This window comes from Thalassobacillus sp. B23F22_16, assembly GCF_043496955.1.
Taxonomy (GTDB): Bacteria; Bacillota; Bacilli; order Bacillales; family Halobacillaceae; genus Thalassobacillus; species Thalassobacillus devorans_A.
This window is the reverse complement of record NZ_JBIEKD010000001.1, coordinates 1-56,758: the sequence shown is the minus strand read 5'-3', so window position 1 is coordinate 56,758 and position 56,758 is coordinate 1. Positions and strand designations below refer to the sequence as shown.

At 45.0% G+C, this 56,758-nt stretch carries 61 protein-coding genes, 1 pseudogene and 3 riboswitches (1 of these 65 cut by a window edge); of the genes and pseudogenes, 47 read left to right on the top strand and 15 right to left on the bottom strand.

The window, feature by feature from the left end; translation table 11 throughout:
- Positions 1-823, bottom strand: partial view of a cytochrome d ubiquinol oxidase subunit II gene (locus tag ACGTNI_RS00310; protein WP_394459035.1) — the 5' portion only. The gene continues 200 nt to the left of window position 1, outside the view; 823 of the gene's 1,023 nt are visible here — the first part of the coding sequence; it begins with the start codon at positions 821-823; the stop codon falls past the left edge of the window.
- A 3-nt stretch (positions 824-826) separates the two neighbouring features.
- Positions 827-2,152, bottom strand: coding sequence for a cytochrome ubiquinol oxidase subunit I (locus ACGTNI_RS00305; RefSeq protein WP_394459033.1), 1,326 nt, complete (start codon positions 2,150-2,152; stop codon positions 827-829).
- A gap of 164 nt (positions 2,153-2,316) precedes the next feature.
- Between ACGTNI_RS00305 and ACGTNI_RS00300 the strand changes: the two genes are divergently transcribed.
- The 8 genes from ACGTNI_RS00300 to ACGTNI_RS00265 all read left to right on the top strand — a co-directional run bounded on the left by ACGTNI_RS00300 (position 2,317) and on the right by ACGTNI_RS00265 (position 6,956).
- Positions 2,317-2,484 carry a YfhE family protein gene (locus tag ACGTNI_RS00300; RefSeq protein WP_085507587.1) on the top strand — a complete coding sequence of 56 codons (168 nt, stop codon included), beginning with the start codon at positions 2,317-2,319 and terminating at the stop codon, positions 2,482-2,484.
- Between the two features lie 126 nt (positions 2,485-2,610).
- Positions 2,611-2,790: a hypothetical protein gene (locus ACGTNI_RS00295; RefSeq protein ID WP_394459031.1), complete on the top strand. Its 180-nt coding sequence runs from the start codon at positions 2,611-2,613 to the stop codon at positions 2,788-2,790.
- 127 nt (positions 2,791-2,917) lie between these two features.
- Positions 2,918-3,064 carry a hypothetical protein gene (locus ACGTNI_RS00290; protein WP_394459029.1) on the top strand — a complete coding sequence of 49 codons (147 nt, stop codon included), beginning with the start codon at positions 2,918-2,920 and terminating at the stop codon, positions 3,062-3,064.
- A gap of 6 nt (positions 3,065-3,070) precedes the next feature.
- Positions 3,071-3,538, top strand: coding sequence for a cytochrome c oxidase subunit II (locus ACGTNI_RS00285; RefSeq protein ID WP_394459026.1), 468 nt, complete (start codon positions 3,071-3,073; stop codon positions 3,536-3,538).
- A gap of 13 nt (positions 3,539-3,551) precedes the next feature.
- Complete coding sequence (locus ACGTNI_RS00280; RefSeq protein ID WP_394459024.1) at positions 3,552-5,231, top strand: cbb3-type cytochrome c oxidase subunit I; 1,680 nt, start codon at positions 3,552-3,554, stop codon at positions 5,229-5,231.
- A gap of 72 nt (positions 5,232-5,303) precedes the next feature.
- Positions 5,304-5,930, top strand: a complete 627-nt coding sequence (locus ACGTNI_RS00275) for an SCO family protein (RefSeq protein ID WP_394459022.1) — start codon at positions 5,304-5,306, stop codon at positions 5,928-5,930.
- On the top strand, positions 5,927-6,484 hold the full coding sequence (locus tag ACGTNI_RS00270; RefSeq protein WP_394459020.1) for a hypothetical protein: 558 nt from the start codon (positions 5,927-5,929) through the stop codon (positions 6,482-6,484). The genes ACGTNI_RS00275 and ACGTNI_RS00270 overlap by 4 nt, the downstream gene beginning before the upstream one ends.
- Before the next feature lie 94 nt (positions 6,485-6,578).
- Entirely contained in the window at positions 6,579-6,956 is a 378-nt protein-coding gene (locus ACGTNI_RS00265) for a TIGR04104 family putative zinc finger protein (protein ID WP_394459822.1), read from the top strand.
- 64 nt (positions 6,957-7,020) lie between these two features.
- Here ACGTNI_RS00265 and ACGTNI_RS00260 read toward each other — a convergent pair whose 3' ends face one another.
- Complete coding sequence (locus ACGTNI_RS00260) at positions 7,021-7,263, bottom strand: hypothetical protein (RefSeq protein ID WP_085507601.1); 243 nt, start codon at positions 7,261-7,263, stop codon at positions 7,021-7,023.
- A 635-nt stretch (positions 7,264-7,898) separates the two neighbouring features.
- Between ACGTNI_RS00260 and ACGTNI_RS00255 the strand changes: the two genes are divergently transcribed.
- The 9 genes and pseudogenes from ACGTNI_RS00255 (at position 7,899) to ACGTNI_RS00215 (ending at position 18,212) form a co-directional block, all read left to right on the top strand.
- Positions 7,899-9,293: a glycosyltransferase family 2 protein gene (locus ACGTNI_RS00255; protein ID WP_394459017.1), complete on the top strand. Its 1,395-nt coding sequence runs from the start codon at positions 7,899-7,901 to the stop codon at positions 9,291-9,293.
- A 27-nt stretch (positions 9,294-9,320) separates the two neighbouring features.
- Positions 9,321-10,232, top strand: a pseudogene (locus tag ACGTNI_RS00250) (LCP family glycopolymer transferase); the annotation flags it as partial.
- Positions 10,218-10,901 carry a YrrS family protein gene (locus ACGTNI_RS00245; protein WP_394459820.1) on the top strand — a complete coding sequence of 228 codons (684 nt, stop codon included), beginning with the start codon at positions 10,218-10,220 and terminating at the stop codon, positions 10,899-10,901. The pseudogene ACGTNI_RS00250 and the gene ACGTNI_RS00245, both read left to right, overlap by 15 nt.
- A 147-nt stretch (positions 10,902-11,048) precedes the next feature.
- Positions 11,049-12,002: a hypothetical protein gene (locus tag ACGTNI_RS00240; protein ID WP_394459015.1), complete on the top strand. Its 954-nt coding sequence runs from the start codon at positions 11,049-11,051 to the stop codon at positions 12,000-12,002.
- Between the two features lie 812 nt (positions 12,003-12,814).
- Positions 12,815-13,006 carry a hypothetical protein gene (locus tag ACGTNI_RS00235; RefSeq protein WP_394459013.1) on the top strand — a complete coding sequence of 64 codons (192 nt, stop codon included), beginning with the start codon at positions 12,815-12,817 and terminating at the stop codon, positions 13,004-13,006.
- Between the two features lie 10 nt (positions 13,007-13,016).
- Entirely contained in the window at positions 13,017-13,235 is a 219-nt protein-coding gene (locus ACGTNI_RS00230; RefSeq protein ID WP_394459011.1) for a hypothetical protein, read from the top strand.
- A 106-nt stretch (positions 13,236-13,341) separates the two neighbouring features.
- The gene (locus tag ACGTNI_RS00225; protein ID WP_394459009.1) at positions 13,342-14,334 is read left to right on the top strand and encodes a glycosyltransferase family 2 protein; all 993 of its coding nucleotides are present in this window, start codon (positions 13,342-13,344) and stop codon (positions 14,332-14,334) included.
- Between the two features lie 56 nt (positions 14,335-14,390).
- Positions 14,391-17,003, top strand: a complete 2,613-nt coding sequence (locus ACGTNI_RS00220; RefSeq protein WP_394459007.1) for a YfhO family protein — start codon at positions 14,391-14,393, stop codon at positions 17,001-17,003.
- A 32-nt stretch (positions 17,004-17,035) separates the two neighbouring features.
- Positions 17,036-17,139, top strand: a riboswitch (purine riboswitch).
- Positions 17,140-17,384: 245 nt separating this feature from the next.
- Complete coding sequence (locus ACGTNI_RS00215) at positions 17,385-18,212, top strand: 5'-methylthioadenosine/S-adenosylhomocysteine nucleosidase (RefSeq protein ID WP_394459817.1); 828 nt, start codon at positions 17,385-17,387, stop codon at positions 18,210-18,212.
- Between the two features lie 55 nt (positions 18,213-18,267).
- On the opposite strand, the gene ACGTNI_RS00210 is transcribed toward ACGTNI_RS00215, so the two are convergent.
- Entirely contained in the window at positions 18,268-18,519 is a 252-nt protein-coding gene (locus ACGTNI_RS00210) for a GlsB/YeaQ/YmgE family stress response membrane protein (protein WP_394459005.1), read from the bottom strand.
- A 244-nt stretch (positions 18,520-18,763) separates the two neighbouring features.
- Here ACGTNI_RS00210 and ACGTNI_RS00205 point away from each other — a divergent pair, with 244 nt between their 5' ends.
- The 11 genes from ACGTNI_RS00205 to ACGTNI_RS00155 all read left to right on the top strand — a co-directional run bounded on the left by ACGTNI_RS00205 (position 18,764) and on the right by ACGTNI_RS00155 (position 28,231).
- Positions 18,764-19,453 carry a response regulator transcription factor gene (locus ACGTNI_RS00205; RefSeq protein ID WP_394459004.1) on the top strand — a complete coding sequence of 230 codons (690 nt, stop codon included), beginning with the start codon at positions 18,764-18,766 and terminating at the stop codon, positions 19,451-19,453.
- On the top strand, positions 19,450-20,454 hold the full coding sequence (locus ACGTNI_RS00200; protein WP_394459002.1) for a sensor histidine kinase: 1,005 nt from the start codon (positions 19,450-19,452) through the stop codon (positions 20,452-20,454). Before ACGTNI_RS00205 ends, ACGTNI_RS00200 begins: the two co-directional genes overlap by 4 nt.
- Before the next feature lie 106 nt (positions 20,455-20,560).
- Entirely contained in the window at positions 20,561-21,322 is a 762-nt protein-coding gene (locus ACGTNI_RS00195; RefSeq protein WP_394459000.1) for an ABC transporter ATP-binding protein, read from the top strand.
- A complete protein-coding gene (locus ACGTNI_RS00190; RefSeq protein WP_394458998.1) occupies positions 21,312-23,258 on the top strand; it encodes an ABC transporter permease in 1,947 nt (648 codons plus the stop codon). The genes ACGTNI_RS00195 and ACGTNI_RS00190 overlap by 11 nt, the downstream gene beginning before the upstream one ends.
- Before the next feature lie 126 nt (positions 23,259-23,384).
- Complete coding sequence (locus ACGTNI_RS00185; protein ID WP_394458996.1) at positions 23,385-23,564, top strand: hypothetical protein; 180 nt, start codon at positions 23,385-23,387, stop codon at positions 23,562-23,564.
- Positions 23,565-23,592: 28 nt separating this feature from the next.
- A complete protein-coding gene (locus tag ACGTNI_RS00180; protein ID WP_394458994.1) occupies positions 23,593-23,919 on the top strand; it encodes a YnfA family protein in 327 nt (108 codons plus the stop codon).
- Between the two features lie 179 nt (positions 23,920-24,098).
- Entirely contained in the window at positions 24,099-24,296 is a 198-nt protein-coding gene (locus ACGTNI_RS00175; protein ID WP_028782438.1) for a cold-shock protein, read from the top strand.
- 236 nt (positions 24,297-24,532) lie between these two features.
- Positions 24,533-25,690 (top strand): LysM peptidoglycan-binding domain-containing protein, encoded by a 1,158-nt coding sequence (locus tag ACGTNI_RS00170; RefSeq protein ID WP_394458991.1) that lies wholly within the window; start codon positions 24,533-24,535, stop codon positions 25,688-25,690.
- A 138-nt stretch (positions 25,691-25,828) separates the two neighbouring features.
- On the top strand, positions 25,829-26,668 hold the full coding sequence (locus tag ACGTNI_RS00165; protein WP_394458989.1) for a pirin family protein: 840 nt from the start codon (positions 25,829-25,831) through the stop codon (positions 26,666-26,668).
- Between the two features lie 174 nt (positions 26,669-26,842).
- On the top strand, positions 26,843-27,475 hold the full coding sequence (locus tag ACGTNI_RS00160) for an FMN-dependent NADH-azoreductase (RefSeq protein ID WP_394458987.1): 633 nt from the start codon (positions 26,843-26,845) through the stop codon (positions 27,473-27,475).
- A 33-nt stretch (positions 27,476-27,508) separates the two neighbouring features.
- Positions 27,509-28,231 (top strand): DsbA family oxidoreductase, encoded by a 723-nt coding sequence (locus tag ACGTNI_RS00155; RefSeq protein ID WP_394458985.1) that lies wholly within the window; start codon positions 27,509-27,511, stop codon positions 28,229-28,231.
- 80 nt (positions 28,232-28,311) lie between these two features.
- Here the strand turns inward: ACGTNI_RS00155 and ACGTNI_RS00150 are convergent, their stop codons facing one another.
- Positions 28,312-29,181, bottom strand: coding sequence for a DMT family transporter (locus ACGTNI_RS00150; RefSeq protein ID WP_394458983.1), 870 nt, complete (start codon positions 29,179-29,181; stop codon positions 28,312-28,314).
- A 584-nt stretch (positions 29,182-29,765) separates the two neighbouring features.
- On the opposite strand from ACGTNI_RS00150, the gene ACGTNI_RS00145 reads away from it, so the two are divergent.
- Positions 29,766-30,617 carry a VOC family protein gene (locus ACGTNI_RS00145; protein WP_394458981.1) on the top strand — a complete coding sequence of 284 codons (852 nt, stop codon included), beginning with the start codon at positions 29,766-29,768 and terminating at the stop codon, positions 30,615-30,617.
- Positions 30,618-30,932: 315 nt separating this feature from the next.
- Here ACGTNI_RS00145 and ACGTNI_RS00140 read toward each other — a convergent pair whose 3' ends face one another.
- Together ACGTNI_RS00140 and ACGTNI_RS00135 are read right to left on the bottom strand one after the other, a co-directional pair.
- Positions 30,933-32,222, bottom strand: a complete 1,290-nt coding sequence (locus ACGTNI_RS00140; protein ID WP_394458979.1) for a nucleobase:cation symporter-2 family protein — start codon at positions 32,220-32,222, stop codon at positions 30,933-30,935.
- Positions 32,219-32,803 carry a xanthine phosphoribosyltransferase gene (locus ACGTNI_RS00135; RefSeq protein ID WP_394458977.1) on the bottom strand — a complete coding sequence of 195 codons (585 nt, stop codon included), beginning with the start codon at positions 32,801-32,803 and terminating at the stop codon, positions 32,219-32,221. The genes ACGTNI_RS00140 and ACGTNI_RS00135 overlap by 4 nt, the downstream gene beginning before the upstream one ends.
- Positions 32,804-33,044: 241 nt before the next feature.
- A riboswitch (purine riboswitch) is annotated at positions 33,045-33,146 on the bottom strand.
- A 236-nt stretch (positions 33,147-33,382) separates the two neighbouring features.
- Here ACGTNI_RS00135 and ACGTNI_RS00130 point away from each other — a divergent pair.
- A complete protein-coding gene (locus tag ACGTNI_RS00130) occupies positions 33,383-34,294 on the top strand; it encodes an ABC transporter ATP-binding protein (RefSeq protein WP_394458975.1) in 912 nt (303 codons plus the stop codon).
- A complete protein-coding gene (locus tag ACGTNI_RS00125; RefSeq protein WP_394458973.1) occupies positions 34,291-35,031 on the top strand; it encodes an ABC transporter permease in 741 nt (246 codons plus the stop codon). Before ACGTNI_RS00130 ends, ACGTNI_RS00125 begins: the two co-directional genes overlap by 4 nt.
- Before the next feature lie 54 nt (positions 35,032-35,085).
- Here the strand turns inward: ACGTNI_RS00125 and ACGTNI_RS00120 are convergent, their stop codons facing one another.
- The 4 genes from ACGTNI_RS00120 to ACGTNI_RS00105 form a co-directional block, all read right to left on the bottom strand.
- A complete protein-coding gene (locus ACGTNI_RS00120; RefSeq protein ID WP_394458971.1) occupies positions 35,086-35,679 on the bottom strand; it encodes a TetR/AcrR family transcriptional regulator in 594 nt (197 codons plus the stop codon).
- Positions 35,680-36,001: 322 nt separating this feature from the next.
- Entirely contained in the window at positions 36,002-36,385 is a 384-nt protein-coding gene (locus ACGTNI_RS00115) for a DUF2512 family protein (RefSeq protein WP_394458969.1), read from the bottom strand.
- A gap of 207 nt (positions 36,386-36,592) precedes the next feature.
- Positions 36,593-37,408: a ZIP family metal transporter gene (locus tag ACGTNI_RS00110; RefSeq protein ID WP_394458967.1), complete on the bottom strand. Its 816-nt coding sequence runs from the start codon at positions 37,406-37,408 to the stop codon at positions 36,593-36,595.
- Between the two features lie 189 nt (positions 37,409-37,597).
- Complete coding sequence (locus ACGTNI_RS00105; RefSeq protein WP_394458965.1) at positions 37,598-37,915, bottom strand: hypothetical protein; 318 nt, start codon at positions 37,913-37,915, stop codon at positions 37,598-37,600.
- Between the two features lie 107 nt (positions 37,916-38,022).
- Here ACGTNI_RS00105 and ACGTNI_RS00100 point away from each other — a divergent pair, with 107 nt between their 5' ends.
- The 9 genes from ACGTNI_RS00100 to serC all read left to right on the top strand — a co-directional run bounded on the left by ACGTNI_RS00100 (position 38,023) and on the right by serC (position 45,927).
- Complete coding sequence (locus ACGTNI_RS00100) at positions 38,023-38,475, top strand: GNAT family N-acetyltransferase (protein WP_394458963.1); 453 nt, start codon at positions 38,023-38,025, stop codon at positions 38,473-38,475.
- A 105-nt stretch (positions 38,476-38,580) separates the two neighbouring features.
- Positions 38,581-39,801: a hemolysin family protein gene (locus tag ACGTNI_RS00095; RefSeq protein WP_394458960.1), complete on the top strand. Its 1,221-nt coding sequence runs from the start codon at positions 38,581-38,583 to the stop codon at positions 39,799-39,801.
- A 154-nt stretch (positions 39,802-39,955) separates the two neighbouring features.
- On the top strand, positions 39,956-40,750 hold the full coding sequence (locus ACGTNI_RS00090) for a helix-turn-helix domain-containing protein (RefSeq protein WP_394458958.1): 795 nt from the start codon (positions 39,956-39,958) through the stop codon (positions 40,748-40,750).
- 97 nt (positions 40,751-40,847) lie between these two features.
- Entirely contained in the window at positions 40,848-41,345 is a 498-nt protein-coding gene (locus ACGTNI_RS00085) for a VOC family protein (protein ID WP_394459815.1), read from the top strand.
- Between the two features lie 133 nt (positions 41,346-41,478).
- Positions 41,479-42,378: an aminoglycoside phosphotransferase family protein gene (locus ACGTNI_RS00080; protein ID WP_394458956.1), complete on the top strand. Its 900-nt coding sequence runs from the start codon at positions 41,479-41,481 to the stop codon at positions 42,376-42,378.
- 12 nt (positions 42,379-42,390) lie between these two features.
- A complete protein-coding gene (locus ACGTNI_RS00075; protein WP_394458954.1) occupies positions 42,391-42,747 on the top strand; it encodes a hypothetical protein in 357 nt (118 codons plus the stop codon).
- Positions 42,748-42,763: 16 nt separating this feature from the next.
- Positions 42,764-43,228, top strand: coding sequence for a hypothetical protein (locus tag ACGTNI_RS00070; RefSeq protein ID WP_394458952.1), 465 nt, complete (start codon positions 42,764-42,766; stop codon positions 43,226-43,228).
- A 17-nt stretch (positions 43,229-43,245) separates the two neighbouring features.
- Positions 43,246-44,283 carry a DUF2332 domain-containing protein gene (locus ACGTNI_RS00065; RefSeq protein ID WP_394458950.1) on the top strand — a complete coding sequence of 346 codons (1,038 nt, stop codon included), beginning with the start codon at positions 43,246-43,248 and terminating at the stop codon, positions 44,281-44,283.
- Between the two features lie 355 nt (positions 44,284-44,638).
- A riboswitch (glycine riboswitch) is annotated at positions 44,639-44,719 on the top strand.
- Positions 44,720-44,844: 125 nt separating this feature from the next.
- A complete protein-coding gene (gene serC, locus ACGTNI_RS00060; RefSeq protein ID WP_394458948.1) occupies positions 44,845-45,927 on the top strand; it encodes a 3-phosphoserine/phosphohydroxythreonine transaminase in 1,083 nt (360 codons plus the stop codon).
- A gap of 39 nt (positions 45,928-45,966) precedes the next feature.
- Here serC and ymzB read toward each other — a convergent pair whose 3' ends face one another.
- Both ymzB and ACGTNI_RS00050 read right to left on the bottom strand, forming a co-directional pair.
- A complete protein-coding gene (gene ymzB / locus ACGTNI_RS00055) occupies positions 45,967-46,329 on the bottom strand; it encodes a protein YmzB (RefSeq protein ID WP_394458946.1) in 363 nt (120 codons plus the stop codon).
- 194 nt (positions 46,330-46,523) lie between these two features.
- On the bottom strand, positions 46,524-46,742 hold the full coding sequence (locus tag ACGTNI_RS00050; RefSeq protein ID WP_394458944.1) for a hypothetical protein: 219 nt from the start codon (positions 46,740-46,742) through the stop codon (positions 46,524-46,526).
- A 227-nt stretch (positions 46,743-46,969) separates the two neighbouring features.
- Between ACGTNI_RS00050 and ACGTNI_RS00045 the strand changes: the two genes are divergently transcribed.
- On the top strand, positions 46,970-47,578 hold the full coding sequence (locus ACGTNI_RS00045) for a metallophosphoesterase family protein (protein WP_394458942.1): 609 nt from the start codon (positions 46,970-46,972) through the stop codon (positions 47,576-47,578).
- Between the two features lie 100 nt (positions 47,579-47,678).
- Here the strand turns inward: ACGTNI_RS00045 and guaC are convergent, their stop codons facing one another.
- The gene (gene guaC / locus ACGTNI_RS00040) at positions 47,679-48,662 is read right to left on the bottom strand and encodes a GMP reductase (RefSeq protein ID WP_394458940.1); all 984 of its coding nucleotides are present in this window, start codon (positions 48,660-48,662) and stop codon (positions 47,679-47,681) included.
- 161 nt (positions 48,663-48,823) lie between these two features.
- On the opposite strand from guaC, the gene ACGTNI_RS00035 reads away from it, so the two are divergent.
- From ACGTNI_RS00035 to ACGTNI_RS00025, 3 genes are all read left to right on the top strand, one after another.
- Positions 48,824-49,477, top strand: coding sequence for a ribonuclease H family protein (locus tag ACGTNI_RS00035; protein WP_394458938.1), 654 nt, complete (start codon positions 48,824-48,826; stop codon positions 49,475-49,477).
- A 126-nt stretch (positions 49,478-49,603) separates the two neighbouring features.
- Positions 49,604-49,957 (top strand): hypothetical protein, encoded by a 354-nt coding sequence (locus tag ACGTNI_RS00030; protein WP_394458936.1) that lies wholly within the window; start codon positions 49,604-49,606, stop codon positions 49,955-49,957.
- A gap of 220 nt (positions 49,958-50,177) precedes the next feature.
- Positions 50,178-50,960 (top strand): metal-dependent hydrolase, encoded by a 783-nt coding sequence (locus tag ACGTNI_RS00025; protein ID WP_394458934.1) that lies wholly within the window; start codon positions 50,178-50,180, stop codon positions 50,958-50,960.
- A 311-nt stretch (positions 50,961-51,271) separates the two neighbouring features.
- On the opposite strand, the gene ACGTNI_RS00020 is transcribed toward ACGTNI_RS00025, so the two are convergent.
- Entirely contained in the window at positions 51,272-53,161 is a 1,890-nt protein-coding gene (locus ACGTNI_RS00020) for an LTA synthase family protein (protein WP_394458932.1), read from the bottom strand.
- Positions 53,162-53,412: 251 nt separating this feature from the next.
- Between ACGTNI_RS00020 and ACGTNI_RS00015 the strand changes: the two genes are divergently transcribed.
- The 3 genes from ACGTNI_RS00015 to ACGTNI_RS00005 are packed head-to-tail and all read left to right on the top strand — an operon-like array spanning position 53,413 to position 56,562.
- The gene (locus ACGTNI_RS00015) at positions 53,413-54,054 is read left to right on the top strand and encodes a TetR/AcrR family transcriptional regulator (protein ID WP_394459813.1); all 642 of its coding nucleotides are present in this window, start codon (positions 53,413-53,415) and stop codon (positions 54,052-54,054) included.
- A gap of 13 nt (positions 54,055-54,067) precedes the next feature.
- The gene (locus tag ACGTNI_RS00010; protein ID WP_394458929.1) at positions 54,068-54,955 is read left to right on the top strand and encodes an ABC transporter ATP-binding protein; all 888 of its coding nucleotides are present in this window, start codon (positions 54,068-54,070) and stop codon (positions 54,953-54,955) included.
- Positions 54,955-56,562, top strand: coding sequence for an ABC transporter permease (locus ACGTNI_RS00005; RefSeq protein ID WP_394458927.1), 1,608 nt, complete (start codon positions 54,955-54,957; stop codon positions 56,560-56,562). The genes ACGTNI_RS00010 and ACGTNI_RS00005 overlap by 1 nt, the downstream gene beginning before the upstream one ends.
- Positions 56,563-56,758 lie beyond the last annotated feature (196 nt).

Here is a 56,758-nt window from a genome sequence, read left to right as displayed (position 1 = left end):
CATACTGTAAAACTACAAATACGACAGCATAACGGAATAATCCCCTCTGTCCGTCCCTGTTTTTTAAAAACAGGGCGGCATAGCCAAATAGAAACAACAAGAGGGACATGCCGAAACCATACAAATGGTTTTCCACATTAGACAGGAACCACGATGCTTCCGGATCCAATGTAAATAAGGTTAAGACGGCGACAACAATCGTTACCGGACCTGCGATAATTGCGTGTTTGCGGTACAATTGAGCGGTTGATGGATCTTTAGAAACAGAGGCATAATCCGCTAAAAATAAGGCGGATAAGAAAAATTGGGTGCAAATGCCGAACAGGATATGGGCGTAAGTGGTGAAACTTGTCAGCAGTTTTCCATACAGCAGCTCAGGGTGACCGTTCTCCATCGTAATAAACCCTCCAAGCGTTACAGGTAAGATACTCACCAATAATGCCGGAATCAGTATCCCCGTAATTCCTGATATAACCTGCAACAGTCTGCCAAACCGTTTCACCGAATGGGAAAATACCATGAAAGTGGTCCGAATCGTCAGCAGAACGAGCCCAAGACCGATCGGCAGAAGGAACAAAACCCCAAGCATCGAAGCGGCAAACGGGAAAAAGCTGTATAAGGCGACCACAAATAACACGAGAAAGACATTGGTCACTTCCCAGGTAGGAGACAGGAAGCGGTTGGCAATCAGCGAGGCGCCGGTATTATTATTTTTACCATAAATCATTCCCCAGAAACCTGCCCCAAAATCAAGCGAACCGAGCATGGAGTAAATGTATAAAAAGCTCCAGAGAATCGTAATTGCGATGATGGATGCTTCCATGGTTTATCCCTCCTGTTGCAAATCTTTCATGACGGGGTTTCGTTTGAAGTAGTAACGCATGACGAAGCTGGTGATGAAAAGCAATGCGATATACAGCCCGGCGAATAAGAAGAATAACAGCCCGACATAGTCAGAATCTGTCGCCGCTTCTGTCGTTCTCATCACATCGGTGATGGTCCATGGCTGCCGGCCGATACAGCTGAAGCACCAACCGGCTTCAATGGCAATGATGGCAAGCGGTCCACCTGCTGTCAGTCCGGCGAACATCCAGGGTTTGAATTCCTTTTTTAATACATACTTCCAAATCACCAGGAAAGCGGAATAGAGAAGCAATAACGTACCGATACCGACCATCACGTTAAACAGGGTGTGGACGAATAAAGGCGGCCATTCATCCTTCGGGAATTCATTCAATCCTAATACTTCGGTGTCAAATCGGTCTCCAGCCAGGAAGCTTAGCGCACCGGGAATTTCAATTGCGAATTTCACCGACTCGCTCTCTTCATCGGTAAACCCGCCAATGGCAAGCGGGGCATAGGATTGCGTTTCGAATAACCCTTCCGCAGCCGCAAGTTTCCTTGGCATGTATTCGTGGAGCATCTGGGCTGTCTCATGACCATTGACAGCAGTTGCCAAAGACATAAGCAGACCTAACACGAGGGAGATTTTCAACCCCTTCATATGATAGCTGCGCTCTTCCTTTAGTATGTTTCTTTTTAATAGTTTAAAGGCGGCAACCGAAGCGATTACAAACGCGGCGGTCATGTAAGCCGATACGGTTACATGAATAGCTGTGGCGAAAAAGCTCGGGTTGAAAAAGGCATCCCATGGATCAACATCGACTACTTCCCCATTAACGATCCGGAACCCGTCCGGTGTATTCATCCAGGCGTGGGCATCGGTGATCAGTATCGCAGAGCCGACCGCTCCGATAGCTACCAGGATGATGCTGCCAAGGCGCATGGCTGGTGATAACCGATCAGCCGCATAGAGATAGATCGACATAAAGACCGCTTCAATTAAAAAAGCGAAAATTTCAATCAGGAACGGCAGGGCGATGATCTGTCCGACCATTTCCATGAATCCTGGCCATAACAACGATAATAGAACGCCGACAATCGTTCCGGAAGCGATTGAAACAGCAATTAATATGGCGAACCCTTTCGTGATTCTGCGCGCCATGATGGTGTAATGGCGATCTTTTGTTATGATGTGCATGAGCTCACTTAAAATAATCATCAATGGCAGGCCGACACCTAGTGTGGCATAGATAATATGAAAGCCGAGTGAGCTGCCGAACAGCACACGGGCGTACATGACTGGATCCAATCTACTCACCTCAGGAAGGAATAATCTGCTGCAGTTAGTAAGCCCTGTTCGACTATTTTTATTCCAATGGGATACTGCATTTATAAAAGTGTGATGTTTACACCCTTTCTATACTGGGAAACTGGTTTATATAACCCAATTCCAACAGAAAGGATGAGCACAACATGGCACGAAAAGCACAATATCAACCTGTAGGCGGAACTGGGATCGATCCAAGTGATGCGCAGGAAGTACATTATGCGAAAGAATTCAAGCAAGCAGATAAAGCTGGAGGCTATCGAAAGCCCAGAGTACAAGAAGCAAAACGTGAAAATCCTGAATTGAAAAAATAAGCACCTTGAAAAAGCAGCTTGAGATCAGGCTGCTTTTTTTTACGTTAAGAAAGTCTCATATTAATAAAGGTAAGGTTAGTGAAGTTATAGTGACCAGCAAAGTTATTTTAAAAAAGGAGGATTTACATGAAACATGGGCTGGTGGTTGGTGGTACGGGAATGTTAGCGGAAACGACACTGTGGCTCGCGGATCAAGGTTATCATGTCTCCGTAGTGGAAGTAAGAACGAATATTAAGCCTGGATTTCATGTGAATCCAGGCTTTTCCTATGTAAAAAAAGAACTTCCTCTACTAGCCCGGTGTTAAAGTTTGACAACTTTGTTACAGTAGAAACATTTTTAAAAAATAATACCAATAAGTGTGATTTAGTTCACTTAGTTAATAAACGTTCTCAATTATCATAGAGTTAACAAAAGGTTAGGGGGGATTCGAAATGGCGGAGTCAAACGTAAAGAAGACCGAAGAAGTGGTGGAAGAGCATTCGTCAATCAAGGGGACTATTTTTTCGGTAGCTGTGGTGGGGGGAGTCATTTTTCTAACTTATCTGCTGATTTACGGATTGTATATGGCGAGAATATAGGAGGGGATGAACATGCATAAAGCAGAAAAAATATGGCTGACGTTGAGTTTTGGAATGATTATCGGGTTCATGTTAATCACCGGCTATCAGGCGTTCGCGAAAGATATGGGACCACCAAGCTACGGGGAACGGATCGATCCGCAAAAGGTCGATGAAACAGCTCCATTCGATAACCCTGGTGTGAAAGAGATTGGTGAAAATGAATATGAAGTGGTTATGACGCTGCAGATTTTCAGCTTTACACCAAACGAAATTGAAGTACCTGCAGGATCCACGGTCCATTTCACCATGACTTCAAAAGATGTGACGCACGGGTTCCAGGTTGCTGATACAAATATCAACGCAATGGTCATGCCAGGTTACATTTCAAAAATCACACAAACATTCGATGAGCCTGGTGAGTACCTGGTCCTTTGTAATGAATATTGCGGATCGGGCCATCAGCTGATGGGTACGACGATAACAGTAAAATAAAGGGGGGAGTAACATGGAAGCGATAAAAAAAGAGTATTGGAAAGATAAAGCGAATAAAGCACTCGGAATCAGTCCGGAAGATGCCAGAATCACGAAATCATATTTAATTGTTGCCTTCGTGGCCATTTTAGTTGGTGGTCTTCTCGGACTTCTGCAAGGCATGAACAGAGCTGGCATCCTCGAATTGCCGGTATGGCTGAACTATTATAAAGTACTGACTGCTCACGGACTTTTATTAGTCGTAGTTTTATCTGCATTCTTCACGATTGGTTACTTTTACGCGGGACTGTCCCATTCCTTAGGCGGGCTGCTCCCGAAAGTTCGGAAAATGGCCTGGATCGGCTTCTGGATGAAAATCTTCGGCTTCGTGCTGGCCGTCATCCCGATTTTACAGGGCGACGCCTCTGTCATGTATACCTTCTATCCACCGATGGCCGCTGCTCCGATGTTCTACATCGGCCTCGTCTTCATCGTATTGGGTGTCTGGATGCTTGCCTTCGGTGCATTCATCAATGTGGCGAATTGGAGAAAAAATCATAAGGGACAGCACATACCGATCATCTCGTTTTTCGCAACCGGTGTTTTTGTCCTATTGTTCTTCGGCAGTCTGCCAGTCGCTATTGAAGTGCTCTATATCATCCCGTGGGCGTTCGGTTGGATTGAGACTATCAACGTTATGGTTTCCCGTACGCTGTTCTGGGCATTCGGACATACGCTCGTTAATATCTGGTATATGACCGCCATTTCTGCCTGGTATGTATTCGTTCCGAAAATCATTGACGGAAGACGCTGGAGCGACTTGTTGACAAGGATCGTTGTCATCGCGCTCGTCATCATGAATATCACCGGTGGATTCCACCATCAGATCATTGACCCGGGTATTTCTGAATCTGTCAAATACATGCACGTGTTCATGAGTCTTGCCATCGGGTTCCCATCCTTGATGACTGCTTATGCGATGTTCGCTATATTTGAAAAAACAGCCCGGAAAAAAGGTGGCAGAGGCCTTGTTGGCTGGTATAAGAAGCTGCCGTGGGGAGATGTCCGCTTCCTGGCTCCGTTTATTGCGATGGCTGCTTTTATTCCTGCCGGTGCCGGCGGAATTGTCCAAAGCACGAACCAGTTGAACCAGGTTGTCCATAACTCGATGTGGGTGGTCGGACACTTCCACTTGACGCTTGGTATGACGGTTGTCATGACGTTCTTCGGCGTCAGTTATTGGCTCGTTCCATATATCTCTGGAAGGGTACTGACAAAAGAAATCAATAAACTGGGTGTCATTCAGACAATCGTCTGGACAATCGGAATGGTGCTCATGTCCGGTGCCATGCACTGGGTCGGCTTATTGGGATCACCGCGCCGTACTTCTTACTCGACTTACTTTGATAATGCAACCGCACTAAGCTGGGATCCGTACCTGTTCTTCCTGGCGATTGGCGGAACGTTACTGATGATCGGTGTGCTGCTCCAAGTGTACGCTGTTTTCCACATGATGTTTCTGGCACCAAAAGGGGAAACTGAGTTTCCGGTTGCAGATGTGGAAGAAGATGCAACACCGACACCAATGTGGACCGAACGCTGGGGTCTCTGGATCGTCCTGATGCTTGGTTTGGTAAGCATGGCGTATGTCATTCCGTTAGTCGACTTCATTGTTAACGCGCCTCCAGGTTCGCCGCCATTTAAAACCTGGTAAATAACAAAAGAAGAGAGCCCGCTCCTGGCAGCAGCTCTCTTTCTTTTAATCGATAACTAGGATGTGATCCTAATGGTCAACAAAAAACTACTAGCCTATCTACTGGTCGCTGTCTTCGGTCTCGTCCTGTTCTACTTTGGAACCGATGGCTTTACTGCTTACACCTCGGAAGCGGCTAGGGTCAACCAGCTGAAAGAAGAGAAACCCGAATTCCCTGAGGTGACATTAGAGGATCATGCCGAACGGGTGTATCCTTTTTCCGAGTTTGAAGGCAAGTATGTATTCATTACCTTTTTTTATACGATGTGCGGCACGGTCTGCCCTGAGCTGGAAAAGAATATGAAGCAAGTGTATGAGATGCTGCCGGAAGACGGGCTGGAAGATGATATCCAGTTTTTAAGCATCAGCTTCGATCCGGAGCGTGATACACCTGAAGTACTGGACACGTACCGGGAATGGCTCGAGAGTGACGGGGAGATGTGGCGGATGGCAAGGATTCCGGATCAGCAGGAACTGGATGAACTGCTTGACCGTTTCGGTGTTACTGTTATACCCGACGAATATGGTAACTTTGCCCACAATTCGGCTTTTTATCTCGTTGATCCGGAAGGCCGGCTGGTGGAAGTGATGGATTATCAGGAGACGAGAGAAGCGGCGGCAACCGTGATGGATAGAATGGAAGGGGGCGGGGAAAAATGAAGGGAATCTATTATGTGCTATTGCTTTACGTTTTTCTCATGCTCCCTCCTGTTGCCAATCTGATGGAGTCCGTTATGATTATCCATATGCATATGCAGATGACGCTGTTTGTCATCATCGGCTTTTTGCTAGCACCTGTATTGCAAAAAAAGTTCCCGCGCTTTTTTGAAGAATGGAACCCGAATGGCATTCCCGGCATCCTGCTGTTTGTGATCGTCATCTTCTATTGGACGCTGCCCCGGTCGATGGACGAAGCGCTCAACCTATGGTATATCGAGCTGTTCAAGTTCATTTCCCTGCCCTTCTTAGCTGGTGTGCCGCTTAGGGACAGTTGGAAGAAAATTACTGACAGTCTTAAAAACGGTCTGATTAGTTTATTCACCTTATTATTCATTTTGATGGGCTGGCTGTACATCTGGTCGCCGAACCAGCTGTGCAATAATTATCTGATGATCGACCAGATCACGCTAGGGTGGGGATTTTTGTTGACCGCTGTCTGTATGATCATTTACCTGGCGTACAGCTATATTACTGATTTTGCGAAAACGGTATAGCCTATCATCCGGCGAATTTCCATGGATGTGGCTTCCGCGTATCAAAAAGCAGTCCAGAAAGGAATAAGATGGGCTGCTTTTTTTATTGATAGGAATGACAATCGGTGTGGATATATATGGTAAGATAAAGGGGAAGTTCTTCCTGCAACTATTAACGAGAATTTTTAAAAGTTGGTGTTTTGTTATGACGAAGTGTGATTGTTGCTCTACCCCGTTTAAGTGGGGCGAGATTCTAAAGAAAAACTTTTTTTATGGTCCGATTACATGTCGAAATTGTAACTGCGTACATAAAATTGATGTTCCGTCGAGGTTTCTCACGACACTGTTCAGTGTGGTTCCCTTCCTTTTATTCGGAATGATTTTATCTCCTTTTCATAACATCTTTTTCACCATTGTAGTGGCGTTGTTGATATTTGTATCAGGTATGCTTGTCACACCTTTTGTTGTCAATTATAAGTTGGTAAGCAAGTAGACGGAAGGCAAAGTGGTGGTAGCAAAAGGCATAAAAAAAGTAAGCAGGCAGCCACCCGCTTACGTTAGTATTGTTTTTGGTGTTTAACATCCCAATGCATCGCACCTTTGGTATGAACATTGAGCTTCTGTGCCATTGCATGTGCGGCAGTGAAATCAGAAAAGGTTTTAAACAAATGGCTGTTTGTAGCCTTTAAGGTTTCTGTTGCCCCATTTACGCATCGTATAAGAACGAACATATTGCGGGACAGTGGTCTCAAAGCACCATCATCACAATGACGACAGCCTTTGTCCTTTCCCCATGACATCGCTTACGCACCTCCTCCCCATTAAACTTTACCGGAGTTAGAAGAGGACTGTCAGATCATTTGTGATGATCAGGGTAATTGCTATATCATTTGTCATTTTGAGGCAGAGTGTGATTGAGCGGACAGGGAGCCTGATGCAGCCAGGCTCTTTTTCTATTGCTCTCAAGAGAGATTAGTAAGCAGCTCCTGATAAATAAACATACCAAAGGCAGCTATCATACCAGGAAAAAGGGGGAGGTCAAACTGGTTAGGTAGCTGCCTTTATTCAATAATTATACTAACAGACATAGCCGCTTTAAACCACCAAAGTAATAAAAATGTAATACCTTTTTTACCCTTGACACGTTTATCTCAAAACGAAAAAATTTTATCCATCACCTGGTAAAACAGTTGTTAGTAAGGTTGTAATGGTCTTTAAACATATTTTGGTGAATTACGGTAATGATTGTCACGTGGTACATATCTTTCCCTATAAAACGGGCCTGTATATTTAGATATTAAGCCTGTATTTTTCAGGTGGTCACTTGTGTTAATCTTTTAGAGATGGAAATTCACGTCCTCCTTTCATGGGGGACGTTTTTATTTGTCATAGACTTATAACGGATATTGTATTTCACCATGAAGGAGTGACGGCTTTGGATTTATTTATAACGATATTTTTTCTGATTAGTGTAACGTTTCCTGTGTTGCATCTTTATCATTGCCTGCCGTTTTTTCGAAATAATGACGAAAAAACGGGAATCACTAGCGGTTTGAAACAGTGGAAGCATCAACATGGCTATGTGAAAGAGGCCGGCATCAGTATTTTGGTTCCCTGTTACAACGAAGAATCGATCATTGAAACTTCAATAGCAAGTATGAAGACACTGGAGTATTCGAAGTTTGAAGTGGTTTATATCAATGATGGATCATCGGATGGCACGATGGATGATTTGAACAACATGCTCGATTTGAAAAAAAGCGAGCTTTCCCCTCAGGGCAGACTTAATCATGAAGAGGTAAAAGGGGTGTACCAGTCCCAACTTTATCCTCATATGTATGTCATCGATAAAGAGAATGGCGGGAAGGCAGATGCACTCAATGCCGGAATCGAATATTCTCAAAAAGATTTGGTTGTCACACTGGATGCCGACACGATCTTAGCCGAGAATGCATTGGCGGCAGTCAATAAAGCATTCGAAGATCAAGGAGTCGTAGCTGCCGGAGGAATGGTCCATGTTCTGCAGACAAAAACGAATGAGCCGTTGAAGCGGTTATCGCTGAAAACGGCCAATATGCTTGTCCGTGTCCAGGTACTTGATTTTCTGAAAGCTTTTTATATATCAAAATTGTCACTCGTCCGATTCAAGGCATTGGCCGTCATTTCTGGAGCGTTCGGTGTCTTTCGGAAAGACATCTTATTTAAGGTTGGCGGCTACCGGAATTCCATTGGAGAAGATATCGACATCACGTTGCGTATCCAGCGGTTCATTGCAGATAAAAAGCAGTTGAAAATCACGTTTATTGCGGATGCGATCGGTTATACCGAACTTCCGGAGACATGGAAGGATTTGACGAAACAGCGTCTCCGGTGGCAAAAAGCCTATGTTGACTGTGTCATTCATTTCTGGGCATTCTTCTTAAAAACGTTATTTACGAAACCCGTTTCCTTTTTCTATATCTTTGAAACCTTTCTAATCGGGACGATTGCTGCTTATATCATGACAGGGCTCGTTACCTACAATTTGGTCACCAGCTCTGAGAATTCAATTATTGCGTACATGTTTTTCTATTTATTCTTCTTGTTTTTATTTGGTGTGCTATACGATCTGGTGGCGATCCGAATGAATAAGCATTACGGTTTCCGCTTTCAGAAAGGTGATGGTTTCCGGGTGCTGGGCACGATTTTGTTCGATATTTTTGTTTATCGGTTTGTGGCGGTTTTTTACGTTATGTATGGGAGTATTTCCTATTTTTTCAACAAGAAATGGAACAAGGTTTCCCGGACAGGAAGAAAATATCATCAAAAGAATTCGGAAACGGCAGCTTAATGAGCCGATTCAGTGGAGGAAAGCATCATGGGTAAAAAATTTCTATTATTTATCATGACTGCAGTGACTGTACTGATACTCGGTGCGGGCAGTTATGCATTCAATGTGTTCACGTCGACCTCGGCAAGCATCTATGAAGATATCGACCGAAATCCGGAGTTTGAACAGCGACTGAAGAACATCGATTTAAAGGATGGGGATCCGATATCCGTGCTGATCATGGGACTGGATACGCAAAAAGGAGAAAAAGGTGGACGGGCCGATACAATGGTCCTACTCACAATTAATCCGGAAGAGGAGTCTGTCCAGATGGTCAGTATCCCCCGCGACACGTATGTAAAGGTGCGAGGGGCTGAGGAAAATAAGATGAACAGCACCTATCAAGTTGGCGGTACGGAAATGACCATCAAGTCAATTGAGGAATTTCTCGACGTTCCGGTCGATTATTTTGTAAAAGTAAATATGCAAAGTTTTGAAGGAATTGTTGATGCTCTAGATGGCATCACTGTCGAGAACGACCTCGAGTTTGATACCAGGGATGCGGAGCATCTCAAAGAAGATGCGTATTTCCCTAAAGGTGAGATTACGCTAAATGGAAAAGAAGCTTTGCTGTATGCCCGGATGAGAGAGCTCGATCCAAGAGGTGATTTCGGACGTCAGAAACGTCAGCGCCAAGTGATTGAACAGGTAATCCGAAAAGGGGCAAGCATTTCCTCTGTGACGAAGTTCGGGGATATTTTCGATGTGGTGGAAGACCATGTGAAAACCAATTTGAGTTTTAATGAGATGTGGAAAATCCAGTCCAATTACAAGAATGCCCGTGCCAATATTGAGCAGCACAAGATTGAAGGCACGGATAAGAAAATCGATGGGGTTTACTACTATATGCCGGATAAAAAACAAGTAGAGGAAATTTCCTATCAATTGAACTCCCATTTAGGGTTGGCCGACCAGGCATCTGATGCAGCAAAAAGGCCGATAGAAGAGAATGTTAAGAAAGAGGACAAGGAAGGGAATCTCTTTACTAACAAAGAACCCAAGCGTGAATCTGTTAAAGAACCGGTAACCGAAGCAGAGCCTCGTCCGGACAAAGAAGATCCGCCGGAAGAAAAAGAGCCGGAGACATCGACAGAAGAGCCGCCGGAAGAAAAGGCGCCGGAAACACCACCAGAAGAGCCAACGCCTCCGGAAGAGGATGAAGGTGAAGCGGAGTCAGCCACAGACGAAAGTGAAGACGCAGCTCTAGAACAAACACAACCGGAATCTTCCCAGGACCAAGGCGGCAATGGTGATCCGAACGTCAAACAAGTCATTACCGATAATTGGCCTGTTGTGCCAACCGAACAGGAGAACCATACCCATATCACTTTTGAAAAAGGTTCCCTCGATTGGAAGGAAATGACGACAGCGATCGCTGCAGGTGCCGGCTTGTCGGAAGACGATATGATTGTCTGGTGGGCGGCAGGAGAAGGCACGGATAAAGCCATCGCCACGGTCACCAATCAAGCCCAGACAGAGAATTACCGTGTCCAAGTTACGTGGGTGGACGATGCAGGCTACAAGCCGGTGAAAACAGAAATTCTTTATGAAAATGATCAGAAAAATTGAGGAGACGACAGTGTTAAAGATAGAAAGCGGCGGGCTGTAAGGGTGGGTCCGCCGATAAACATGTAATTCCAACCAATTTGAAAGATACTGCCCGAACAGCGGCTGGGTTTTCGAAGTCTATTAAAAAGAGTTGGAGGAAGAAGCGATATGAATGCATCTGATTTTTTAAATATGTATGTGTGGGTAACAGCAGCTATTGTGTTAGCGTTTGTTGTAGTAGGTTTAATCATCTATCATTATTTTTCCGCTAAAAGCTATAAGAAAATGGTGGCAGAAGTGGAACACGACGCCGTGACAACACTGGATGAGGTGGAAAAGGATTATGCACAAAAGAAAGAAGAGCACAGGAAAAAAGTAAAGGAAGATTACGAGCAAAAGGTCGCAGCGGTCAAAGAATACGTCAAGGATATGGAAAAGATCTCACGAACAGCCAGTGAGATGGCAATTTATACGATTGTGAGTGAATTGAAGGATGGCCTGATTCGTGAAGGAAGAATCCAGCCTTCTGACATGATTCTACTGCCTAACGTGTACTTACCGTCTCCTGGGGATAAGAAATTCGTTAAAAATGAGCTCATTGTTTTGATGAAGTCGGGAATTTATCTGCTTGGCACCAACGATTTACAGGGAAAGGTGCTTTACGGCATGAGTCAGGACAAGGCGAAGGAAGTTTCTTTTTTGTTTGATGACTTTTTTTCTTCCGATGATAATAAGGAAGAAAAGACGCTTGTCGCTGATAATCAGCAAGCAGAGCAGCATAGCCTGAAGGTGAAGTCCATAGAGAATCCTGCCAGCCAGGTACTGGATGGGATGGAGACAATCGATAACTTGCTGGAAACTAATGAGCTCGACCGGCGGGTACTTCCGATTGTTTATTTTACCCATAGCAACCAGGTGATCAATTATTCCAAAGCTTATAAGCCCTATGTATTTGATCAGAAAGAAAAACTCGCAAAATTTCTGGTGGGTCAGCTGAAAGATGGCTATCCATTTTATACCGAAAAGGATTTGAAAAAGCTGAAAGAGGTGCTTGAGCACGCGGATATGACCAATGGAGATGCAGGGCACTTCAGTCAGGAGTTTGCAGCGGAACAAACGTAATTTTATCCATAACAAAAGCCACCCTCGATTGGGGTGGCTTTTTGTATGCAGTGTTTGTTTTTAATAAAGGCAGGATTCCTTTCAGATGAAAAGGGGGAGGTCAAAACTGATGGGATCCTGCTTTATTTATATTCACCCTAACAGATGAATCTGCTTTTATCCAGACAAGTAATCGCTATGTAATGTTATTTTAACCCGGGAGATATTTTTTTCATCATTCTGCTTTAAAAATAGGCAGCTTGCCATGAATAGCTCCCTAACTCCGGTGAATACCTCCCTATCGCCGCAACATACCGCCCTAACTCATCGATATACTGCCCTGACGAACCACTATTGTGACTTAACGCAAGAATCAAAACCTCATTCGGTTAGTGTAGAAAAGCCACTCCAATTTGGAGTGGCTTTTCTTGATCGTATGTTTTGCTGCTTGTCTTCTTGTTCCATAAAGTCCAGGTTTTCATCAGAAAATAAAGGGGGGGAGGTCAAAACTGATGGTAACCTGACTTTATTAATATCTACCCTAACAGAGAAAGTTGCTTTTATCCAGTGAAGTAATGGCTATGTAACGTGATTTTAACCTATGATATCATTTTTCCAAACTTCTGCTTTATAATTTGAGGGTTATTCTGCCCTAACTCGGATATATACCTCCCTAACGTGGTCACATACTGCCCTAGAGCAATAACATAACGCCCTAACGCCACAGTATTATGCCTTAACGCAAAATTCTGGCTGTAACCGCATAAAGGATATGAAGGTATGTTAGGATAAGTGTATATATTTTACAATGCTAAAGCGAATGGAGGGGGATAATGAATAAATATCAGAGGCAGGCTGTGGTTTTTTCATTGCTTGGTGCTGCCTTTATAGCCGGTGGCATGGGAATGAAAGATTATGTCACCTTTTCTCCATTAATCGGGTGGTTGTTTGGGCTTTTCTGTCAAATTATCGCCTTATTATCTGCTATAAAGTGGAACCGTGACGAACGCGGGTCTACCAACTAAGGGGGAGAAGATGATTAATAAGAAGTCCCAATTCTTGCTGGGTCTCACCATAATTTCCGTCACTTTTTTACTGCTTGTCAGTTTTTTTATTATCACATCCAGCTATTTTCATTCAAAAGAGATTGGTGAATTTACAGCCCAGTGTTACGAACGCGGCGGGGAAGTCCTGTTAGAAATACATAATAGTTTAACGAGTTCCTATTCTTTTGAATGTAAGATGGATAAGTAAAGCCACTCCGACTGGGGTGGCTTTTCTACTGGTCGCTTCCCTGTATAAGAAAGCGGATTTCTGCTGAAGCTATTGGTAGCAGATAGACGTTAAAGTAGGTGCAACGATGACAGCTGGACTGATTTCGATTATTATTCCTTCCTATAATGAATCCGATAATATCGACCTTATATATAAAGCAGTAGACAAAGAGTTTGAAACGCTTCGTTATGATTACGAAATCCTGTATGTGAATGATGGCAGTTCGGACGATACGCTCTCCCGGATTAAAAAACTTGCCGGGGCACACGCAAATGTGAAGTATATATCGTTTACGCGTAATTTTGGAAAAGAGGTAGCGCTTCTTGCCGGATTTCAACATTCGAACGGAGAAGCGGTGATTGTGATGGATGCAGACTTGCAGCACCCGTGTTCGTTGATTCGACCGTTCCTCGAAGGGTATGATGAAGGCTATCACCAGGTGATCGGAAAACGGAATCGGAACGGGGAGGGCTGGCTGCGCTCCTGTCTTTCCTCGCTATATTATTGTGTCATCAACAAGTTTGTGGATGTCGAGCTTGAGGATGGAGTCGGGGATTTCCGGCTGCTTAGCAGGAAAGCGGTGAACGGGCTGTTGAAGCTGAATGAGGGAAGCCGCTTCTCGAAGGGGCTGTTTTCCTGGATCGGTTTAAGTCAGAAGGTCATCCATTATGATAACGTCTGCCGGGAGAATGGCCAGTCGAAGTGGAAGCTGTCTAAATTGATGAATTATGGCATTGATGGTGCGATATCGTTTAACAACCGGCCGCTCCGGCTCTGCTTTTATACCGGAATTTTTGTGCTGATGATTTCTGCTCTATATATAATCGTCCATCTGGTTCTTATATTAAATAACGGGATCGTGGAGCAGGGTTATTTCACGACGATTTCTGCGGTGCTGCTGATTGGCGGCATCCAGCTCGTCAGCCTTGGTGTCATCGGAGAATATATCGGAAGAATTTATTACGAAACGAAGCAGCGGCCGCATTATCTGGTCGAGGAAGCCAATATCCGTCGCGGGCCAGACAGTGAAGCGGAACAAACGGGAGTTTACCAAATTCATCGCAGTGGGGACCAGTAATACGGTCAGATACACTGGTATAACAGTAAAATATCTAAAATGCAGGCGGGGATGTCATGGTAAATAAAAAGCTTATGATGTTAGTGGCGGCGAGTCTCGTACTTGCTGTCTTAGCTCATGGTTTTTTTCTGCAGGCATGGACGGAAGGCCGTTACATGGTCGGGCACAATGATGGCCTGCAGCAAATGGTGACATTCAAAAAACTTTTATACCACCAATACACCAGCGGGAATTTCTTCTATAATTACGGATTTGGCCTCGGCGGGGGTACCTATAGTCAGTTGTCGTTTTATTTTTCGACGTCGATTGTTTTCCTCCTCAGCACCGGGGTAACTTTTTTACTGGAATGGCTTGGCGTAGTGAGCGCGGTAGATATCGTTTATTGGGCCGAATCGGCCGTATTCATCAGCATCCTCCGGCTGGCTGCTATTCTTGTCCTCACCACGCTCGTTTTCCGTTATATGAAAATTCCGTGGCTGCCCGCATTCCTGGGATCTGCCGTTTATGGGTTATCGGTGATCTATTTCCGGCATGCGACGTACTGGGAGTTTTTTGCTGATGCCATGTTATGGCTGCCATTCCTTGTCCTTGGGGTCGAAAAAATCATCCGTGAAGGCCGGGCGGGATGGTTTATTTTTGCTGTCGCCGTAACGATGATTGATAACTTCTATTTTGCCTATATCAACCTGATTTTCATTGGCGTATACTTTCTGTTCCGGTTATTCCACCGGCTGGATCAGCAGGAAGTGTCCGTGGTTGAACAAGTCAGGCTGTTTGTGACGGCGGGATTGATCGGGGCTGGAATCAGTGCGGTTTCGTTTGTACCGGCCGTCTACAGTTTTCTGAACAATTACCGACCCGATTACCGGTTTCCTGTTGGTATCGTGGATTTTTCCGATAACATCCTGTTTACGAGTCGGATCATCGTTCTGCCGGCTATTTTTCTCTTGTTGCTCTGCCTTATTCCCTTGTATAAGAGGCCACATTTCCGATTATTTGCCTCGTTAAGCGTTCTGTTCGTGCTCCTTCATTTCAGTCCGCTTGCGGCCAGCGCATTCAATGGCTTTTCGGCTCCCCAGTACCGCTGGGAATACCTGCTGTCATTTACGGTTGGAGGGGTTGTGGCTGTGGGACTGCAGTACTTGGGGGAGGTCAGTAAAACAAGCATAATGATTGCAAGTCTGCTCGTAATCAGCCTGTACTTGAGCGTGCTGGTGATCGATCAGCATCTTTCTTTCTTCTCGCTGCCTGGTCTCACTGTCCTAATTTTCATGGTAGTCATCGTGTTGATGACTGCATGTGTGGTGTGGATAGGTAAACGCAGCTGCTTTTACATGTTATACGGGGCAAGCCTTGTTTTTCTGCTCGTTTTTTCGAATGCCATCCAGTACGTCATCTCGGAAATGACCGGTGTGCGAAGTGTATCGCAGGAGTTTTTACATAGCGAAAAATATAACGGGAAAGAACAACGGGAGTTGCTGGCAGAAATCTACGAGCGGGATAGCAACCCGTTTTACCGGATTGACTGGCGGGTCGGGTATTGGAACAATACGCCGATCGTTCAGAATTTCAACGGTATGAGTGTATATTCCAGCATATTGAACAAGGAGCTGTTGTTTTTCTATTTGTATGATCTCCAGGTGGATATGGGGCGGGAGAGTGTCAGCCGTTACTCGACGCTCGGCTCGCGGGCCAATCTGTACAGCCTGTTGCAGGGCAAATACATGATGCGTAAAAAAGAAGACACGGCAAAAGTTCCCTATGGTTTTGAAAAGGTGGCCGCTACAGAAAATTATGTGATGTATGAAAATACCAACCTGCTGCCGTTTGTACGTACGACAGATACCGTATTTTCTAAAGAGGCGCTGAGAGAAGCCAATGTCCTGGAAAAAGAGCACGCTATGCTGGAAGGGGTGGTTGTCGAGGACGGCAGCTTTTCTGAAAAACCAACAGAAGCGCCAAATCTTATTGACAATACGAGCATGAAAACGACTGGAGCAGAATATGAACATGGGTATTTGAAGGTGAAGGATAAAGAAGGTGGCATTGATATGATTGTCGAGGACTTTGATGGGGAGGCTGGTGATTATTACCTCCGTTTTCATCTTGAAAGTCTCGCCGAGCGGCAAGGGTTTGCGGTGAAAGTCAATGGTTACCGGACGACACGTAAACATAACCAGTCGATTTACAAAACCTACATCGATGACCTGGTCATCCGAGTTCCTAAATCGGAAAAGATTTCGATACGTGTTCCCGAAGGTGAGTATTTGCTGAAGGAGTTTGCATTATATGAAGAAGACTACACGGTTCTAGACAAAGCAAAACGCCATGCGGATGACGGAGCACAGGTGAAATGGGAGGGCAATAACCTGGTGATTCAATATGACAATCCCGGTGGAGAAAAATGGATGGTGCTGCCTATTCCTTACGAACGAGGTTGGCAGGTGAAGGTGAATGGAGAGGAACAGAAGATGGAAAAGGTCAATTATGCGTTCCTGGGATTTCCGATTGAACCAGGAAACAATAAGATTCAATTAATGTATCTTCCTCCTTTCTTTAAAGCTTCTATGGCAGTCACTTTTGTAAGCACCCTGCTTGCTCTCCTATTAGTCAGGAGAAAAGCGAACAATAAACATCATTTAATTAATTACGTTCGTATTTACCATTGAAAGCCTATCTGTGATTTGTTATAGTGGCACCGTAACGTTATAAATCAATAACTCGTATATGCTCGGTAATATGGTCGGAGCGTTTCTACCAGGTTCCCATTGAAAGAACTGGACTACGAGGTGAAATTTATGAATGTTCGGCTTCCAGCCTGTTTGCCGAACTATACATATTTTTCCTTCGTAGGCCTGAAAGGTAACCCACCTTCCAGGCCTTTTTATCCTTTAAGAAAGTTTAACTATGTTAAACGATTAAAGGCTTTCGCCATAAGGGCTTGGGGATTCAGCCAAGTTTTCCTAATCGTGCATAAGACACCACAAGGAGGAATCAGCTTGAAATCAGCACAGAGAAAAGTCGTAATTTTACTAGCAGTCATGGCCGTAATGGTACTGACAGTCCTTGGGGCATGCAGTGCTTCATCCTCAACAGAAGCGTCAGAAGATAACAAACAGCAGCGGCCAATTTTAATTGAAGGGCCGATGCCGATTGAAGCAGAAAACTTCGCCGAACGGCTCGAAGATGTAGAGGTAGAAAAGTCCGGAACATTTGAATTCTATATCGGAAGCGTCGATGACTACCCTGTCATTGTGGCGAAAACAGGGAAGGGAATGGAAAACACAGCAGCAGCGACAGCAGTGGCCATTGAAAAATACAACCCGGCTGCCATCATCAACCAGGGTACATCCGGAGGACATGACCCCGATTTGAATGTTTATGATATTGTGTTAGGCGAGCGTACAACAAACATCGGCTCCATGAAGACAGGTGATCGCGACGAAGGCGAAGGCATCGAGCCGAAAGAATGGATTCCGATGGATTTGATGGCTTCAGAAGGAAGTGCCGGAGAAGATCCGAATGCGGAAAATATCCGCTATTATGAAGCAGACGAAGACCTTCTGGCAGCAGCTAAAGAAGTAAAAGATGAGCATGAAAAAGGAAAAGTCGTCGAAGGGACAATCGGTTCTGCAGATGTCTGGAACAACGAAGTCGACCGGATCAATTGGTTCCACGAAAATTATGGGACATCTGTAGAAGAGATGGAAGGTGCAGCAGCCGCCCAAATAGCGAAAGGTTACGACATTCCTTATCTCGGGGTCCGCATCCTATCTAATAATAAAACGAACGACGGGGAATACGATCCGAATACAGCAGAAGCGAATCAGGAATATGTATATGAAGTAGTGAAACAGTACATTTCTGATCAGAAGTAATAAGCTCATGAAAAAATGCCTGGCTATCAAAGCGATAGCCAGGCATTCTTAATAATTATCGTTTGCGACGGCCTTTCATGATGACACTGATGATAAATACGAAAATCAGTGCACCAATCAAGGCAGGGATAATCGCCATTCCCGCGAGGCTTGGTCCCCAGGATCCTAACAGGGCACCACCAATCCAGGCACCAATGATACCTGCAATAATATTACCTACAATTCCAAACGGTACATCACGGCCGAGGATGACACCTGCTAACCAGCCGATCAGTCCACCTACAATTAAATATAGTATAAATCCCATAATCTTTTACCTCCTTATCTCTTTTTCTATTGATGAATATATCCCGAATAGCGTTCTTTAAAACATAACCAACCTTTTGGAATATTGTGGTAGGATAGTAGGTGTGTGCCAGTCTGTTGGCAACCAACAGACGGAAGCTATTAAGGGGTATTTTTGAGATATTATCAGACTAATCCAGTGAGAAGTGATTCTTCGCAGGGAGCAATTCGTAATATAATAAATGAATCTTTAGGAGGTGTTACTTTTGTTCAACATTCTACTGATTGAGGATGATACCTCCCTTTTTCATGAAATTGAAAACCGTTTGGAACAATGGTCCTACATCGTACATGGGGTTGAGGACTTTGGAAGAGTAATAGAGACATTCTCCCGTGTAAAACCCGATTTAGTGATTATTGATATCCAGCTGCCAAAATACAATGGTTTTCATTGGTGCCGAATGATACGTGCCCATTCCAATGTGCCGATTTTGTTTCTATCATCCCGGGACCACCCCACAGATATGGTCATGTCTATGCAGCTTGGAGCGGACGACTTTATTCAGAAACCATTCCATTTTGACGTGTTAATCGCGAAGGTGCAGGCGGTATTACGGCGCGCCTATGACTACAGTACCGACCAGGTTAACCTGAAGACGTGGAATGGGGCCACTGTCGACTATGAACAGAATGCAGTAGCCAATCAGAACGGAAGTATTGAATTGACTAAGAATGAGATGTTCATCTTAAAACGCTTAGTGGAAAATAAAAATAAAATTGTAAGCAGGGATGAGCTGATCAAAAGTCTATGGAATGATGAACGTTTTATTAGTGATAATACACTTACAGTGAATGTTAACCGTCTGCGTAAAAAACTGGGAGAACTGGGCTTTGACGAGTTTCTTGAGACAAAAGTTGGTCAGGGTTATATGTTATTGGAAGTGGATGATCAATGATACGAAAATATATAAAAGAAAGACGGAGCTGGATTGGGCTGTTCTTGTTCCTGCAAATCCTGCTCATCTCGATTGCTTATTTGGATCCGACTATTCCGGTGAAATCGATCGGATATATCTTATTTTTATCACTGATTATATTCATCTTTTTTCTTACTTTCCGCTATCAAAAAGAAGCAAAATTCTACTGTGAGCTGGAAGAAAGGGAGAACAACCTTGATATCACAAGCATAGTTGTTGCAGAAAGCCCTTTTGAAAAGGTTATAGAAGAGACATTAATAGGGCAAATCGAGGTTTTGAAAAAGGAAGTCGCTCAAAATGAAATGAGTATAGAGCAGGAAAAAGAGGAATTGCTTGCCTGGATCCATGAGATTAAAACACCATTGTCCGCTATGCATTTAATGTTAGAACGTGTGAACGATGAAGAACTGCAGGCACAATTGACATATGAATGGCTGAGGATTCACTTACTGCTTGATCAGCAGCTACATTCAAAGCGGATAGCTTTCATGGAGAATGATTTATACATAGAGCCACTTGATGTAAAAGAAGTAATTTTCGGGGAAATCAAACCGTTGCAGTACTGGTGTATGCAAAAAGGAATAGGGTTTGATATCGATCTCGAAGTAAAAGAAGTCCTCAGTGATGGTAAATGGCTGGCCTTCATCATGAGACAGTTGCTGAGTAACGCAGTGAAGTATAGTGAGAAAAGTGACATTATCATCCGAAGTTATCGGGAAGATGGAAAGCCGACGCTTTCCGTGGAAGACCACGGACGGGGAATCGAGGCAAAAGATGTACCGCGAATCTTTGAAAAAGGTTTCACGTCTACTGCTAAACATGAAGAGCAGTCAGCCACAGGAATGGGGTTATATCTGGCAGAGAAAGCGGCTCAGGCACTTTTAATCAGCATTGAGGTGCATACCCAACCAGAGAAAGGGACAACATTTACGCTGACTTTCCCGAAAGAGAATGAGTTTGTGGACGTGATAGGCATGTGACAAAAATGTCACATGCCTTGCTTGTTTTGTTAGGAGAATCGAAGGAAAACCGGCTTTCCCCTTCTTATAATGGAATTATCACCAAGTGAAAAGGAGTGCGGAAAAGATGAGTATATTAAAAGCGCAAAAAATTCATAAAAGTTTTGGAAATAAATTTAATCGTCAGGAAGTGTTGAAAGGAATTGATTTGAAAATTGAGGAGGGTGAATTCGTAGGCATTATGGGTCCATCGGGTTCAGGGAAGACCACTTTGTTGAACGTACTTTCTTCCATCGATAAGGTGAGCAGCGGTTCCATTATGATTGAATCGAATGAAATGACCGAAATGAAAGACAAGAAGCTGGCGGAATTCCGTAAGCACCACCTCGGGTTCATTTTCCAGGAATATAACTTGCTGGATACTTTGACAGTCAAGGAAAATATCCTCCTGCCATTGTCGATAAAGAAGGTTCCAAAAAAAGAAGCGGAACGAAAATTTGATGACTTGGCCTCTGAATTAGGAATCGTGGGGGTGAAAGATAAATACCCGAATGAAATTTCCGGTGGACAGAAACAGCGTACCTCTGCTGCCAGAGCTTTTATTCATCAGCCTAGCATAATTTTTGCCGATGAACCGACTGGAGCACTTGATTCCAAAGCGGCCTCTGACCTGCTGAATAAGCTAAGTGACATGAACGACAAGCGGAAGGCGACGATTGTCATGGTTACCCATGACCCTGCAGCGGCCAGCTACTGCAGCCGGGTAGTATTCATCAAAGACGGCAGGATTTATTCCCAATTGATTAAAGGAGATCAGTCCAGGCAGGAAGTGTTCCGCGATATCATTAAAACCCAGGGTGTATTAGGGGGTGTCCAGAGTGAGCATTAATCATCTGATCATCCAAAACCTGAAAAAGAATCTACAAAACTATTATTTGTATGTATTTGCCTTGACAATTAGTGTTGCGCTGTATTTTGCTTTTGTCACGTTGCAATATGATCCGTCCATGGATGCTGCGACAGGAACGATCAAAGGAGCCGCTGCCTTAAAGTCTGCTTCCTTTTTACTAATAGCAATAATAGCCATTTTTCTGCTGTACGCCAACACCATTTTTATTAAAAGAAGAAGCAGGGAAATCGGGTTATTCCAGCTGATCGGCATGAAAAAGAATGAAATTTTCCGCATTTTAAGTGTAGAAAATTTCTTGTTATATTTCGGCGCCTTGGCTGCAGGGATCTTTCTCGGCTTCGCTTCATCAAAGTTGGTTCTGATGATTCTGTTCCGCCTTACCAAGGTTGAGACAGCTGCCGAGCTGAACTTTTCTGAAGCGGCTTTGGCCCAGACATTGGTCGTATTTGGTGTTGTTTATATTCTGATCATGGGCATGAATTACTTGTTTATCCGGAGACAAACCATACTTTCTTTGTTTCGTGTGACCTCCACGACAGAAGTGAAAAGGAAAGGAAGTCCACTTTGGGAAGTAGTCCTTGGCGTCGCAGGTATCCTGTTGATTTTAACCGGGTATTACCTTTCTTCCAGGTTATTTGATGGAGATTTTCTGTCCGTGAACGCCCTTTTCATTGTAATGATCGTGATTCTTACTTCTGTGATTATCGGTACTTACTTGTTCTATAAAGGGTCCGTCAGTTTTCTTGCTAACTTGATTCGGAAGAGAAAAGGGGGACACGTGAATATCAGAGATGTCATGTCTTTATCATCCATCATGTTCCGGATGAAATCGAACTCTCTGCTATTGACGGTGATAACTACTGTATCTGCTCTCGCTATTGGCCTGTTGTCCTTAAGTTATATCTCTTATTATTCAGCAGAAAAGGCGGCAAAGGATCAGGTTGCCGGAGATTTTGCTTTTACCACAGAGGAAGATGCTCGTTTGTTTAGAGAAACCCTCGAAATGACAGCTATCGACCATCAAGTGAAACAAATCGAAGTCGTGCAGACGAAAGTTGATATATCTGGAATCATTGATGGGAAAATAGAAGGTGCGACTGCAAAGATGGATGAAATGCAGATGCCGGTCATCAGTGATGAAGCTGTAAAAGGGGTGGACGTCAGTTCTTCTGAGCCGATTCTCACGGGCTATAATGATATATTGCAATCCATGATAAATTTTAAGGACTCTGGACAGATTGTCCTACAGGGGAAAACAACGGCGATTCCCCAGGAATTTCAAGGTCTGGAAAAAGAGCATATCATCTCGGGATACTATACGAGTGGCGGGGTACCGGTAGCCATAGTTGATGATGAGATTTACAAACAATTAAAACAGGATGCTGATCCTGAGCTGCAGTTTGGTTCATCGCTTCATATCGGTATTGATATTGTAGAGAAGCAAAGGCTGGAGGAAGCGAACAAATTATTCCATGTGCCCGAATATAATGAGGAGAGTTACACAGCTTCTCGCCTGGATAAGAGTAATGAGCAAAAAATGTCCATGGGGCTAATAATGTTCATTGTCGGCTTTCTGGGACTTACTTTTCTCGTGACTTCGGGATGCATTTTGTACTTCAAACAAATGAATGAAAGTGAAACCGAAAAGCCGAGCTATACGAACCTCCGAAAATTAGGATTTACGAGGAGCGATTTAGAAAGTGGTGTTCGTATGAAACAGGTATTCAATTTTGGTATCCCATTAATCATCGGTTTATCACATAGTTATTTTGCGGTCCGATCCGGCTGGTTTTTCTTCGGAAAAGAATTATGGGTGCCCATGTTCATCGTAATGGGGTTATATGCAGCGTTATATTCTATATTTGGCGTGTTATCTGTGCTGTACTATAAAAAAGTAATTAAAGAAGCACTGTAACAGGGAGAGGTGATTCCATCATTGGAATTACCTTTACTATTTCTATCCAAGAGGCTGAGTATGATAAAGTGAGTAGGGAGATGTTTGATTATGCATATTTAAGAATCTGGTAGGGGGCTGTCTGCATTGCGAAGAGACTTGAGAGTTAGGATCGGGTTGATCGGCAATCTGCTGATTTTTTTCTGGGGAATTTACCGCATGTTTTCCGAGAATACGATAGCATTTATTCCGGTGATCCTTGCGGTAGGCGGTTTCATTGGTATGGTTGCCTCTATCTATGAACTGAAAAAGGTACATAAAAATTAACGTGTCATAAAGAACGGGAAGTGATAGATTGTTACATGCTTTTATATTATTCCTGTTTGCCGGGCTCGCGGAAATCGGCGGCGGGTATTTGATATGGTTATGGCTGAGAGAAGGGAAGCCGTTGTATTGGGGAGTAGGAGGAGGCTTTGCGCTTGCGATGTATGGGGTGATTGCCACCTTTCAAACCTTTCCTTCGTTCGGCAGAGTGTATGCCGCTTACGGGGGTGTGTTTATCGTGCTGTCTGTTTTATGGGGTTGGGGGATCGATAAAAAAACACCCGACTTATACGACTGGGTCGGTGCCGGAATTTGTCTGATTGGTGTGTCGGTCATATTATTCGGGCCGCGTAATTGATAAGCGCATTAATTATTTTTAACTTACCCTTGACGGGGAGTAATAATCAGCGTATAGTAGGGATTAATTATTCTTGTTCGTTTAAAGAAGGCAAGAGAAGTTTTAGTGACTTACCCTTGAATTTCTAGAGCAATAATAGTAATACATTGTGGATAAACATCCACGCAGGAGGTAACAACATGTTACAAGGTAACGTAAAATGGTTCAACGCAGAAAAAGGTTTCGGATTTATTGAAGTAGAAGGTCAAGACGATGTATTCGTTCATTTCTCTGCTATTCAAGGTGAAGGTTTCAAAACTCTAGAAGAAAACGAAACAGTTTCTTTCGAAATCGTCGAAGGCAACCGTGGACCACAAGCAGCTAACGTTCAAAAATAAGCGTTATAGCTTATAGAGAGACTCCCAACTCGGGAGTCTCTTTTTTTGCGTTTACAAACTGGCTATATAGGTGTGCTATATGTCAGCTTTTTCTAGGGACAATGATAGAGCTTATTCGACAAGAGCGTAGTATAATAGAAGTAAGATACAAACTATTCTGAAAAAAGAAGGGAGGTTCCTGGCTGTCACGCTGGTAGGTGGAATGCACATAAAAAATCGAATATGAGGTGGAAAAGATGAGCAAGCTGCTGGCATCCATTGTGGCTCCAGTTCTGTTTCTTGCTATGTTTCTGTCTTTTATTACTCATGGGGAAGCCGCTGCTTCAACGTTTGTGACCAAAGCCAATACTTCGAGTAAATTAGTTGCTTTGACATTTGATGACGGTTCAGATGGAACGAACATCGACCGGATCTTGCAGGTGCTTTCCGATGAGCGGGTTCCATCGACCTTTTTCCTGACTGGTTCAGGAACCTCTAACCACCCGGCTGCCATTAAGCGAATCGTTGCAGGTGGCCATGAAGTCGCCAACCATTCGTATTCCCATCCTGATTTTACAAAGCTGACCGCAACGCAGATCAAAACCGAGTTAGATCGCACCGAGGCCATTGTCAAAAGTACAACAGGTAAATCGACAAAACCGCTGTTTCGTGCGCCGTTCGGTTCCGTGAATGCTGCAGTGTTGTCAGCTGTAGGTGACACCGGTTATACGCATACGATTCACTGGAACATCGATACGCTCGATTGGAAAGGTCTATCCAAGTCGGAAGTGTACAGCAGGGTAGTCGATAACATCGTTCCAGGTTCCATTGTGCTGATGCACACCGGAGCAGGAGCGTCAGGAACACCGGGAGCATTACCGGATATCATTAAAAACCTGAAAGCAAAGGGGTATCAATTTGCCACTGTCTCTCAGATTTTGAGCTTGCCAGGGATAGCAGGTGAAACGGTCCATGTGGTCCGGGCAGGCGACACGCTTTACAGTATCGCCAGGAGTTATGGGGTGACAGTGGACAAGCTAGCTGCTGCAAACAACCTGAAGAACCCTAATTTGATCCGTATCGGTCAATTTATAAAAATCCCAGCTAAAACGATTGTTGGAGGCGATGTCTATACAGTCAAGGCAGGGGACACGTTGTATAGCATAGCAAAAAAATACAATGTCTCTGTCAGTGATATCGTTGCCGCCAACCAGATAGCCAATGCTAACCTTATCCGAGTTGGCCAGCAGCTGACGATCCCGGTCAACACCGTTTCTTATACGGTGAAAAGAGGTGACACCCTCTACAGTATCGCAAGAATTCATGGTACGACTGTTGCGAAAATCGCAGCAGCCAACAATATTACGAATACCAGTCTAATTTTTCCGGGACAGCAATTAGTGATACCTAAATAAATTTCTATGTGGCAGTCCGTTTTGAACGGGCTGTTTTTTTATGATAACGGCGGAGCGACAAAACCAAAATCAATCATTTTATTTTACAAAAGCTATAGTAATATAATGGAAGCAGACGAAGCAGGAGGTGCTGAATGTATGGCGAATCAACGAGGAATCGAGCGCGTATGGACGGTGGAGTACCAGGAAGGAAGCGGCCCGCACAAGCAAGTCGGACAAGTGCTGCCGCCTGGCAACTGGGAACAATTCGACCCATTTTTGTTAATGGCGGAGGACTGGTTCCAGCAGGGGACATTTCCGGATCACCCCCATCGCGGCATGGAGACGATCACCTATGTAATAGAAGGAAAGTTAAAGCATGAGGACAACCATGGGGGCTCGGGAGTGTTGGAGCCTGGCGATGCACAGCTTATGACGGCAGGGAGCGGCATCGTCCATTCGGAGGATCCACTGCCGGGTGAAACGGTCCATAGCCTGCAATTGTGGCTGAACCTGCCGAGCAGCAAAAAGTCAGCGACTCCGCGCTATCAGGATTTGAAGGCGGAAACGGTGCCGGTTCGAAGGGAAGATGGCGCAGAAGTTCGTGTTTACTCCGGTTCTTCCGGTGATGTGCAGGCAGATACGGAAAACCATGTCCCGCTCACCTATGTGGAATTGAATGTCGAGGCAGGGGCAAATGTAACACAGGATTTGCCTGGAAGCTTCAATGGCTTTATCTATATTATAGAAGGAATCGGGACATTTGGAATTGAGGGAACCGAAGGGAAGCAAAACCAGGTGCTCTGGCTCGGACGCACTTCAAAGGATGCATACAGTGAAGTGACCATCCAGGCGAATGAAAAACTTCGAGCTATTCTCGTTGCCGGAGAACCGATCGGGGAGCCGGTGGTTGCCAGAGGACCGTTCGTTATGAATACGGAAGAAGAAATTTTCCAGGCTTATCGCGACTATCAAGCTGGTAAATTCAACCGTTCGTAAGGAGCTGGTTTTTTACGGGAACCTTATAACCGAGCGATTTACATCATGAGACTTTTTTCCTGTTTATCCTTGTTTTAAAAGTCTCGAAGTCGAAATAGTTGAGAAAATCCTCCCTCGGTAGTACAATCTATAATCGTTGAGCACACCTAAGTTAATCATGGGAGGAATATAGAGATGAACGTACTAGTAGTAAAAGGTAACAACCGTCCTGACGGTATCACAACAAAAATGTATGAAACATTCATGGAAGAGGTTAAAGACAACAGCGATTTGAACATCACGACGTATGATGTATTCGCAGAAGACATGCCTTATTTCGGGCAGGACCTTTTCAATGCTTTGACAAAAATGGAAGCTGGCGAGCGTTTGAATGACGTTGAACAGCGTCTGCTTGACGCCAAGCAAAAAGCGAAAGACGCCCTGGAAGCAGCCGATGTCATCGTACTGACATTCCCGCTATGGAACTTCACGATTCCAGCGAAATTGCACACATTCATCGACTACGTTTCTGAAGCTGGCTTCACATTCAAATATACCGAAGAAGGCATCAAGCCGCTTATGCCTGGCAAGAAAGTCATGCTATTGAACGCACGCGGCGGTGTTTATTCTACGGAAGAAATGGCTCCGATGGATATGTCCGTCAACTTCATGCGCAACGTATTCGGCGGATTGTATGGCATGGACATCGTGGATGAAGTGATCATCGAAGGCCATAATGCAATGCCTGATAAAGCAGAAGCTATTATCGACGAAGGTATGACAAAAGTAAAAGAAGCAGCTCGCAACCTAGCCTACCAATACGCGTAAGGCTGAAATTTACGGAAAAGTGTGGTGCCAGAAATGAAAATTGAAGTATGGTCTGACTTTGTCTGCCCGTTTTGCTATATCGGCAAACGCCGGATCGAGCAGGCACTGGAACAGTTTGCTCACAAGGATGACGTGGAAGTCATTTTCAAAAGTTATGAATTGCAGCCTCACATCCAGAGTGATGAGAATGTTTCTGTTTACGAAGTGCTTGCCAGGAAAATGGGTACCACGGTTGAGCAGGCGAAAGCGATGAATGATCAGATGGTGGAGACCGCAAAGACCGTTGGTTTGGAGTATAATTTTGACGAGGTGAAACAGACCAATACGTTGGAGGCTCACCGGCTGTTCAAATATGCCGAAAAGCATGGTAAAGGACTGGCGTTCATGGAACGGCTGATGCGGGCTTACTTTACCGAATCCCGTTTCCTCGGACGGCCGGACACATTGATTGAACTGGCTGAGGAAATCGGTCTCGATGGCGAAAAAGCAGAAGATGTACTGGTAAGCGATGACTTTTTGGAAGATGTCCGAAACGACCAGCGTGAAGCTCAGCAAATCGGAGTTCAGGGAGTACCATTCTTTGTGTTTAATCGTAAATATGCGGTTTCTGGCGCCCAGCCACCAGAGCTGTTCCAGGAAACCCTGGAGAAAGTGTGGCAGGAAGAAAACGAGACGCCTTCCTTGCAGCAAATCCAGCCATCCGCTGATGCGGCTTGTACGGATGACAGTTGTGAAGTGAAAGACGACAATAACTAATCAAAAACGCCCGATTACAGAATCTATTCTCGTAATCGGGCGTTTTTATTTATAGAATCTCCTTCATGATCCGTACATGATCAGCCAGCCTGCTTCACGCTTAGTATAGTTACTGTGACCAGTATAAGCCCCATTCCAAGAAATTGAATGAGTCCCAATTGATCTCCGAGAAGCAAAACGCCAAATATGGAAGCTGTCACCGGCTCTACCATTGCAACCATCGAAGCAGTAGTCGGGGCAGTCTTCCGAACCCCGATTACATAGAATATAAACGATATTCCAGCTCCTACAAGTCCTAAGAGAATGAACCATCCCAGGTCGCTAGAGGTCAACACCTTAGTTGCTTCCCCACTTCCTGTAAAGAATAAAAGGATGAGACAGAAAGAAAAAAAGGCGATGGTTAAGGTAGTCTGTGGCTTTCCGATAGCAGAAGCGTTTTTAAAACCGAATATAAACAAAGCATAGGAAAGACCTGCACCAAGCCCTGCTGCCGCCCCTGCTAAACTGACGGAAATGGATTCCGTATTGTAAGCGCCTGTAAGCAGCACGATCCCCATAAGTACTCCGAAAATGCACGCCCATTTAAACCAGGTCGAACGTTCGATCCGAAATAAAAAGGAGATTAACAGGACAAAGACAGGTGCGGTGTACATCAAGGTAGCCGCTACAGCAATGCTCGAGGCCTGGATGCCGAGAAAATAAAAAGTGAAATTTCCAGCAACACCAACGCCCGCTAAAAGTGACCAAAAGTATAGACGAGGAGAGAAAGTCCAGTTCTTTTTAAAACGAATGAGAAACCACGCCAAGAAACATATGAATCCAACGGCACCCCGGTAAAACGAAATTACCATTGGGTCCCAGCCCTTGGTCATTAAAATATCTGCAATTCCGCCACTAATGCCCCAGCATATAGCGGCCAGCATCACTAATCCTACACCTGCATACTTCATTGTGCTCCTCCTCAACATGTATAATCGTACGAATTTTAGTAACGGTATTAGAGAGGGGATGTGTCCTTCATGTAAAAACGACCAAAACCCCTTTAGCTTTCCTGTTCAATATAATTTTTAATGACCGTGTAAACGGTAATTCCTTTAATTTCTCATAACTAAACCTACATCTACCAGCATCCAATGGAAACTTCCTTTTAGGGTAAAATGATAAATTTTGCACCTATTTATTCATTAATCTGAGTCCTGCATATCAATGGGTCATTATATTATTAAATGAAATATCTTGAATTAAAGATAGTTTAAATGATATTATATAGTAGAGTTCAATAATCCTTCAAAGCAGATAAGAATACTGTGTCCAGTACAAACGTGCAATCTCGGAACCTCTTCCATCGAATGAAGAGTAGCAAAAATTTTTAAGGTAATATCTCGAATTTGAGATTTTTGGTTTTCTTATATTCTTTTTCCCTTGGGGCATAAGAAGAAGTAAAGCTGTACACGTCTGGTAATAAGCTAGCCGGTTAAGCATGGTATTTATTTTTAATAATAAAATCGAAAGAGAGATACAAGGAGGAATTGCGTTGTCATTTCATCGTAAACCAATTACATTTGTAAACCGCGTCAACATTAAAGTACAACATTTAGAACGCTCCCTGGAATATTATCAAGAAGTGATAGGACTTAAAATTTTGGAGCAATCAAATAACAAAGCAAAGTTAACCGCTGATGGGAAAACCTGTATCCTGTCCATAGAGCAGCCGGATAACGTCATACCTAAGCAGGGAAGGACTACCGGACTATACCATTTTGCCATCCTTGTACCAAGCCGGTCCGATCTGGCTAATATCGTCCAGCATTTGATTGCAAAAGGGATTCGACTTGGATCTTCGGACCATCTTGTCAGTGAAGCGCTCTATTTAAATGATCCCGATGGGAATGGGATTGAAATTTATGTGGATCGTGATCCTTCTGTTTGGGAATGGAGGAATGGTGAAGTTGCCATGACAGTGGATCCGTTAGATTTTGCAAACCTGCTGAAGGACGGGGATTCAGAGAAAGCGTGGGATGGACTGCCCGCCGACACGGTGATGGGGCATATCCACTTACATGTTTCTCACTTACATGAAGCAGAGGAATTTTATACAAAAGGACTGGGTTTTGAGGTGGTCAACCGATTTGGCGATCAGGCCCTGTTCATTTCAGCAGGCAACTATCATCATCATATTGGCTTAAACACTTGGAATGGTGTTGGAGCTCCTGAAGCACCGCAAAATAGCGTTGGTCTTGAATCGTTTACCATCCTGATGCCTGATGAGGAGTATAGAAAAAATGTGGTTGCTAGTCTTGAGCGTATTGGTGCCACTGTCACAGAGGATAATGGGATAGTTACTACGAAGGATCCGTCTGGAAACCGTATCCATCTCGCTGTTTAAAAGCAAAACTAAATAAAAAATAAGACATGATGTTTCGGCAAGCTTACTTCACCACCTTTAAAGACCATTAGGTTAGCGAATAGAATTCTAATGGTCTTTAGAAAGTGGTTAATGACTGTAAAGCTACACGATCGCTTAAGTTATGGTCTTTATAGGCAGGATAAGAACCGTACGAGATGCGTACCCGTTCGGGACAGTCTTAATAACTTAAAAAAAGACCTGGCCTAAGGAATCCAGCGGTTTATCCTCAAATGATTCATCAAAAACAAGCTCAGAGTATAGACTCTGAGCTTGTTTACGTGTCATCTGAAAATATCAGGAAGCTTTCTTCTCTTTTAACATGGTTACCTTTACGTTGCGCGGCGTCATATTGAAAACGATATTCAAAACTATCGCGGTGACACTGCCGGCAACGATTCCGTTGCTTGTCAGAATTTGTACACCGGACGGCAGCTGGGCAAACAGCTCAGGAACCACGGTAACCCCAAGCCCCATGCCGACGGAGCAGGCAACGATCATAGAATTTTCAGGTGAATCGGCAATCACGGTGCTGAGCATCTTGATCCCCTGCGAGATGACCATCCCGAACATGGCCACCATCGCACCTCCAAGTACGGCAGCCGGAATGATTGTCGTCAAGGCAGCAATTTTCGGGATAAACCCTAAGGCGATCAGGAGTAACCCTGTAACCAGAATCACTTTCCGCGATTTGACCCCGGTCATATGGACGAGACCGACATTCTGAGAGAAAGCGGTATAAGGAAAAGCATTGAAGATGCCCCCAAGAAAGATGGCCAGTCCTTCCGCACGATAGCCTTTTGAGAGGTCCGTTTCTTTTATTTTTTTCCCCGTCAGGTCGCTAAGGGCAAAATAAACGCCGGTAGATTCCACCATCGATACCATGGCCACTAAGATCATCGTCAGAATCGCCGACCATTCGAACGTTGGCATGCCGAAGTAAAACGGCTCTACCATATGGAAATAAGAAGCTTCTCCGACAGCTGAAACGTCGACTTTTCCAACGAAAGCAGCTGCAATCGTACCAGCGACGATGCCAAGTAAAATAGCGATCGCCCGGATGAAACCTTCCGTAAAACGATAGGTTAGGATAATGAATAATAGCGTTCCGAAAGCTAAGGAGATATTTGTGATCGACCCGAAATCACTGGCGCCTTCCCCGCCGCCCATATTCGTAATCGCGACAGGAATCAAGGTAATACCGATAATCGTGACGACCGTTCCGGTGACTACCGGTGGGAAAAACCGTACCAGTTTTCCAAAGAACCCACTGATGACGACGACAAATAATCCGGATGCGAGAATCGCTCCATAAATAGCGGAAATTCCATACTGCCCGCCAATCGCAATCATCGGAGCAACCGCCGTGAACGTACAGCCGAGAACAACGGGCAGTCCGATACCGAAGAAGCGGTTATTGACGATCTGGAGAATGGTCGCCACCCCGCACATTAGAAGATCGATGGCGACGAGATAGGTTAATTGTTCGGAGGTGAGTCCAAGTGCGCCGCCGACAATCAAGGGGATTAACACGGCCCCTGTATACATGGCGAGCAGATGCTGGAGTCCTAAGGTGAAAGTTTTCATGTTAATGCCCCCTCCTTGTCAAACGTGATTTGTTTGTTTTCCATAGATGAAATGATGGCGAGGGACTCTACCCGGATTCCTTCCTGGCGTAGAATTTTGCCGCCATGCTGGAACCCTTTTTCGATCACAATGCCGACGCCTGCGAGACTTGCACCCGCTTGTTTGATGATGTCTACCATTCCGGAAACGGCCTGGCCGTTGGCCAAAAAGTCATCGATGAGTAGGATGTTATCATCGGGTTTAAGAAAGTCTTTGGCAATGGTAATGTTATTCATTTCTTTTTTGGTGAAGGAATAGACTTCTGTTGAAAAGTGCTCTGCTAGTGTTATAGGCTTTCGTTTTTTGGCAAATACAACCGGGACACCTAAGATGAGCCCTGTCATCGTTGCTGGTGCGATGCCTGATGACTCCAGTGTCAGCACCTTCGTAATGTTGGTATCTGAAAATCTATCCGCGAATTCCTGCCCGATCTGTTTCATCAATAATGGATCAATCTGATGGTTTAAAAAAGAATCGACTTTGATGACGGAATCCGATAGTACGTTTCCTTCGGTTACAATCTTCTGTTCTAATGCTTTCATGGAAATCCCCTTTCTGAATCAAGAAAAGCGCAAGCGCCCTGAAAGACACGACACGCATAAGCAAAACGACTGGAGGAAGGTGTCCTTTCCTTCCGCAAGACGGGTTGCTTATGTCGCGAGTGTCTGGGCGCTGAAGCTAGCCAATAAAAAAACTCGCTTTCCACCACTATGAGGAAAGCGAGCTTTGGCTTAGTTTTTGCCAATGACGAATAGAATAGATGGCGGACATACTTCCCCGCTCTATTGTCATGCTGCTTTTCATAGTCGGTTCATTTACGGTAAACCGGTAGAAACTTGCAGGCCCTATTCCTGCGATTATATGAAAAGGTATGTAGTTGTGAAAAAGGCGAATGATAACAAAATATTGTCGTTTATTGTTCGTATAATAGATAATCTACATGAAATACTGGCAGATGTCAAAGTTTTTTATCAAGAATTTTGAGGAAGAATACACATGCCAAAATACGGAAATATCTTGAAAATATAGCTTGTGGAACAGGGGAGACTTTGGAATAATAATAGTAACTTATCAAGCATCTACATAGGAGAGGGAAGCATTTAATAGAAAGAAGGGGAGACATGGAGCATGTCATTGATGTAAAAGGATTATCGAAAAGTTTTGGCAGTGTCCAGGCGGTGAATGACCTGTCATTTTCTGTCGGGAAAGGCGAGATATTTGGAATTATCGGTCCGAACGGGGCTGGTAAAACCACCACGCTCGAAATGCTGGAAGGCATCCTGAAACCGGATAAAGGAACAATTGATGTACTGGGGCTGGATCCCAGCAGGCAGTTGAGGAATTTGAACCATCATATCGGCGTACAGTTCCAGGCCACATCGATTCAGAAGAAAATGAAAGTAAAAGAAGCACTCGACCTATTTTCATCCTTTTACAAGCAGGCGACACAAAAAGAACATTTAATCGAGATACTTGGATTAAAGGAAAAGCTGCATGTCGCGTTTGAAGATTTATCAGGGGGATGGAAGCAGCGGGTGACACTGGCGCTGGCAACTCTTCACAAGCCGGAAATCCTCTTCCTCGATGAACCGAGCATGGGCCTGGACCCTCATGCCAGAAGGGAAATGTGGTCGATGATCCGTCTGATGAGAGAGCAGGGGTGTACCATTGTGATTACAACCCATTATATGGAAGAAGCCGAAAAGCTCTGTGACCGTGTCGCCATGATTTACAGTGGGCAGCTGAAAGCATTGAACACACCATCAGAATTGCTGAATGAAATGAAAGCCCATTATCTGGCTTTTGAGAGCCGCGGGCTGGAGTATGACTACTTGATTACCGTCCCTGGAGTAGTGCGGGTGGAGCAGACGGAGGAGACTTTCAAGGTTTTCAGCGAGGACCAGCAGATAACCGCTTACCACATTTTCTCCTATTGCCACGAGAAAGGAATCGCGCTTCACAACTTTAAGTTTGAAAAAGGGTCCCTTGATGACTTATTCGTTCATTATTTGGAAAAGGAGCAGACAGGATGACATCTATTATGAGGCTTGCAAGCATTGAAACGAAAATGTTTTTCAGGGACCGGCTCAGTGTATTTTGGACGTTTTTGTTTCCAGTTGCGATGATCTGGCTGTTTGGCTCCATGTTCGTTGGCAATGAAATGAACGGGCTATCGTTCGCGCAGATGTTTGTCCCGTCATGGATCGGCGTGAATATTGTTACGACTTCGTTTTTTACGCTTGGGACGGTGCTGACCGGCTATCGGGAAACCGGTGTATTAAGGCGCTATCAGTCGACGCCGCTGCAGTCCTGGAAAATACTTGCCGCTCATACCCTGCAGGGGACTGTGATTTTCTTTATCTCTGCGGTGCTGCTGATGGTGTTTGGTATGTGGATGTATGATTTGACGCTGCCGGCGTACATCGGAAGTACGCTGATCGCACTACTCGTCAGCATTGCGGCCTTTTTCCCGTTCGCTTTATTTTTGACGTCACTTGCGAAAAACACCCAGTCTGCGGCTGCTATCAGCTCGTTATTCTTGAATCTTATGTTGTTCTTATCGGGAGCGACGTTCCCGCTTGAGTTCATGCCGACCGTGCTACAGTATGTCGCGAAAATTTTGCCGCTTTATTATGTGATTATCATGCTGAGGGGGACGTGGAGTGAGGCGCCGATTTCAGCTTACGGGGTGGAAGTCGGGATCTTACTCGGTATTGCTGTCGTGTCGATTATTTTGGCAACACGTTTTTTCCGCTGGAGCGAAAAATAACCCACCTCTTTATACCAAACAAAAGAGCCTCCGCATCAAACGGGAGCTCTTTTTTTATGCCATACGAGGGGGGACGTATTTCGTTTTGAACGCTGTCGTCACCGGTTCAGCTTTCAGAATTGCCAGGAGTTGTTCCGCCAAATCGGATGGTGAATGCTTCAGACCAGTGTGGACCCACTCGATAATCAATCCGAAAATCGCATAAACCTGATAACTGGCGTGCAAATCAGGGTCGACTTCAGGGGTTGGCTGAAGGGAGATGAGGTCTTCTGATGCCAGCTCTTTCAATGCCTGGATGAATTTATCCTGGAAGCCTGGCAGTGCATTAGAACGGATGACAATTTGATAGAACTTAGCGTTTTGTTCCACATGGTCGAAAATTTTTATCGCAGAGGAAGAAAGGCTGGTTTCTTTATCATTATCGGACTCCTGGTAGGACTCCCTGAGCCCGGCTAAGACATTTTCGATGATCTCATCCAGCAAATCTTCTTTGTATTGATAGTGCTTGTAAAACGTGCCGCGATTGTAATCGGCGGTCGTAACGATATCTGTGATCGTAATATCATGAAAGTCTTTTTCTTCCATTAAGGTAAGGAGGGAGTTTTGCAATGCTTTTTTCGTCCGTCTGACCCGTTTATCTTTTTCCATCTTATTGACCTCCTGTCCGATTTTTCATGCGTTCTTCAACACTTGTCTGAAGAAATGTCGTTTATTAGACAAACCCTCGTCTTACTGATTTTTCCTTCTAATTACGTTCATTATACTGAAAAGTGTTGATTATTGCACATTTGTTTTAATAGGAAGAAAGCGGATTCAAAAAAGAGACGTTTATGAGAGGGAGGAGGCCGCAGGTGGATTTCAAAAGAACAAAGGCTGTCTTTCCCATGAAAAGCAGCCTTTTACCTTATTGTCCTATCTCCTCCTTTACGGATAAAAGGACCGTCTCTAAAGAGAGACAGTCCGGTCAGGTTTAATGGTTATAGGAAGTGCGGAGGCGTTTGTTGTCGCCGAGTGGTTTATTGCCAATATAGTTGTGGAAGAAAAATTCCCCAACCGCAAGCACGATTCCGGCCAGCAGACCTGCCGACATCCATGAGGAAACGTCGTTGCTTCCAACCATCGGCCCGATAACAGCGACAACTAAAAATGCGACCCCGACATCAGCTGTGGTTGCAATCATATTGGTGGTTTTCGGGTAAAGCTTCAAATCACCTAATGGGTAAGAAACAGCTCCAAGTACGACCGTGATAGCTAGAACTGTCAGCAACGATACATTGAATCCTAAGGTCAATACGACGAATAAACCGACAAACGTCATCAATCCTTTAATGGCAAGTGCTTTTACATGTTCCACGATATCACTCCTTCTTCCGATGTTTTTTCATTTTCCTGTCGATGCTTTTTAATCCTTGGTCAAGCTAGGGACTTGTAACATATATTCCCAAATGAAAGAGAAGGATAAACGTCTAATATAGCGTTTAATGAAAACGAAACATCCGCTTAATGTCAGGGAAATAAAAAACCATGAAACCGAGGAGGAAATCCGTCGGTTTCATGGTTTTTATCCTAACGCGACATCGAGAATCATCATGACGGTAAAGCCGATCATCAGAGTCATCGATGCTAAGTCTTTGTTCCCTTCTTCCTGAGAGCCTGGAATCACTTCTTCTGCGACGACGAAAATCATCGCACCGGCGGCAAAACTCAGTGCGTACGGTAAGATTGGTTCAATCATGGTGACAGCCAATACTCCAATCACAGCGGAGATGGGCTCGACCATTCCGGAAAATTGCCCATAAAAGAAGCTTTTCCGTCTGGAGATGCCATCACGGCGAAGCGGGAGGGAAACGGCAACCCCTTCCGGGAAGTTCTGAATGCCGATCCCAAGCCCAAGCGCTACAGCTCCTGCCAAAGACGCCTCCGGAAATCCGGCAGCGGCAGCTCCAAATGCTACCCCAACAGCCAGTCCTTCGGGGATGTTATGCAAGGTGATGGCAAGGACGAGCAAGGTACTGCGCCTCTTTTTATTAGGCTGGTAGCCTTCTGCCTCTGTCATGGAGGAGCCAGGGTGCAAGTGAGGGATAACCTTATCGACACTCCATAAAAATATCCCGCCAAGCATAAAACCGACAGCAGCGGGTATCCAGGCAGCGATATCGTCGCTTTCCGCCATATCCAGGGCAGGAGCCAGTAACGACCAGAAACTGGCAGCAATCATTACTCCGCCGGCAAACCCTAACATGCCGTCTAATAATTTTTGGCTCATTGTTTTTGTTGTGAATACAAGGGCCGCCCCGAGCGCTGTCATCCCCCATGTGAAGAGGGTAGCAATCAGCGCTTGCATCAACGGTGTCAGCTCAAGAAATAAATCAACCATCGTCAGGTTCCTCCAGTATTTATTACAATTGGTAATGATAAACAGATTAAGTTTCACAAATGTAAAAGCCAATAGGAAAGCAGGCCACTGGTGTAACCCTTACCCTTTAAATGCTTAACTTTAACATGTGTGGCGGGGAAAAATTTAAGCGCCTGGTCCCGACATCAGCTGTCGAAACCAGACGCTTGTTCACTCGTGATATTTTTTAAAGGTCATGTATTGAACATTTTCGGTCGGCACGCGTTTACGGATGTTACCATTTTTATCATTGTAAAGTTCATATTCCCGGTATGTTTCGACAATATGGCCATGCACTTCTTTTCTTTCTTCCAGCACGTAGGTTAATTCGGAATAGGGGGTGTGCTGCACTACCTGACCACTCGTTTCTTTGGCACTATCGTCCTGCATGACCGGGCTTCCACCTATAGAAGGCTGGCTCTCGTTTTCCAGTAATACGGCGAAAATAATCAATACCACTGCTGCTAACACAGAGATAGATTGTTTCATAGGCCATCTCCTTTTCCTCGATCGTTAATCATCCACTAAGAAACTATATGCCTTGTCCCCGAAGAATATGAAGTTGTTGTAAAATGTAGAGGAAAAGGGGGAGAGGAATGAAGATTAGAGGATGTAGAAAAGACGAGCGTCCACCGATGGATTTGCTGCTCGATGCAGATCCTTCCGAACAGCTGGTACGGGAATATCTCGAACGTGGCGAATGTTTCGTTGCAGAAGATAATAGGGAAATTGCAGGTGTTTATGTGCTATTGCCTACCAGACCAGGAACAGTAGAAATTGTCAATATAGCTGTGAAAGCTTCCTGCCGTGGGAAAGGATTGGGGCGATTGCTCCTTACAGACGCAATCGAAAAAGCGGCCGGGTACGGGTATCAAACGATAGAAATAGGAACAGGGAATTCCAGTATCGGCCAGCTGGCTTTGTATCAAAAGTGCGGCTTCCGGCTCGTCGGAATCGACCGTGACTTTTTCCTTCGGCATTACCAGGAACCGATTTTTGAAAATGGGATCCAGTGCCGCGATATGATTCGCTTGTCGCAGGATTTGTAAGGAAAAGTGTAATTCTTTCCAATCGGCTGTTTTCTTTGTTACAGTGAAAATACTAATCTGGCAGGTAATCTTAAGCATACATAGTCATGAAGGAGGAACGGTCCTGTGATCATTGCGATCATCTTTTTGATTTTCGTTTCATTATTCTTTTCGGGTAGTGAAACGGCACTGACTGCCGCTAATAAAATGAAGCTGCAGTCGAGAGCTAACAAAAACGATACGAAAGCGGAAAAACTGTTGGACTTACTTTCCCGTCCAAGTGAATTTATTACCACCATTTTAATCGGAAACAATATCGCTAATATCTTATTGCCGACCTTGGTTACAACGCTTGCCATACAATATGGATTTAGTATAGGCCTTGCCTCTGCGATACTCACCGTTATCATCATCATTTTCGCAGAAGTGATCCCGAAATCAGTCGCGGCTGCTTTTCCTGACCGAATTGCGATGGCTGTCTCGCCGGTTATCCGTTTTTTTGTCCTTATTTTCAAGCCGGTGACGATCGTGCTCAATTGGCTTACGGATGCATTGACACGGGCTCTGTCAAAAGGGGAAACGGAAGAAGCTTCGATTTCAAAAGAAGAATTCCGGACGATGGTCGATATTGCCGGTTCAGAAGGGACATTCAATGAAGCGGAGTCGCACCGGATTCGCGGGATTCTCGATTTTTACAGTTTAAATGTCAAAGATGTTTTGAAAACGCCGCGGGTAGAGATTATCGCGATTCCAAGTGATGCGAGTTATGAAGAAGTCAGGGATGTTGTCATTCAAAATCCCTATACGAGATATCCTGTCTACCGCAAGGATATCGATGACATCGTGGCCGTTTTCCATTCGAAATATCTGCTGACATGGGCCATGAATCCGGAACGGCCATTATCCGATTTTTGCTATAAGGACCCGCTTGTCGTGTATGAATTTCATAACATCGAATGGGTGTTCAAGAAAATGACGAAAGAAAAAAAGCACATGGCAATTGTCATTGATGAATATGGCGGCACTGAAGGGATTCTGACCCATGAAGACGTCATCGAAGCGATGATTGGACAGGAAATCGAAGATGAAATGGACATGGAAGGCGATTTGATCGTGGAAAAACTGTCCGAAACGGAAATTATCTGCGATGGTAAAATCACGCTCCACCGTCTGAATTCGATTTTTGATACCGAGATTCCAGAAGAGGAAGATGTGCTGGCCGGCTATCTGTTGGCAGAGTTCAATCGTTTTCCGGAAGAAGGCGATGTACTCGAGCGCAACAACCTGACCTTCAAAGTGCTGGAGATTGACGTCAGAAAAATCAAAAAAGTACAAGTGATCAAGTGATGGATTGGAGAACCGGCCTGGAGCCGGTTTTTTATTTGGGTCTAAGAGAAGTCGCAAATAAAACACTTGTTCACTTTTTGACAGGAAGAAGGAGGAATCGTCAGGAAATTGTAGAAAGGTATTGGTAATGAACTTGGCCGAGAAAGGAGGAGCAATGAAGAATAAATATCCCGAAATCGATCAGGTGATCGAGTATATTGATACTCATCTTTATGATTCGTTATCACTTTCTGACCTGGCTGATCAGGCCGGCTACAGCCGCTACCATTTCAACCGTATTTTCAAACAAAGGATCGGGGTTCCGCCACTTTACTACTTGTCCGCCCTGCGGCTGCAAAAAGCGAAAGACTTGTTGATTAAAACCGATTTTCCGGTTAGGGAGATCGGGATGGAAATCGGCCAGCAGAGTCTGGGAACATTCACGACCCGGTTTACCGAAAGGGTGGGGGTGACCCCGGCACATTTTCGGAATTCTGCCCAACAGGCGGATGAACAATTTCGATTTTTGCAAGATTTAAGTGACTGGAAGGATCCGCGTACCAGCAGCACTACCCCTTACAGCGTGCATGGCACGCTGGAAACAGCATCCCCTTTTGAAGGCGTCACCTTGATCGGGCTGTTTCCGAAGGCCATTCCCGAGGGCCTGCCGACTTATGGGACCCTTGTATCTTCCATGGGCGATTTCTCAATGACTGGTGTCAAACCAGGTGTCTATTATTTGATGGCAACTTCTGTATCCTGGAAAATGGCTGCTCATGATCTTTTACTACCCCATCAGACCTTACGTGCGAAAGCGCGGAAGCCGATTATCGTGGAAGCGAATAAAGATATCCCGCACCAGACGGTCACCCTCCGCCCACCACTCATCGACGATGCGCCAATTTTAGTTTCCCTTCCACTACTGATGAATAATTTTTTGGACCGCTTACACCACAATAGCAATCGGTGAGAAATATGGGGTACTTTTCCATGTTAGTATGAAACGGACATCAGTAAGAACAGCACTAATCAAATTTTTTGTATAAAGGAGGATAAAGTTGAGTAAAGTGCAAAAAATCACTCCGCATTTATGGTTCGATACAAAAGCAGAGGAAGCTGCGGCATTCTATGTTTCTATTTTTAACGATTCCCGAATTAACAAAGTCACTCGCTACCTGGATGAAGGTCAGGACATTCACGGCAAAGCGGCAGGGTCGGTGATGACCGTCGATTTCGAACTGGAAGGCCAGTCATTCATGGCATTGAACGGTGGCCCGCATTTTCAATTCAGCGAAGCAATTTCCTTCATTGTTCATTGTGAAAACCAGGAAGAAGTAGATCGTTTCTGGGAAAAACTTTCCGATGGAGGGGACGAAGCAGCCCAGCAATGTGGATGGCTGAAAGATAAATATGGGGTTTCCTGGCAAATTGTTCCCGATAGACTGCCGGAGTTGCTCCGTCATCCTGAGCAGGAAGTGGCAGAGCAAGTAATGCGGGAAATGCTGCAAATGAAGAAAATAAATATCAACAGGCTGACTCGGATTACAGAAAAATATAAAGCCTAATGGAAATAAACAGCGCCATCCACACATTGGATGGCGCTGTTTCGTTTATCGCGGTTTTCTAATAAAGGAAAAACCCTCTTAGGAGTAGAATCTAGGGAGAGGAGTAATTTGTCAATTTTGAAGGGGAAATGTCATGAAACTTCAGAAGCAATTCGTAGAAAACATTCAATTATCTTTTTCGAAAGAAGGGGAATCCTGGCTGAAGCGACTGCCTGAATTGATCGCCTTCTGTGAAAATCAATGGGACCTAAAAATTAGTGATCCTTTTCAGTTATCCTATAATTACGTTGCCCCGGCTACTCGAGCGGATGGAACGGAACTGGTAGTAAAATTATCTATTCCCGGGAACGGATTTCGTGATGAGTGGGAAGCACTTCGGTTATTCGCTGGAAAGGGAATGGTCTCTGTCATCGCATCCGATGAGGAGAGAGGAATCCTGCTGTTGGAGAAACTAACCCCCGGGAAGATGCTTGCGGAGATAGATGACGAAATTACTGCAACTCAAATCGCAGCAAACGTGTTAGGAGATTTACATCATCCTGCACCGGAACATACCCGGATACCGACGACCAGGACACGGGAAGAGAATTTGCGGCGACAGTTGAGAGAGAACCCGGATGGGAAAGGCCCGATACCCCGTGAACAAATGGAAAAAGCTTGCGATATTTTTGAGCGTTTACATAAGTCTTCCGAACAGCAGTTTCTCCTCCACGGAGATTTTCATCATTACAATGTGCTGAAGTCAGGTGAAAACCAATGGAGAGCTATCGATCCGAAAGGGCTGGTTGGGGAACGGGAATATGACGTGATTCAGTTTTTACTGAATAAACTGCCTGAGACCGAGACGCTGCCAGTCATACAAGGTCGTATTGATATTTTTGCAGGTATACTTCATTTAAACAGAGAAAGGCTGATGCTCTGGGGCTACTGTCACAGCGTGCTGGCAACCAGCTGGACGGTTGATTCCGATGGAAACTATGATAAACGGTTTTACCAGGCTGCCACTAGTTTCGAACAGCTGCTTTATAATTAAGGTGGTGATCCAATGCTCCGGAGAAAATGGAAAGCGTGGTTTTATACTACTATATTTACGGTCGTTATCTATGCGGCAGGCACACCTGTCACTTTTTTTACCCTGCTTCATGTACTTCCTTTTTTAATAGCCGGCGGGGCTGCTTTGTCGGTTTTAATCGAATTAATAACACGTAACTTGAAATACGCAGCATCCCTCTCGCTGCTCCTGCATATAGTGGCAGCTTATCTGATTTACAAAATGATTGCGATCCCCGTCTGGTCGATTGTCGTTTATCTGTTTGCATTTCCGATCGCCATGATATATTGGGGAATAGATGAGCTTTTGAAAAAGAAAAGCTATAATAAGGTGGAATCCGTAAAGATGTAATTGGAGGTAAGTCAACATGAAAAAACTCGCTTTAGTTTTAATGATCGTCTTAATGACAGCTGCTTGTTCCACAGGGTATGACATGCAGTCCTATGATAAGGAAAAAATCACGAATGAGTTGGGAGCTGTCGATTTTGATTATGAGCTGCCGGCTGAAGTCCCGATGGAAGTCGACACGCTCGAAGTGGAAAGTTTTGTACCGGACCAGCCGATTTTTGTTGCTAACTTTCAGGGGACAAAGGGGCAGTCGATGGAATTGGAAGTGATTAACGCGAAAATGGAATCACCAGGCAGCAATTTATTTGATGAAATCGAATTCGGTGAGGGCCAGAAGGGTTTCTTTTACGAAAATGCGCAAGGCAGCCGTATGCTGCTATGGGAAAAGAATGGTGTCCATTACCAATTGAAATCAGCTGCGAGTGAAGATGCGGAAGCGCTCGAGGACGAAGAGCTGATTGCTACAGCGGAAACGTTTGAATAAAAAAGGAGGCCGGCAGTGTGAAGCAATTAGCGGCTAAGTTTATGGATTTTGCGGAGTTGGAATGCAAAGGATCCAGTCCTTTATATGAACAGTTGGCGATAAATGTAGCAGATAACGAGGAAGTATTGGAACTAAGCTCGCATGCGAGGGAAGGCCAGCCCATCCCTAATCTCTTATTTGGCGCGGTGCATTATCTCCTGTTATCGGGAGAACAGCACGAGCTGCGAAAGTATTATCCAAGCCTGACGGAAAAGCCGGAATCGCCTGAAGAAGTGTTTCCCCATTTTTTAGACTTTTGTCGCAGCCATAGGCGGTCGCTCATGGAATTGATGGGGAAAAAGCTCGTGCAGACAAATGAAGTCAGACGCTGTGCTTACCTCTATCCTGTTTTTTGTCATATACATAAGAAAACAAAGAACCCATTGTCGCTGATAGAAATAGGCACTAGCGCCGGGCTCCAATTGCTTTGGGACCAATACGGATATAATTATGGTGATCATCTTACATATGGGAATAATGCTTCTGCGCTCCAGTTATCTTCGCAAGTAAGACAGGGGAGCATGCCGGATCTTCTTTCTGACGCTCCTCCAGTAGCTTTCCGCACAGGCGTGGATCTCCATGTCAGTGACCTGACAGACGGAGAGGAAACGCTGTGGCTGAAAGCACTGATATGGCCGGAACATAGGGAGAGGCTGGAGATTTTTGAGAAGGCTGTGCGTCAGTTCCGCGAAAATCCTCCTTCCCTGGTCGAAGGAGACGGCGTGTCGCTACTAGAGGAGCTTGCAGCTAACGCACCATCGGCCAGCACGCTTTGCATTTTTCACACCCATGTCGCCAACCAAATGCCTAGAGAGGTGAAAGAGGAGCTACTGCAGAAAGTCACCGCCATCGGGCGGGAGCGGGATGTGTTCCACATCTATAATAATATCGAGGACAGGAAGCTCCATCTTGATTATTTTATCAACGGGAAAAGCTATGTGGAAACAGTGGGGGAGACAGATGGGCACGGACGGTGGTTCGATTGGCATTTGAACGACACTGCCTGGCTGGGGTGACTTGTCTAGTAAATGAAATAATTGTCTGGTTAATTCTTGATTCTGTCTCGTTTATTTTCAAAACTGTCTAGTAATATTCCGGAATTGTCCTGTAAATTTCTGTGTGTGTCTAGTATGCGTCCAAGCTGTCCAGCAAGCCTGAAAACTGTCTAGTATAAGGCCCGGCATGGAATTAATTTTTTCAATAAACAGGAATCCTTTAATAGCAGGAAAGTAAACGTTATCATTATTAGGCGCCAGGTTTTCCCCTATTGCTAACCTCGAAGCTATGCTATATAATCCAGGCATATCACTGATTTTTCTGACAAAATGAATAATAGAAAAAGCTAAGAATGCTGTGGGTGATACTATAGCAGGAGCGGCTTCTGGAGAGGATGCACAATCTGTGCAGCGCCGAAGGGTTCATAATCTCAGGCAAAAGGACAGAAGGGTTACATAAACCTTTGAACACGATGAGATTGGGGTACCCCGGTCTCTCTTTTTTATAGTTTAACGCATAAAAGGGTGTGGCCATATTAACGGTTGTCAACCTACTACATAGGAAGTGAGGGGTCAGTTGAAATGAAGCGTATATATAATTTTTCTGCGGGGCCGTCGATGCTGCCGCTGCCCGTATTGGAAAAGGCACAAAGCGAGTTGACCAATTATAAGGAGTCTGGCATGTCGGTGATGGAGCTCAGCCACCGCTCTGCCTTGTTCACAAAAATCATCGAGGAAGCGGAGCAGCACCTGCGTGACCTGATGGAAATCCCGGATAACTATAAGGTATTGTTCGTACAGGGAGGCGCTTCCCAGCAGTTTGCTGCCGTGCCGCTTAATCTATTTGGCGAAAACGGGAAAGCAGACTATGTTAACACGGGCTCCTGGTCAAAAAAGGCGATCAAGGAAGCGGAGAAGTATGGCGATGTTCGGGTGATCGCCTCGTCTGAGGATGCCAATTTTACGTACATTCCAAAGATCGAGAAAAGCATGATCGATTCGGAAGCAGATTATGTTCATATTACGACCAATAACACGATTGAAGGAACGGCGTTTACGGAAATCCCGGACACTGGTGATGTACCGCTCGTTGCTGATATGTCGTCGAATATTCTTTCAGAACGGATGGATGTATCGAAGTTCGGTGTAATTTACGCCGGTGCCCAGAAAAATATTGGTCCGGCCGGCCTGACTGTAGTCATCGTTCGGGAAGACTTAATCGGCAAAGCGTCTAAATCCTGTCCGGTGATGCTCAATTACAAGACGCACAGTGACAAAGGATCCTTATACAATACGCCTCCGACGTTTGCTATCTATATGGCGAAGCTTGTGTTCGAATGGCTGAAGGACCTCGGCGGCATTGCCGAAATGGAAAAGATCAACCGCGAGAAAGCGGAGCTTTTATACAATCAGATTGAAGCATCCAGACTATTCACGTCACCGGTTGAAAAAGACAGCCGGTCGATTATGAATATTCCATTTGTCAGTCCGTCGGCTGATGTGGATGCTGCTTTTTTAACCAAGGCAAAAGAGCAGGGGCTGGAAACACTGAAAGGCCATCGTTCAGTTGGCGGGATGCGTGCGAGCATTTATAATGCGATGCCAAAAGAGGGCGTCGAATCCCTTGTAGCATTCATGCAGAATTTTGAAGACAACTATCAGTAACAGCAAAGAGGTCTCTCCCATTATAGAAGAGACCTCTTTTTATGTGTTCTTTCCCATGATTTCAATGGTATAGGTTCCCCGTTCCGTAGCCAATGTAAAGGTCGACCCGTCATCATAGCGATACAGTGTGGTATCTTCAAGGGGAATTTCGTAGGAAGCATCCGGCAATGGCTGGGAACCGCCTGCCTCCAGGGTGATCTCTCCCTGTCCATTCAATGATAAGGTATGCATCGGCTGATATTCGTCCATCCTTCTTGTTTTGGTTCGATACGAGACCGAATCGATCTGCAAAAATGTCGTATCGACGTCATCAAGCTCATGCTTGGATATTTTTATTTTTTCTCCGTTCCAATGCTTCAACAGTTCATTGAACTCTTCAATCGTCAACATTCTCTCTGGCATATTCATCCCTCCGGTTTTATCTTTTCCTGGAAGTCCATAAAGATACCTTTTTAGAGCCAAACGTAAAAAAGAGGTTTTAAGGCTGGAAGGTACTGGGTATTCAAGGAGTATAATTGGAAATGCTGATTACAGCAATTTTGAAGGCCATAAAAAAAGAGACGGCGCATGGCCGTCTCTTTCGTTATATATCACTATCAACTTGTTATTTCATCGGCTACTTTGTACTCAATGATTTGGATTTCTTTAACCGGTATATTGAATTGTTCGGAAAGCTTGTCTTTCGCTAGTTCTTCTAATGTTTTTTTCTCTTTTTGATCATTTTCCAGATTAATTTCATCCATTCGTTGAAATAGTTCGGGGCGGTCGAGTTCGCTTGCTTTGTGAAAATTAATCCACATTACTTTAATTTGCATGATTGTACCCCTTTCTAATCCAAGTTGATGCGAAACCCTTCTCAACTTGGCCCTGGATTTAAGCTCCCTATCCAAGTATTAAACCAGTATAACATGCATACCATCCCTTGCATACCCCGTGTCATATAACAGGGTGACAGGAGGTTTCAATTAGCTGAAATAGGAAATAGTGCAATATGGGAGATTCAGTAAATTACTGCAAGTTGACAAACAAGGAGGAAACAACGTTGCGATATCTTGTAGTTTCCGATATACATGGGGAAGCGGATAAGCTCGATTTAGTGCTGAACAAGGCGGAATATGATCCACAGGAAGATCAGTTGATCCTGCTTGGAGATTATATTGACCGGGGGCCTTCATCGAAGCGAGTGATAGAGAAAGTGAAACGGCTGGTGGAAAATGACAGTGCGGTGGCAATCAAAGGCAACCATGATGATATGTTCATTCGTTCCAAGGTAGATCGAGAAGCAATGGAACTTTGGAAAATGAACGGTGCAGCCACGACTATCCAATCATACGAAGGAAGGATGGAAGAAGTCCAGGAAGATCAACAGTGGCTGGAAGAGAACCTCCATCTTTATTACGAAACGGACAATTATATTTTTGTCCATGCGGGTCTTGAACCGGAGACCCCACTGGAACAACAGGATGAGGATACGTTGTTATGGACACGGCACGAGGAAAAAATCGGTCTTGGAAAGACAGTGGTTCACGGGCATACGCCAGTCCGGGAGATTGCTTATTACGAAGATCAGATTGATATTGATACCGGTGCCGCCTACGGCGGGAAGTTGACGATGCTCGAGCTGCCAAGTCACGACATATATACGGTATAAAAAAGAGCGGGGATGAGCCCGCTCTTTTTATCATAGGTTAAGATAAGTTTCTCTTTGAGAGAAGATACTAAGCGATCGACATCAGCGCTTGACGAGTTTTCTAATAAACTTTGTCTCCGTTAAAAATCGAATTTTTTACGACAACATAGTCGACATGCTTGATAGCATCGAGGCTGGTCCCCCCTGCATAGGAAATGGCGGACTGAAGGTCCTGCTCCATTTCGAGCAAGGTATCCTTCAAGGAGCCTTTATGCTCGACATACATTTTTTTGCCTTCGACGTTTTTCTTCTCGCCTTTTTGGAATTCAGACGCGGAGCCGAAGTATTCTTTATAAAGCTTTCCATCCTGTTCGTATGTTTCCCCAGGTGATTCTTCATGTCCTGCAAAAAGAGAGCCGATCATGACCATCGACGCACCGAAGCGGATGGATTTTGCTACATCACCATGGGTGCGGATACCGCCATCGGCAATGATGGGCTTGCTTGCCGCCTTTGCACACCACCTTAGTGCTGCCAATTGCCAACCGCCTGTCCCGAAGCCGGTTTTTATTTTGGTAATACATACTTTACCTGGACCGATACCTACTTTGGTTGCATCAGCACCAGCATGCTCCAGTTCCCTGACTGCTTCCGGTGTTCCGACATTGCCGGCGATGACGAAGCTTTTTGGCAAATGCTCTTTAATGTGCTGGATCATTTCGATGACAGCATTGGCGTGCCCATGGGCGATGTCGATGGTGATGAACTCCGGAGTAAGGTCTTCTTCGGACAGCTGGCGGACGAAGTTGTATTCTTCCGGTTTAACTCCTACACTGATGGAAGCAACCAACCCCTTATCGTGCATGTCCCTGATAAAAGTCAGACGTTTTTCTGGCTGAAACCGGTGCATGATATAGAAGTAGCCATTTTCTGCAAGTGTGGCAGCAATATTTTCATCGATGATGGTCTGCATATTGGCTGGCACGACCGGGAGCTTAAATGTATATCCGCCTAGCTGAACTGTTGTGTCACATTCCGAACGGCTGTTAACGACACATTTTGCGGGAATCAGTTGAATATCTTCATAATCAAATACATTTTCCATGGTTAACACTCCTAAAAGCGAATGATTTTATTTTTGATATATTAATTGTTCGTACATTGGGTAATTTACACCATTATTTAGAAATTGTCAAAACTTATTATAGTTTAATGACTTATCAATAGGGTCATAAATAAACTAACAGGGAAAAGGTGGGTTGGCAGATGAAAGTACGGATTGAATTTACTTACAAAACACCGAAGGGGACGACAAGTGCGTTTACTTCTGAAGAAATGCCGGCAGGGCAGGCGATTATGATTGCCGACGATATAGAAAAGACCGGCCGGGCCAGGAGCTTTACGTTTATCGATCCTAAGGATCACACGTGGAGCTTGAAAGAATTAAAGGAATTTATGAAAGGAATTGAAACAGAACCGCATAACATTACCGTCTATTTTGATGGCGGCTTTGATTTGAAAACAAAAAAGTCGGGGCTCGGGTGCGCTGTTTATTATGAGCAGGATGGCAAGTCTTATCGCCTCCGGAAAAATGCTCTCGTCGATGAACTGCAAACGAACAATGAAGCGGAGTACGCGGCACTCCACCTGGCTTTGCAGGAACTGGATTTTCTCGGCGTCCATCATATCGATGTGAAAATCGTCGGTGATTCCCAGGTGGTGATCAACCAGTTGAATGGCGAATGGCCATGCCTGGAAGATGAATTGTCCAAATGGGCGGATCGAATTGAAGATAAATTCAAGCAGCTTGGCATTACGCCGGAGTACCAGGTGGTATCCCGAAAACGGAACAGGGAGGCGGACCGGCTGGCCACGCAGGCATTGGAGGAAACCGAGATTACCAGCACCATGGAATTATAATCAGGCTGCTAAAACAGGCAGCCTCTTTTTTTGCTTTGAACCTGAAAATGGAAAATAGTGTTGAGAAATATGCCATTATTTGAAATAATTGTAATTAAATGAATTCCAAATAACGGGGTGAAACATGTGGGTGCCATCGAGACGTTGATGCTTTTCTATCCTATGATCTTTTTGTTATTGGGAATAATCTTTGGAATTGGATATAAACTTTCTAAATGTCGCTTATGCCTGGTCGGTCTGTTCGGATACCTGCTTGCCAATACGGCTTTCTTTTTCTTTCGTAAAGGCGGATTTGCCGGCTTGGAACAAGGTGCAGCGGGAGCAGGGTTTGGAGTTTTTGCTGACTTGACCTTCGTGGAAGTGGTGTCTCTGTTGTTTGTACCGAGCGGATACTCCTTTGTTTATACCGGTTTATTGCTGCTAGGTTATTTGTTTACGGCAATTACGGTGGCGGTGTCACGAAAAAATGTCGAAGCGTGATTTTCCAGGAAGGATGAATCGTGGGCGCGATCCTTACGTTAATGGAAAAGATTTTTGCAGCAATCGCGGAAGCTTTTCCGAAAGCGTGACCAGGAGGAAAGGTAGCAGACGGCCCATCCGTGGGTCTTTTTGTGGTAAAATAAAGAAAGCGTTTACAACAAAGTAATAACTTCCCATCTTAGTCCAAGTCATAACAGATGACCAAAATGGAGGGATGCAAGTGAAGGTGTTACGACTGGGTCATGCTATGTATGTGTTGACGAGTAATGGGGGTTCGAAGTTTCTGATTGACCCGTTTTTCGAAATGAACCCTGGCTGTCCCGAGGATTATCAGACGGATGAGTTTTTAGCTACGATTGACACCGTTGTTCTTACCCATGGCCATTTTGACCACACCAGCGGGCTGGAGCGGCTGACGCAGGCAAAACCGGACGTACTGATTGTGGCACAGTATGAGTTGGCGATGATTCTGATTCAAAAAGGCTGCCAGAATGTCATGCCATTAAATTTCGGCGGCCAGTTCCAGGTGGCAGATGCCGAACTGACGATGGTAGCCGCAAGACATACGAGTTCCTATGGGGAAACGGAAGGCACGCCGATCTACGCTGGGGATCCATGCGGGTATATTTTTGATTTTGAGGATGACCTCACGCTATACCATTCCGGTGATACAGCTATGATGGCGGATATGAAGCTGATACAGGACGTCTATCAGCCGGATATGGCCATATTGTCCGCGAGTGGCCATTTTACGATGAATCCGAAAGAAGCGGCCTATGTAGTGGAGCATCTTTTGAATGTGAAAACGGTTATACCAAGCCACACGTTCCCATCGAAAGAAAAAGCTGCATCGAAAGAAACGTTTGACGGCCTCGTAGCGGCATTTCCGGTGATATCTTATATGGTAGACAGGGATAAAGAACTGGAAGCGTTATTGAAGGACTATCCTGACACAACTGTAGACGTTCTCGGTTATGGGGAAGAAAAAACGTATCGTCTATAAAAGGAGTAGCCCCGGAGCCTCATTCAGGTTGCGGGGTTTTTGTACCACATGCTGCAAAACAAAAACATTAAAATTTCACCCCTATAAGAGAGATAATAGCCGGATGGGAGACAGCATAGGTCGTAAGAGTGACAAATTTTTAATTATGAGAGACAAATTCGAAAATAAGAGTGACACTATCAAGCATATAAGAGAACGCCATAATTAGAAGAGAGACAATCGCACTACTAAAAGAGATACCGCCCCACTTAATAGAGACAAAAGAAGCACCACCTGAACTTGCAGGTGGTGCTTCTTGGCTTCATACACGATTATTTTCCTTCAATGTCCTGGTTCTGATCCAGGAAACGGAGCAGGTCGCCGTGGACGACTTTATCGGAATACTCCAGCTCTTTTTCTGCTTTTTCTTTTAGTGGAGCACAGGTTTCGCCATCGATTTCTTCTTCAGTTTCTTTGTCATAGCAGGAACCATCCTTGGCAGAATAGACATGCTCATCAGTCACGACCGTGCCGTCACGGAAGATCGCTATATCCTCGCGGTCTTTCGCAAACAGGTCGACACCGAACTGGACGTCGTTTCCTGCTTCAATTCCAAGTAGGTTGAGGATTGTCGGTTTCAAGTCGACTTGACTTCCGACGGTCTTCATTTCTTTACCTTCTTCACCTGGAATGTGAATGATCAATGGGACCTCCTGGAACTGCGCTTCTTCAAATGTGCGAATTTCCTTATCCATCAGATCGCCCATGGCGCGGTTATGGTTATCAGAAATGCCATAGTGGTCACCATACATAATGAAAATCGTATCTTCATATTCGCCTTGTTCCTTCATCATTTCCATGAACTTTTTCACTGATTCATCCTGATAACGCATGGTCTGGAAGTAGCGGTCTACCGTACCGTCTCCAGTTTCGGCAGGATCGATCATTACATCTTCATCGTTGTTCAAAATGAACGGATAATGGTGCGTCAGTGTAATGAACTTTGCATAATATGGCTTGTCCAGGTCTTTGATCATTGGCATGGACTGTTCAAAGAAAGGAATATCCTTCAAGCCATAGTTAACCGAGTTTTCTTCGTTGACATCATATTCACTTTTAGAGAAGAAGTGGTCGTAACCAAGGGATTTGTACATGACATCCCGGTTCCAGAACGAGTCATTGTTTCCGTGGAACGACACTGGTGTATAGCCTTCCTCTTTGATAATTTCCGGGGTCGCGTTGTATTCGTTGTTGGCATTTGTTGTAAAAACAGCACCCCGTGACATGCCATACATAGAATTATCTAGGAGGAATTCTGAGTCGGAAGTCTTTCCCTGACCTGTATTGTGATAGAAGTTAGAGAAATAGTAACTGTCATCTTTCAGATCGTTCAGGAAAGGTGTGACTTCCTGTCCGTTCACTTTATAGTCCATAACAAAGTTCTGCGTGGACTCCAGGGAAATAAGCACAACGTTTTTACCTTTGGCTTTGCCGAAATATTCACCTTGTACACCCATTTTTCCTTGCTGGCCATTGACGTAGTTGAGCACTTCTGTCAATTCATCGCTGTCCGCAAATACTCGCTTGGAAGATGCATTAGCGGTAACGACACTATCATAGATGTGATAGTTATAGATTCCAAGCAATTTTACTAGTTTCATACGGTCGAATGTACGGGTTAATAGCTCCGGGCGTTCCTGATTTGCCAGGTTGAGGTTGACAGCTGCAATACCAATGACTGCGGCATAAAGCATCGCAACCGTGCGCTTTTTGAACCGCATCGCCGGTTTGACTTTTCTAGTTACGAGCCAGGTGATCAGGATAGCCACATCGATCCAGTAGATGATATCTATCGGCTGAATCAATGCCTGAGCACTGCCTCCGAGTTCAGCAAAGTTTTTATACTGCATCAGTACCGGCAGTGTAATAAAGTCGCTGAAGAAACGGAAGTAGACAACATTAGCAAACAGCACAAATGTCATCAGGACATATATTGTCATAAACGCTTTATTCCGTATCTTTTTAGGAATCAGCAGGGATAATCCCAGGAAAAACAAAATCGAACTGATAGGTGCAATTGCCAGAATAAATTGCTGCGTACTATTTTCAATATCTAATTTGAAAGCTGTTTTCAAAGCATAATAGGTTTTACCCCATAGGAACAGGACAGCTACTAGAAAGAATAGCCAGCCCTTTTTCAACAGATTCTTGTAATCTTTCATCGTGTTGGACCTCCTGTTAATCTTTCATCACTCACATAATAGTTCAATTTAACAAATTTTCACCCATAAGTAAACACAATCGTGGCTATTTTAAATCTCTGCAAGTGGTATACCCTCCTTTACATAGAATTAATCTTATTAATTTTTCCTTTACACTTTTAATAGAAAAATTAAGTTGACCATGGTGGTCGAAAAGGAGTACAATTAAATCGACCAGAGTGGTCTAAAATAGACTGAATGCTTATATATTGGTGAAAAGGAGGGGCAAAACCATCGCAACGAAATTCATCAATCTAGACGATCATAAACGTAGAAAAATTTTGAATGCGGCATTCCGTGAGTTTGCTGAGAAAGGTTTTGAGCAGGCGTCGACCAATGTCATTGTAAAAGAAGCCGGAATCGGCAAGGGAATGCTTTTTTATTATTTTAAAAACAAACAGGGTCTCTATGAATATCTCATCGAATACACGCTCGATGTCATTATGGAAGATTATTTACAGCGGATCGAACCGGGCGAGCGGGATTTTATCGAGCGGTTCAAGCATGCTGCACGAGTGAAAATGAAGGCGTTCCTGGAGCATCCAGATTTGTTCCGGTTCAGTGGGACATTCATGCTCGATCAGGAGTCGATTCCTGACAGGTTGAAGCCACGGATGGAACAGCTTCAGAAAAGAGGGAACGAAATCATGTATGAGAATATCAACTATTCCCTGTTCCGGGACGATGTCGATGTGGAAAAAGCGTTCCGGTTGATTCGCTGGGCTATCGAAGGCTATCAGAATGAAATGAAGCAGCGGCTCTATGGAGCGAATTTTGCCACATTCGACTTTGATCCATACTGGAAGGAATTTGATGAGTATTTAGACGTTTTGCGGAAAAGTTTTTATTCGTAAGGGAGGGGTCAGGATGAGTGTATTGGAAACGAAAAACCTGAAAAAGCATTTCGGCAAGGTGAAGGCGCTGGATGGGGTCGATATCGACGTAAGGGAAGGGGAAGTGTTCGGTTTTATCGGACCGAATGGTGCCGGTAAATCGACGACACTCCGAGTACTCCTTGGCATGTTAAAGGCGACGGCTGGCGAGGCTACTATTTTTGGAAAAGATGCCTGGAGTGACGCGGTGGAATTGCACAAGCGAATTGCTTATGTACCTGGTGATGTGAACTTGTGGCCGAACCTTACAGGCGGAGAAGTCATCGATCTGTTTGTGAAGCTGAGGCGAGGAAAACAGTCAGAACGCCGTGAAGAACTGATTCGCCGGTTTCAATTAGATCCTTCCAAAAAATGCCGTACCTATTCCAAAGGAAACCGGCAAAAAGTGGCGCTTGTCGCAGCCTTTTCCTCGGATGCTGATTTGTATATCCTGGATGAACCAACATCCGGCCTCGACCCATTGATGGAACGTGTCTTCCAGGAATGTGTGATGGAAGTAAAAGCGGAAGGGAAAAGTGTATTGCTCTCGAGTCATATTTTATCTGAGGTTGAGCGGCTTTGTGACCGGGTGGCGATCATCCGGGAGGGACGGATTATCGAATCGGGCTCTCTTGCCGACCTGCGCCATTTGACGCGCACACAACTTTTATTGCAAACGAAACAGCCTGTGCCTGCCCTGGGGGAACAGCCGGGCGTCCATCACCTGGAGGAAAAAGACGGGGCGCTCGTTTTTCAAGTGGATACGGAAAAGCTCGATGATGTGATGCGCTATGTCAGCAGGTTCGGCATCGAAAAAATTGAAAGTACGCCGCCGACACTGGAGGACTTGTTCATGCGCCATTATGAAGGAGTGAAAGGGTGATGAATAAGCGGTTATATGCCAACACAGGCGTTCTTGCCCGGCACATCACGAGACAGGACCGGGTACGACTTGTCATCTGGATGGCTGCTTTTCTTGTTTCCACTTTGCTTGTCGTGAGTGCTTTTTCAACCTTGTATTCCTCCGACACAGAACGGCAGGCGATGGCAGAAACGATGAAAAATCCGGCGATGATTGCCATGGTCGGTCCTGGCTATGGTCTCGAAAATTATACGGTCGGCGCGATGCTTGCCCATCAGATGCTGCTCTTGACAGCGGTCGTCGTGGGGGTTATGAATATCCTGCTCGTTGCCCGGCATACGCGGGGAGAAGAGGAGGATGGCCGGCTGGAACTCGTCCGGGCGCTCCCGGCCGGAAGGCTATCCAGTCTTGCTTCGACGCTCGTGGTATATACAGGAGCGAACCTCATGCTGGCCCTGCTGACTGCCGTTGGGCTTGTGACATTTACCGTAGAAAGCATTGACGTAGAGGGCTCGGTTTTATACGGAGCGGCTCTCGGAGTAACGGGAATCTTTTTCGCTGCCCTGACAGCTGTATTTGCCCAGTTATCGGAAAGTGGAAGAGGAACAATCGGACTCGGAATGGCTGTCCTGTTGCTCGCTTATATGGTCCGGGCCATTGGAGACGTATCCAGCGAAGCATTGGCGCTCGCTTCCCCATTCGGCTGGATCGTCCGTACAGAAACATATGTCACCAATCTCTGGTGGCCGATTGTCGTAACTCTGGCAGCGGCGGTAGTGCTGGCCGTTTTAGCATTTTATTTAAATGCCATCCGCGACATGGACGCAGGATTTTTACCGTCAAAAGCAGGGAAAAAGCAGGCATCCCGCCTGCTCGTTCACCCGATTGGATTAGCGGTTCGTCTTCAGCGAACCGGAATCATTTCCTGGGCAATCGCAATGTTCGTGCTTGGCGCGTCGTATGGCTCGGTTCTTGGCGATTTGGAGTCGTTTTTTGCCGATAATGAAATGATGCAACAGCTGCTTACCCCGATTTCCGGTGTTTCCTTGACTGAACAGTTCCTGTCGATGCTGATGGCGGTACTCGCCATGATCAGCACGATTCCGGCTTTGTTGTTCATGTTGAAGCTGAAAGGGGAAGAGGGCAAAGGAAGGGCCGCTCACTTGCTGGAACGAGCGGTTTCCCGGACGAGGTTGATGGGAAGTTACCTGGTGCTGTCATTGGTTGGCGGCTGGGTCATGTTGTCACTGGCCGCATTGGGTCTTGGCACGGTTGGTAATGCGGTCATGGAAGGTGGGATTTCGCTTGGAAGATTTTATGAATCTGCCATGGCTTATCTTCCCGCCATGTGGGTGATGCTTGCACTGGCAGTTTTGCTGATTGGCTGGGTGCCCCGGGTGACGGTCGTGGCCTGGCTGTATCTCGTCTACTCTTTCATCGTCGTCTATATGGGCGGATTATTCCAATTTGACGAGTGGGTCACCAAACTGAGCCCGTTCGGTCACATTCCGGAACTCCCGGTCAAAGAAGTGAGCTGGCTGGCGCTGAGTGTGCTGACGGGTATTGCGGCGGTTGTGCTGCTGGTTGGTTTTGCAGGATACCGGAAACGTGATATCCAGGGCGGATAAGAGAAAATCCTATTGTATGAGAGACATAGTACCAGGGATGAGAGCTACTTCCGTTGGTAAGAGAGACAAATTGGAATTCTGTCAATAAAGTGGACAAAAATAGATCACTCAGCGGGCCACTTTTTCTTCCGCGTGTTTTCTTCCGAAACACTTGGATGCCTCCGCATAAAGGGAAGGATACCAAAACCGATCCTAC

Bases quoted from the DNA above. Each gene is read 5' to 3' on its own strand.
- ACGTNI_RS00120 (WP_394458971.1), bottom strand. From the start codon at position 35,679: ATGGAAAAAGATAAACGGGTCAGACGGACGAAAAAAGCATTGCAAAAC.
- ACGTNI_RS00240 (WP_394459015.1), top strand. From the start codon at position 11,049: ATGAATGCATCTGATTTTTTAAATATGTATGTGTGGGTAACAGCAGCT.
- ACGTNI_RS00290 (WP_394459029.1), top strand. From the start codon at position 2,918: ATGGCGGAGTCAAACGTAAAGAAGACCGAAGAAGTGGTGGAAGAGCAT.
- ACGTNI_RS00265 (WP_394459822.1), top strand. From the start codon at position 6,579: ATGACAATCGGTGTGGATATATATGGTAAGATAAAGGGGAAGTTCTTC.
- ACGTNI_RS00110 (WP_394458967.1), bottom strand. From the start codon at position 37,408: ATGGTTGATTTATTTCTTGAGCTGACACCGTTGATGCAAGCGCTGATT.
- ACGTNI_RS00285 (WP_394459026.1), top strand. From the start codon at position 3,071: ATGAACATGCATAAAGCAGAAAAAATATGGCTGACGTTGAGTTTTGGA.
- ACGTNI_RS00155 (WP_394458985.1), top strand. From the start codon at position 27,509: ATGAAAATTGAAGTATGGTCTGACTTTGTCTGCCCGTTTTGCTATATC.
- ACGTNI_RS00090 (WP_394458958.1), top strand. From the start codon at position 39,956: ATGAAGAATAAATATCCCGAAATCGATCAGGTGATCGAGTATATTGAT.
- ACGTNI_RS00165 (WP_394458989.1), top strand. From the start codon at position 25,829: ATGGCGAATCAACGAGGAATCGAGCGCGTATGGACGGTGGAGTACCAG.
- ACGTNI_RS00230 (WP_394459011.1), top strand. From the start codon at position 13,017: ATGATTAATAAGAAGTCCCAATTCTTGCTGGGTCTCACCATAATTTCC.
- ACGTNI_RS00020 (WP_394458932.1), bottom strand. From the start codon at position 53,161: ATGAAAGATTACAAGAATCTGTTGAAAAAGGGCTGGCTATTCTTTCTA.
- ACGTNI_RS00260 (WP_085507601.1), bottom strand. From the start codon at position 7,263: ATGTCATGGGGAAAGGACAAAGGCTGTCGTCATTGTGATGATGGTGCT.
- ACGTNI_RS00280 (WP_394459024.1), top strand. From the start codon at position 3,552: ATGGAAGCGATAAAAAAAGAGTATTGGAAAGATAAAGCGAATAAAGCA.
- ACGTNI_RS00070 (WP_394458952.1), top strand. From the start codon at position 42,764: ATGAAAAAACTCGCTTTAGTTTTAATGATCGTCTTAATGACAGCTGCT.
- ACGTNI_RS00195 (WP_394459000.1), top strand. From the start codon at position 20,561: ATGAGTATATTAAAAGCGCAAAAAATTCATAAAAGTTTTGGAAATAAA.
- ACGTNI_RS00275 (WP_394459022.1), top strand. From the start codon at position 5,304: ATGGTCAACAAAAAACTACTAGCCTATCTACTGGTCGCTGTCTTCGGT.
- ymzB (WP_394458946.1), bottom strand. From the start codon at position 46,329: ATGCCAGAGAGAATGTTGACGATTGAAGAGTTCAATGAACTGTTGAAG.
- guaC (WP_394458940.1), bottom strand. From the start codon at position 48,662: ATGGAAAATGTATTTGATTATGAAGATATTCAACTGATTCCCGCAAAA.
- ACGTNI_RS00295 (WP_394459031.1), top strand. From the start codon at position 2,611: ATGAAACATGGGCTGGTGGTTGGTGGTACGGGAATGTTAGCGGAAACG.
- ACGTNI_RS00270 (WP_394459020.1), top strand. From the start codon at position 5,927: ATGAAGGGAATCTATTATGTGCTATTGCTTTACGTTTTTCTCATGCTC.
- ACGTNI_RS00050 (WP_394458944.1), bottom strand. From the start codon at position 46,742: ATGCAAATTAAAGTAATGTGGATTAATTTTCACAAAGCAAGCGAACTC.
- ACGTNI_RS00175 (WP_028782438.1), top strand. From the start codon at position 24,099: ATGTTACAAGGTAACGTAAAATGGTTCAACGCAGAAAAAGGTTTCGGA.
- ACGTNI_RS00235 (WP_394459013.1), top strand. From the start codon at position 12,815: ATGAATAAATATCAGAGGCAGGCTGTGGTTTTTTCATTGCTTGGTGCT.
- ACGTNI_RS00035 (WP_394458938.1), top strand. From the start codon at position 48,824: ATGAAAGTACGGATTGAATTTACTTACAAAACACCGAAGGGGACGACA.
- ACGTNI_RS00010 (WP_394458929.1), top strand. From the start codon at position 54,068: ATGAGTGTATTGGAAACGAAAAACCTGAAAAAGCATTTCGGCAAGGTG.
- serC (WP_394458948.1), top strand. From the start codon at position 44,845: ATGAAGCGTATATATAATTTTTCTGCGGGGCCGTCGATGCTGCCGCTG.
- ACGTNI_RS00135 (WP_394458977.1), bottom strand. From the start codon at position 32,803: ATGAAAGCATTAGAACAGAAGATTGTAACCGAAGGAAACGTACTATCG.
- ACGTNI_RS00160 (WP_394458987.1), top strand. From the start codon at position 26,843: ATGAACGTACTAGTAGTAAAAGGTAACAACCGTCCTGACGGTATCACA.
- ACGTNI_RS00005 (WP_394458927.1), top strand. From the start codon at position 54,955: ATGAATAAGCGGTTATATGCCAACACAGGCGTTCTTGCCCGGCACATC.
- ACGTNI_RS00100 (WP_394458963.1), top strand. From the start codon at position 38,023: ATGAAGATTAGAGGATGTAGAAAAGACGAGCGTCCACCGATGGATTTG.
- ACGTNI_RS00225 (WP_394459009.1), top strand. From the start codon at position 13,342: ATGACAGCTGGACTGATTTCGATTATTATTCCTTCCTATAATGAATCC.
- ACGTNI_RS00105 (WP_394458965.1), bottom strand. From the start codon at position 37,915: ATGAAACAATCTATCTCTGTGTTAGCAGCAGTGGTATTGATTATTTTC.
- ACGTNI_RS00220 (WP_394459007.1), top strand. From the start codon at position 14,391: ATGGTAAATAAAAAGCTTATGATGTTAGTGGCGGCGAGTCTCGTACTT.
- ACGTNI_RS00125 (WP_394458973.1), top strand. From the start codon at position 34,291: ATGACATCTATTATGAGGCTTGCAAGCATTGAAACGAAAATGTTTTTC.
- ACGTNI_RS00080 (WP_394458956.1), top strand. From the start codon at position 41,479: ATGAAACTTCAGAAGCAATTCGTAGAAAACATTCAATTATCTTTTTCG.
- ACGTNI_RS00210 (WP_394459005.1), bottom strand. From the start codon at position 18,519: ATGGGATTTATACTATATTTAATTGTAGGTGGACTGATCGGCTGGTTA.
- ACGTNI_RS00300 (WP_085507587.1), top strand. From the start codon at position 2,317: ATGGCACGAAAAGCACAATATCAACCTGTAGGCGGAACTGGGATCGAT.
- ACGTNI_RS00130 (WP_394458975.1), top strand. From the start codon at position 33,383: ATGGAGCATGTCATTGATGTAAAAGGATTATCGAAAAGTTTTGGCAGT.
- ACGTNI_RS00200 (WP_394459002.1), top strand. From the start codon at position 19,450: ATGATACGAAAATATATAAAAGAAAGACGGAGCTGGATTGGGCTGTTC.
- ACGTNI_RS00150 (WP_394458983.1), bottom strand. From the start codon at position 29,181: ATGAAGTATGCAGGTGTAGGATTAGTGATGCTGGCCGCTATATGCTGG.
- ACGTNI_RS00140 (WP_394458979.1), bottom strand. From the start codon at position 32,222: ATGAAAACTTTCACCTTAGGACTCCAGCATCTGCTCGCCATGTATACA.
- ACGTNI_RS00215 (WP_394459817.1), top strand. From the start codon at position 17,385: ATGGTACTGACAGTCCTTGGGGCATGCAGTGCTTCATCCTCAACAGAA.
- ACGTNI_RS00075 (WP_394458954.1), top strand. From the start codon at position 42,391: ATGCTCCGGAGAAAATGGAAAGCGTGGTTTTATACTACTATATTTACG.
- ACGTNI_RS00170 (WP_394458991.1), top strand. From the start codon at position 24,533: ATGAGCAAGCTGCTGGCATCCATTGTGGCTCCAGTTCTGTTTCTTGCT.